55 protein-coding genes, 1 tRNA gene and 2 pseudogenes (2 of these 58 cut by a window edge) are annotated in these 55,267 nt (G+C 60.7%); 31 read left to right on the forward strand and 27 right to left on the reverse strand.

The window, feature by feature from the left end; all coding sequences use genetic code 11:
* The 8 genes from C0058_RS06890 to C0058_RS06925 form a co-directional block, all read left to right on the forward strand.
* On the forward strand, positions 1-164 hold the end of the coding sequence (locus C0058_RS06890) for a serine hydrolase (RefSeq protein WP_102368266.1). It extends 916 nt beyond the left edge of the window; the window shows 164 of its 1,080 coding nt (coding positions 917-1,080); its start codon lies off the left edge, out of view; its stop codon occupies positions 162-164.
* Positions 161-475 carry an amidase gene (locus C0058_RS06895; RefSeq protein WP_102368267.1) on the forward strand — a complete coding sequence of 105 codons (315 nt, stop codon included), beginning with the start codon at positions 161-163 and terminating at the stop codon, positions 473-475. Before C0058_RS06890 ends, C0058_RS06895 begins: the two co-directional genes overlap by 4 nt.
* A gap of 129 nt (positions 476-604) precedes the next feature.
* Positions 605-1,780, forward strand: a complete 1,176-nt coding sequence (locus C0058_RS06900) for a M20 aminoacylase family protein (RefSeq protein ID WP_102368268.1) — start codon at positions 605-607, stop codon at positions 1,778-1,780.
* 57 nt (positions 1,781-1,837) lie between these two features.
* Positions 1,838-3,148 carry a citrate-proton symporter gene (locus tag C0058_RS06905; RefSeq protein WP_102368269.1) on the forward strand — a complete coding sequence of 437 codons (1,311 nt, stop codon included), beginning with the start codon at positions 1,838-1,840 and terminating at the stop codon, positions 3,146-3,148.
* Positions 3,145-4,587: an amidase gene (locus tag C0058_RS06910; RefSeq protein ID WP_102368270.1), complete on the forward strand. Its 1,443-nt coding sequence runs from the start codon at positions 3,145-3,147 to the stop codon at positions 4,585-4,587. The genes C0058_RS06905 and C0058_RS06910 overlap by 4 nt, the downstream gene beginning before the upstream one ends.
* Positions 4,588-4,651: 64 nt before the next feature.
* A complete protein-coding gene (locus tag C0058_RS06915) occupies positions 4,652-5,422 on the forward strand; it encodes a helix-turn-helix domain-containing protein (protein ID WP_003209157.1) in 771 nt (256 codons plus the stop codon).
* A 160-nt stretch (positions 5,423-5,582) separates the two neighbouring features.
* Positions 5,583-6,164, forward strand: a complete 582-nt coding sequence (locus C0058_RS06920) for a YceI family protein (protein ID WP_008430888.1) — start codon at positions 5,583-5,585, stop codon at positions 6,162-6,164.
* 1 nt (position 6,165) lies between these two features.
* Positions 6,166-7,323, forward strand: coding sequence for a phosphatidylserine/phosphatidylglycerophosphate/cardiolipin synthase family protein (locus C0058_RS06925; RefSeq protein ID WP_008430889.1), 1,158 nt, complete (start codon positions 6,166-6,168; stop codon positions 7,321-7,323).
* A gap of 51 nt (positions 7,324-7,374) precedes the next feature.
* On the opposite strand, the gene C0058_RS06930 is transcribed toward C0058_RS06925, so the two are convergent.
* Both C0058_RS06930 and bglX read right to left on the reverse strand, forming a co-directional pair.
* Positions 7,375-8,316, reverse strand: a complete 942-nt coding sequence (locus tag C0058_RS06930) for an IS110 family transposase (RefSeq protein WP_371316509.1) — start codon at positions 8,314-8,316, stop codon at positions 7,375-7,377.
* Between the two features lie 312 nt (positions 8,317-8,628).
* A complete protein-coding gene (bglX, locus tag C0058_RS06940) occupies positions 8,629-10,920 on the reverse strand; it encodes a beta-glucosidase BglX (protein WP_008430891.1) in 2,292 nt (763 codons plus the stop codon).
* 214 nt (positions 10,921-11,134) lie between these two features.
* On the opposite strand from bglX, the gene C0058_RS06945 reads away from it, so the two are divergent.
* The 4 genes from C0058_RS06945 to C0058_RS06960 are packed head-to-tail and all read left to right on the forward strand — an operon-like array spanning position 11,135 to position 14,376.
* On the forward strand, positions 11,135-11,743 hold the full coding sequence (locus tag C0058_RS06945; RefSeq protein ID WP_003209150.1) for a LemA family protein: 609 nt from the start codon (positions 11,135-11,137) through the stop codon (positions 11,741-11,743).
* Positions 11,743-12,471, forward strand: coding sequence for a YgcG family protein (locus C0058_RS06950; protein WP_003209148.1), 729 nt, complete (start codon positions 11,743-11,745; stop codon positions 12,469-12,471). The genes C0058_RS06945 and C0058_RS06950 overlap by 1 nt, the downstream gene beginning before the upstream one ends.
* A gap of 28 nt (positions 12,472-12,499) precedes the next feature.
* On the forward strand, positions 12,500-13,117 hold the full coding sequence (locus C0058_RS06955) for a TPM domain-containing protein (RefSeq protein ID WP_003209147.1): 618 nt from the start codon (positions 12,500-12,502) through the stop codon (positions 13,115-13,117).
* Between the two features lie 41 nt (positions 13,118-13,158).
* A complete protein-coding gene (locus tag C0058_RS06960) occupies positions 13,159-14,376 on the forward strand; it encodes an SAM-dependent methyltransferase (protein ID WP_102368273.1) in 1,218 nt (405 codons plus the stop codon).
* A 12-nt stretch (positions 14,377-14,388) separates the two neighbouring features.
* Here the strand turns inward: C0058_RS06960 and C0058_RS06965 are convergent.
* A pseudogene (locus tag C0058_RS06965) lies at positions 14,389-15,385 on the reverse strand (DMT family transporter).
* Positions 15,386-15,709: 324 nt separating this feature from the next.
* Between C0058_RS06965 and C0058_RS06970 the strand changes: the two are divergent.
* On the forward strand, positions 15,710-16,291 hold the full coding sequence (locus tag C0058_RS06970; RefSeq protein WP_008430897.1) for a DJ-1/PfpI family protein: 582 nt from the start codon (positions 15,710-15,712) through the stop codon (positions 16,289-16,291).
* Positions 16,292-16,307: 16 nt separating this feature from the next.
* Positions 16,308-16,625: a ribbon-helix-helix domain-containing protein gene (locus C0058_RS06975; protein WP_003209138.1), complete on the forward strand. Its 318-nt coding sequence runs from the start codon at positions 16,308-16,310 to the stop codon at positions 16,623-16,625.
* A gap of 105 nt (positions 16,626-16,730) precedes the next feature.
* On the opposite strand, the gene C0058_RS06980 is transcribed toward C0058_RS06975, so the two are convergent.
* From C0058_RS06980 to C0058_RS07000, 5 genes are all read right to left on the reverse strand, one after another.
* Entirely contained in the window at positions 16,731-19,289 is a 2,559-nt protein-coding gene (locus C0058_RS06980) for a TonB-dependent receptor (protein WP_003209136.1), read from the reverse strand.
* Positions 19,290-19,417: 128 nt separating this feature from the next.
* Positions 19,418-20,386: a FecR domain-containing protein gene (locus C0058_RS06985; protein ID WP_102368274.1), complete on the reverse strand. Its 969-nt coding sequence runs from the start codon at positions 20,384-20,386 to the stop codon at positions 19,418-19,420.
* Positions 20,383-20,922: an RNA polymerase sigma factor gene (locus C0058_RS06990; protein ID WP_087692632.1), complete on the reverse strand. Its 540-nt coding sequence runs from the start codon at positions 20,920-20,922 to the stop codon at positions 20,383-20,385. Before C0058_RS06990 ends, C0058_RS06985 begins: the two co-directional genes overlap by 4 nt.
* A 206-nt stretch (positions 20,923-21,128) precedes the next feature.
* Positions 21,129-22,016: a dihydrodipicolinate synthase family protein gene (locus tag C0058_RS06995; protein WP_102368275.1), complete on the reverse strand. Its 888-nt coding sequence runs from the start codon at positions 22,014-22,016 to the stop codon at positions 21,129-21,131.
* 27 nt (positions 22,017-22,043) lie between these two features.
* Positions 22,044-22,826 (reverse strand): aldolase, encoded by a 783-nt coding sequence (locus C0058_RS07000; RefSeq protein ID WP_102368276.1) that lies wholly within the window; start codon positions 22,824-22,826, stop codon positions 22,044-22,046.
* Between the two features lie 104 nt (positions 22,827-22,930).
* Here C0058_RS07000 and C0058_RS07005 point away from each other — a divergent pair, with 104 nt between their 5' ends.
* A complete protein-coding gene (locus C0058_RS07005) occupies positions 22,931-23,473 on the forward strand; it encodes a helix-turn-helix domain-containing protein (protein ID WP_087692630.1) in 543 nt (180 codons plus the stop codon).
* An 853-nt stretch (positions 23,474-24,326) separates the two neighbouring features.
* Here C0058_RS07005 and C0058_RS07015 read toward each other — a convergent pair.
* Complete coding sequence (locus C0058_RS07015; RefSeq protein WP_003212103.1) at positions 24,327-25,343, reverse strand: DUF4917 family protein; 1,017 nt, start codon at positions 25,341-25,343, stop codon at positions 24,327-24,329.
* 127 nt (positions 25,344-25,470) lie between these two features.
* Here C0058_RS07015 and yiaY point away from each other — a divergent pair, with 127 nt between their 5' ends.
* Entirely contained in the window at positions 25,471-26,619 is a 1,149-nt protein-coding gene (yiaY, locus tag C0058_RS07020; RefSeq protein ID WP_008437790.1) for an L-threonine dehydrogenase, read from the forward strand.
* Here yiaY and C0058_RS07025 read toward each other — a convergent pair.
* Positions 26,586-27,772, reverse strand: a pseudogene (locus C0058_RS07025) (MFS transporter). The gene yiaY and the pseudogene C0058_RS07025 sit on opposite strands and share 34 nt — an antisense overlap.
* Before the next feature lie 115 nt (positions 27,773-27,887).
* On the opposite strand from C0058_RS07025, the gene C0058_RS07030 reads away from it, so the two are divergent.
* The 5 genes from C0058_RS07030 (at position 27,888) to C0058_RS07050 (ending at position 33,143) form a co-directional block, all read left to right on the forward strand.
* Complete coding sequence (locus tag C0058_RS07030) at positions 27,888-28,562, forward strand: NAD(P)H-binding protein (protein ID WP_102368277.1); 675 nt, start codon at positions 27,888-27,890, stop codon at positions 28,560-28,562.
* The gene (locus C0058_RS07035) at positions 28,563-29,474 is read left to right on the forward strand and encodes a LysR family transcriptional regulator (protein WP_003212094.1); all 912 of its coding nucleotides are present in this window, start codon (positions 28,563-28,565) and stop codon (positions 29,472-29,474) included.
* Between the two features lie 149 nt (positions 29,475-29,623).
* Positions 29,624-30,817: a CaiB/BaiF CoA-transferase family protein gene (locus C0058_RS07040; RefSeq protein ID WP_102368278.1), complete on the forward strand. Its 1,194-nt coding sequence runs from the start codon at positions 29,624-29,626 to the stop codon at positions 30,815-30,817.
* Complete coding sequence (locus C0058_RS07045) at positions 30,814-31,752, forward strand: hydroxymethylglutaryl-CoA lyase (RefSeq protein WP_087692625.1); 939 nt, start codon at positions 30,814-30,816, stop codon at positions 31,750-31,752. Before C0058_RS07040 ends, C0058_RS07045 begins: the two co-directional genes overlap by 4 nt.
* A 59-nt stretch (positions 31,753-31,811) precedes the next feature.
* On the forward strand, positions 31,812-33,143 hold the full coding sequence (locus C0058_RS07050) for an MFS transporter (protein WP_102368279.1): 1,332 nt from the start codon (positions 31,812-31,814) through the stop codon (positions 33,141-33,143).
* On the opposite strand, the gene C0058_RS07055 is transcribed toward C0058_RS07050, so the two are convergent.
* Positions 33,144-33,632 carry a DMT family transporter gene (locus C0058_RS07055; protein WP_003212086.1) on the reverse strand — a complete coding sequence of 163 codons (489 nt, stop codon included), beginning with the start codon at positions 33,630-33,632 and terminating at the stop codon, positions 33,144-33,146.
* Between the two features lie 68 nt (positions 33,633-33,700).
* Here C0058_RS07055 and C0058_RS07060 point away from each other — a divergent pair, with 68 nt between their 5' ends.
* Positions 33,701-34,618, forward strand: coding sequence for a LysR family transcriptional regulator (locus C0058_RS07060; RefSeq protein WP_008437802.1), 918 nt, complete (start codon positions 33,701-33,703; stop codon positions 34,616-34,618).
* Between the two features lie 6 nt (positions 34,619-34,624).
* On the opposite strand, the gene C0058_RS07065 is transcribed toward C0058_RS07060, so the two are convergent.
* Complete coding sequence (locus tag C0058_RS07065) at positions 34,625-34,894, reverse strand: type II toxin-antitoxin system RelE/ParE family toxin (protein WP_256579624.1); 270 nt, start codon at positions 34,892-34,894, stop codon at positions 34,625-34,627.
* A gap of 4 nt (positions 34,895-34,898) precedes the next feature.
* Entirely contained in the window at positions 34,899-35,138 is a 240-nt protein-coding gene (locus C0058_RS07070; RefSeq protein ID WP_008437804.1) for a CopG family ribbon-helix-helix protein, read from the reverse strand.
* A gap of 209 nt (positions 35,139-35,347) precedes the next feature.
* On the opposite strand from C0058_RS07070, the gene C0058_RS07075 reads away from it, so the two are divergent.
* Positions 35,348-35,875 (forward strand): DUF4142 domain-containing protein, encoded by a 528-nt coding sequence (locus tag C0058_RS07075; RefSeq protein ID WP_003212082.1) that lies wholly within the window; start codon positions 35,348-35,350, stop codon positions 35,873-35,875.
* A gap of 55 nt (positions 35,876-35,930) precedes the next feature.
* Here C0058_RS07075 and C0058_RS07080 read toward each other — a convergent pair whose 3' ends face one another.
* The 6 genes from C0058_RS07080 to C0058_RS07105 all read right to left on the reverse strand — a co-directional run bounded on the left by C0058_RS07080 (position 35,931) and on the right by C0058_RS07105 (position 39,090).
* The gene (locus tag C0058_RS07080) at positions 35,931-36,356 is read right to left on the reverse strand and encodes a low affinity iron permease family protein (protein WP_003212079.1); all 426 of its coding nucleotides are present in this window, start codon (positions 36,354-36,356) and stop codon (positions 35,931-35,933) included.
* 110 nt (positions 36,357-36,466) lie between these two features.
* Positions 36,467-36,949 carry a methylated-DNA--[protein]-cysteine S-methyltransferase gene (locus tag C0058_RS07085; protein ID WP_003212078.1) on the reverse strand — a complete coding sequence of 161 codons (483 nt, stop codon included), beginning with the start codon at positions 36,947-36,949 and terminating at the stop codon, positions 36,467-36,469.
* Between the two features lie 89 nt (positions 36,950-37,038).
* Positions 37,039-37,371, reverse strand: coding sequence for a hypothetical protein (locus C0058_RS07090; RefSeq protein ID WP_003212076.1), 333 nt, complete (start codon positions 37,369-37,371; stop codon positions 37,039-37,041).
* A gap of 22 nt (positions 37,372-37,393) precedes the next feature.
* Positions 37,394-37,804: a type II toxin-antitoxin system HicB family antitoxin gene (locus tag C0058_RS07095; protein WP_003212074.1), complete on the reverse strand. Its 411-nt coding sequence runs from the start codon at positions 37,802-37,804 to the stop codon at positions 37,394-37,396.
* Between the two features lie 23 nt (positions 37,805-37,827).
* Complete coding sequence (locus C0058_RS07100) at positions 37,828-38,010, reverse strand: type II toxin-antitoxin system HicA family toxin (protein ID WP_003189411.1); 183 nt, start codon at positions 38,008-38,010, stop codon at positions 37,828-37,830.
* 171 nt (positions 38,011-38,181) lie between these two features.
* Positions 38,182-39,090 (reverse strand): LysR family transcriptional regulator, encoded by a 909-nt coding sequence (locus tag C0058_RS07105; RefSeq protein WP_087692622.1) that lies wholly within the window; start codon positions 39,088-39,090, stop codon positions 38,182-38,184.
* 95 nt (positions 39,091-39,185) lie between these two features.
* On the opposite strand from C0058_RS07105, the gene C0058_RS07110 reads away from it, so the two are divergent.
* The gene (locus C0058_RS07110) at positions 39,186-40,349 is read left to right on the forward strand and encodes an MFS transporter (protein ID WP_102368280.1); all 1,164 of its coding nucleotides are present in this window, start codon (positions 39,186-39,188) and stop codon (positions 40,347-40,349) included.
* Complete coding sequence (locus C0058_RS07115) at positions 40,346-41,536, forward strand: MFS transporter (protein WP_102368281.1); 1,191 nt, start codon at positions 40,346-40,348, stop codon at positions 41,534-41,536. The genes C0058_RS07110 and C0058_RS07115 overlap by 4 nt, the downstream gene beginning before the upstream one ends.
* On the opposite strand, the gene C0058_RS07120 is transcribed toward C0058_RS07115, so the two are convergent.
* The 3 genes from C0058_RS07120 to C0058_RS07130 all read right to left on the reverse strand — a co-directional run bounded on the left by C0058_RS07120 (position 41,529) and on the right by C0058_RS07130 (position 43,107).
* Positions 41,529-41,837 (reverse strand): addiction module antidote protein, encoded by a 309-nt coding sequence (locus C0058_RS07120; protein WP_003212064.1) that lies wholly within the window; start codon positions 41,835-41,837, stop codon positions 41,529-41,531. The two genes, C0058_RS07115 and C0058_RS07120, sit on opposite strands and share 8 nt — an antisense overlap.
* 2 nt (positions 41,838-41,839) lie before the next feature.
* Complete coding sequence (locus C0058_RS07125) at positions 41,840-42,133, reverse strand: type II toxin-antitoxin system RelE/ParE family toxin (protein WP_063032679.1); 294 nt, start codon at positions 42,131-42,133, stop codon at positions 41,840-41,842.
* Positions 42,134-42,294: 161 nt separating this feature from the next.
* Positions 42,295-43,107: a helix-turn-helix transcriptional regulator gene (locus C0058_RS07130; protein WP_102368282.1), complete on the reverse strand. Its 813-nt coding sequence runs from the start codon at positions 43,105-43,107 to the stop codon at positions 42,295-42,297.
* Positions 43,108-43,202: 95 nt separating this feature from the next.
* Between C0058_RS07130 and C0058_RS07135 the strand changes: the two genes are divergently transcribed.
* From C0058_RS07135 to C0058_RS07160, 6 genes are all read left to right on the forward strand, one after another.
* Positions 43,203-44,099 carry an SDR family oxidoreductase gene (locus C0058_RS07135; protein WP_102368283.1) on the forward strand — a complete coding sequence of 299 codons (897 nt, stop codon included), beginning with the start codon at positions 43,203-43,205 and terminating at the stop codon, positions 44,097-44,099.
* A gap of 317 nt (positions 44,100-44,416) precedes the next feature.
* Complete coding sequence (locus C0058_RS07140; protein WP_003212057.1) at positions 44,417-44,656, forward strand: DUF6124 family protein; 240 nt, start codon at positions 44,417-44,419, stop codon at positions 44,654-44,656.
* A gap of 168 nt (positions 44,657-44,824) precedes the next feature.
* Positions 44,825-45,631 carry a polysaccharide lyase family 7 protein gene (locus C0058_RS07145; protein WP_087692616.1) on the forward strand — a complete coding sequence of 269 codons (807 nt, stop codon included), beginning with the start codon at positions 44,825-44,827 and terminating at the stop codon, positions 45,629-45,631.
* Positions 45,632-45,853: 222 nt separating this feature from the next.
* On the forward strand, positions 45,854-46,627 hold the full coding sequence (locus C0058_RS07150) for a 2OG-Fe dioxygenase family protein (protein WP_102368284.1): 774 nt from the start codon (positions 45,854-45,856) through the stop codon (positions 46,625-46,627).
* The gene (locus C0058_RS07155) at positions 46,624-47,547 is read left to right on the forward strand and encodes a lysine exporter LysO family protein (RefSeq protein ID WP_102368285.1); all 924 of its coding nucleotides are present in this window, start codon (positions 46,624-46,626) and stop codon (positions 47,545-47,547) included. The genes C0058_RS07150 and C0058_RS07155 overlap by 4 nt, the downstream gene beginning before the upstream one ends.
* 24 nt (positions 47,548-47,571) lie before the next feature.
* Positions 47,572-49,347, forward strand: a complete 1,776-nt coding sequence (locus tag C0058_RS07160; protein ID WP_256579559.1) for an amidohydrolase — start codon at positions 47,572-47,574, stop codon at positions 49,345-49,347.
* A 115-nt stretch (positions 49,348-49,462) separates the two neighbouring features.
* On the opposite strand, the gene C0058_RS07165 is transcribed toward C0058_RS07160, so the two are convergent.
* The 5 genes from C0058_RS07165 to uca all read right to left on the reverse strand — a co-directional run.
* Positions 49,463-49,536 (reverse strand) — tRNA-Gly (locus C0058_RS07165).
* Positions 49,537-49,673: 137 nt separating this feature from the next.
* Positions 49,674-50,558, reverse strand: a complete 885-nt coding sequence (locus tag C0058_RS07170; RefSeq protein ID WP_003212046.1) for an alpha/beta fold hydrolase — start codon at positions 50,556-50,558, stop codon at positions 49,674-49,676.
* 305 nt (positions 50,559-50,863) lie between these two features.
* Positions 50,864-51,556, reverse strand: a complete 693-nt coding sequence (locus tag C0058_RS07175) for a pseudouridine synthase (RefSeq protein ID WP_102368287.1) — start codon at positions 51,554-51,556, stop codon at positions 50,864-50,866.
* The gene (locus C0058_RS07180; RefSeq protein ID WP_003212042.1) at positions 51,556-51,768 is read right to left on the reverse strand and encodes a cysteine-rich CWC family protein; all 213 of its coding nucleotides are present in this window, start codon (positions 51,766-51,768) and stop codon (positions 51,556-51,558) included. The genes C0058_RS07175 and C0058_RS07180 overlap by 1 nt, the downstream gene beginning before the upstream one ends.
* Before the next feature lie 73 nt (positions 51,769-51,841).
* Positions 51,842-55,267, reverse strand: partial view of an urea carboxylase gene (gene uca, locus C0058_RS07185; protein ID WP_102368288.1) — the 3' portion only. Its footprint extends 216 nt past the window's final position; the window shows 3,426 of its 3,642 coding nt (coding positions 217-3,642); its start codon lies beyond the right edge, outside the window; the stop codon is at positions 51,842-51,844.

Here is a 55,267-nt window from a genome sequence, read left to right on the forward strand (position 1 = left end):
CGGACGCGCCCGCCGACACCTTCGCCGCCCTCGGCCACTGGGGGCAGGCGCTCTACGTGATGCCCGAAAAACAGCTGGTCATCGTGCGCTATGGCGACGACCGCGACGGCAGCTATCGCCACAACGAACTCCTCAAACGCGTCCTTGCAGCGGTGCAACCATGATCCGCCGTCATCCCTTCGTCAGCCTGTTGATCCTGCTGTTACTCGTGTTGCTCGGCTGGGTCTGGCACGAGCGGGTCAACCTGCAAGACTTCCCCGACATCATCGCGGCCTACACCGCCAAGGAGTACTGCTCCTGCCGATATGTGGAGGGCAATCCCGCTGATTATTGCCAGGGTTATGTGAAGCAATACGTGCCCACCAGCGCCTTCACCGACAACCCTGAAAAACACCTCGTGACCGCCAGCGGCCTGGGCCGCACCCACAGTGCCCAATGGCTGGGCCAACGCGAGGGCTGCCGCCTCTTGCCCTAATGCAGCCACAGGTGGGGCTGAGGTTCCACAGGGTGGAACCACCTTTGATTGTCCTCCTGCGCACATCGCGGTTATCTGGCGGTGTGCAACGAAAAAGAACGGGAACACCCGCCTGCGAGGAGAATCACCATGAGCCCACACCAGCACATCCTGGATTGGCTGAGCGATGTCGCCAGCGACCTGCACGCCGTGCGTCAGGACATTCACGCCCACCCCGAACTGGGTTTTGAAGAAAACCGCACCTCCGCCCTGGTGGCGCAATCCCTGCGTAACTGGGGCTACGAAGTCCATACCGGCATCGGCCAGACCGGCGTGGTGGGTGTGCTGCGCAATGGCAGCAGCTCGCGCAAGCTCGGTATCCGCGCCGACATGGACGCGTTGCCGATCATCGAAAACACCGGCGCCAGCTACAGCAGCCAACACGCCGGCTGCATGCATGCCTGCGGTCATGACGGCCACACCACCATGCTGCTGGGCGCCGCGCGTTACCTGGCCGCGACCCGTCAATTCGACGGCACCCTGAACCTGATTTTCCAGCCCGCCGAAGAAGGCCAGGGCGGCGCCGAAGCGATGCTCGCCGACGGCTTGCTGGAGCGGTTTCCCTGCGATGCACTGTTCGGCATGCACAACATGCCGGGCCTGCCCGCCGGCCATCTGGGCCTGCGCGTTGGACCGATGATGGCCTCCCAGGACCTGCTCACCGTGACCCTCGAAGGCGTCGGTGGCCATGGCTCCATGCCGCACCTGACGGTCGACCCGCTGGTGGCCGCCGCCAGTATGGTCATGGCATTGCAGACCGTGGTGGCGCGCAATATCAATGCCCAGGAAGCCGCCGTGGTGACCGTCGGTGCCCTGCAAGCGGGCCAGGCGGCCAACGTGATTCCCCAGCAAGCACTGTTGCGTTTGAGCCTGCGTGCCCTGGATGCAAACGTGCGTGAACTGATGCTGGAGCGGGTCAAGGCGATCATCCTGACCCAGGCCGCGAGCTTCGGCTGCACCGCGCAGATCGAACATCGCCCGGCCTATCCGGTGCTGGTCAACCATCCCGAAGAAACCGTATTCGCCCGCCAGGTCGGCGTCGCCCTGCTGGGTGAAGATGCCGTCGACGGCGACACCACCAAGCTGATGGGCAGCGAAGACTTCGCCTGGATGCTGCAACGCTGCCCCGGCAGCTACCTGTTTATCGGCAACGGCGTGTCGCGGCCGATGGTCCACAACCCCGCCTATGACTTCAACGACGACATCCTGTTGACCGGCGCCGCCTACTGGGGCGCGCTGGCCGAGAGCTGGCTCAAGCCCGCCTGACGACCTCTTTTTTCTGCCGCTGGACCCTTTCCCAACAGGTTGAATGGAGTGTTCCTCATGCAGACTGCAAAACAGGGCGTATCCCGCACCCGCCAGGTCGTGGCGGCGGTGATCGGCAATGCGCTGGAATGGTATGACTTCATCGTTTACGGCTTTCTCGCCAGCATCATCGCCCGGCAATTTTTCCCGTCGGAGGATGAATACGCCTCGCTGCTGATGGCCCTGGCCACCTTTGGCGTCGGCTTCTTCATGCGCCCGGTGGGCGGGATTCTGCTGGGCATGTATTCGGACCGCAAAGGCCGCAAGGCCGCGATGCAACTGATCATCCGGTTGATGACCATCTCCATCGCCCTGATCGCTTTCGCCCCCAGCTATGCTGCCATCGGCATGGGCGCGCCGATGCTGATCGTGGTTGCGCGCATGCTCCAGGGCTTTGCCACCGGCGGTGAATACGCCAGTGCCACGGCGTTCCTGGTGGAGAGCGCGCCGGCCCATCGCAAGGGCCTGTACGGTTCCTGGCAGTTGGTGGGACAGTGCCTGGCGGTGTTCGGCGGCGCGGCGATGGTGGCGTTGGTCACGCACTTCTTCGAGCCGCAAACCCTTGAAGTCTGGGGCTGGCGCCTGCCGTTCATTTTCGGCTTGCTGATCGGCCCGGTGGGCTTGTGGATCCGCCGGCACATGGAAGACCCCGAGGAATTTATCGAGGCACGCAAACAGGCCAAGGGTGCGGCGCCGAGCTTGATGGACGTCATCCGCGACCACCGCCGCAGCATCTTGGTTTCGATGGGCCTGGCCTGTGGTGCAACGGTGTCGTTCTACGTGGTGCTGGTGAACATGCCGACCTTTGCCCACAAGAACCTCGGCCTGCCGCTGGACCAGGTGTTGATGGTGCAGATGTTCGCGGTGGCGCTGATGACCGTGGTGATTCCGCTGTCCGGCCTGCTGTCGGATCGGTTCGGTCGGCGCCCGGTATTGATGGCGTTCACCCTGGCGTTTTTTGTGATGGTGTACCCGCTGTATGTGTGGGTCGCGGCGGCACCGTCCATCGAGCGTTTGCTGGTGATGCAGGTGATGTTGTGCACTGCCATCGGCGGCTTTTTCGGCCCGGCGCCGACGGCCCTGGCCGAGCAGTTTCCCATCGAAGTACGCTCCACCGGGGTGTCGGTGGCTTACAACGTGGCGGTGATGGTATTCGGGGGCTTTGCGCCGTTGATCGTCACCTGGCTCAGCAAGGTGCTGGGCACGCCGGTAGCCCCGGCATTTTATGTGCTGTTCGCTTGCGTCCTGACGCTGCTGGGCACTTACTGCATGCATGAGGCGCCACGGGCGAAACGACCGGCGCCGTTTTCCAGCGAGGTGAAACCTTGAGTATTGTTGAACTGGATGCCATCGAACTGTCTCGGGCGATCCATGCGCGGCAGGTGTCCTGCCATGAAGTGATGCAGGCGTATCTGGCCCAGGTCGAACGCTTCAACCCGACGGTGAATGCGCTGGTCTCGCTGCGCTCCCATGAGGACGTGCTGGCCGAAGCGGCGCAGCGTGATCGCGAGTTGGACCAAGGCCAATCCCGTGGCTGGATGCACGGCATGCCCCAGGCCATCAAGGACCTGGCGGCGACCCAGGGCCTGCGCACCACCCTCGGTTCGCCGCTGTTCGCCGAGCATGTTCCTCAAGAAGATGCGATCAGCGTGGCGCGGGTTCGGGCCAGTGGCGCGATCATCATCGGCAAGACCAACGTGCCGGAATTTGGCCTGGGCTCGCAGACCTACAACAGCGTGTTCGGCACCACCGGCAACGCCTATGACCCGCGCCTGGTGGCCGGTGGCAGCAGCGGCGGCGCGGCGGTGGCGCTGGCATTGCGCATGCTGCCGGTAGCGGATGGCAGCGACATGATGGGCTCGCTGCGAAACCCGGGGGCGTTCAATAACGTATTTGGCCTGCGTCCGTCCCAGGGGCGGGTGCCTCACGGGCCGGCGCCGGAGCTGTTCGTCCAGCAACTGGCCACGGAAGGCCCGATGGGTCGCAGCGTGGCGGATGTGGCGCGGCTGCTGAGTGTGCAGGCTGGCTATGACCCTCGGGTGCCGCTGTCGCTCAAGGAGGATCCGGCGATGTTTGGCGAGCCGTTGCAGCGCGACTTCAAGGGTGCACGCTTGGGCTGGCTCGGGGATTACAACGGTTACCTGCCGATGGAAGACGGCGTGATGAGCCTGTGCGAATCGGCCCTCAAGGACTTCGCTGCGCTGGGTTGCGAGGTCGAGCACTGCCAACCGGAATTTTCTCTGGAACGCCTGTGGCAGACCTGGCTGGTGCACCGCCATTGGCTGATCCAGGGCTCCCTCGGCGCGGCCTACGCCGACCCGCAAAAACGTGCACTGCTCAAGCCGGAGGCGCAATGGGAAGTGCAGGGCGGATTGCAACTGAGTGCGGCGGACGTTTACCAGGCTTCGATCAACCGCAGCGACTGGTACCGCGCCCTCGGCAAACTGTTCGAACGTTACGATTTCCTGTTGCTGCCCACCGCCCAAGTGTTCCCTTTCGATGCACAACAAGCCTGGCCACGCCTCGTCGCAGGGCGCGAGATGGACACCTACCACCGCTGGATGGAAGTGGTGATCGGCCCCACACTGGCCGGCCTGCCGAGCATGAACGTGCCGGTGGGTTTCAACCCCCAGGGCTTGCCCATGGGCCTGCAGATCATCGGCCCGGCCCAGGCGGACAGGGCAGTGTTGCAACTGGCGTACGCCCACGAACAACTGACCCGCTGGGTGCAGCGGCGCCCACCCGCTTGCCTCTCGGCGACCGGTTGAGCCGCGACGGGCCTGTATCTTGCTGTGAAATCAGATCATCCATCGGCATCAAGGAGATCGACACATGGGCAGCGACGCCGAGACGGGAACCGTACGCTCAGTAGGGCGGGCACTGGCGATCATCGAATTGCTCGGCGAGCATCAGGCGCTGGGGCTGGAAGAGTTGCATTACCTGACTCACCTGCCCAAGGCCACGGTCTCGCGGATGCTGCTGACCTTGCAGGAACAGGGCTGGATCTATCGTGGGCTCAGCGACCGGCGTTACCGCCTGCGGGCCAGACGGTTGTTCGGCGACACCCAGCAACGCTTCAAGCGCCAACTGGTGGAAAGCGCCGCGCCGTGGCTGCTGGACCTCAGCGAGCGCACCGGCCTGGTGGTGGACCTGTCGAGCTTCGACGGCGAGCGCCTGGAGGTGATGGAAAGCGCGATCCCCACGGTGCTGCGCAAGCTCTACCCGAACAATTGCCAGATCGTCGGCCAGCACGCCAGCCTGTTTCATTCGGCCATGGGCAAGGCGTGCCTGGCGCAATTGTCGGCGGATGAAGTGCAGCGCCTGGCCGGTCGTGAGCATGTGGCGGAAGACGATCAATACCGGGCGTGTGAACAATCCCAGCACCAGGGGTTTGGCCAACGCACCGAAGGCTACTGGGAATACCCGGTGCGCCTGCCGTTCCTGATTCGCGCGGTGGCCTTGCCGGTGCGGGCCAATGGCCGGTTGGTGGGCAGCATGGCGCTGCATTGGCCGATGGATCAGGCACCGGTGGAACGGGTGCTGAGCCTGCACCTGGCCAGCCTGGAGTCGACGATTCGCGATGTGCAGCAGGCGTTGGCCTGACCACCGTTCCCCCGTAGGAGCGAGCTTGCTCGCGAAGAACTCACAGGCACCGCGTTCATTCAGAATGCCCGCGTCATCGTTGGCAACCTTCGCGAGCAAGCTCGCTCCTACAGGAGGTCTTTGTTACTGTTCGCCCAGGTTTTTTGCCCCAAGAGTCTTTATGTCCCTGTTCAAACCCATGGCCTTCCTGCTGCTGGCCGCTGCCGCCGTGCCTGCCCACGCCGACTGGTACCTGGACAACGAGTCCTCGCGCCTGTCGTTCGTCACCACCAAGAACACCGACATCGCTGAAGTGCAGCGCTTCCTGGTGCTGCATGGCAAGGTCGACAGCAAAGGCGCGGCGCAGCTGGAAGTCGAACTGGAGTCGATCAACAGCGGCATCCCGCTGCGCGACGAGCGCATGCGCAATGAGCTGTTCGAGATCAAGACCTACCCGGACGCGGTGATCAATGCGCAGATCAACCTGCAACCGATCAACGACCTGGCCCCCGGCGCGCAATACGAGCTGCGCCTGCCGCTGTCGGTGACCCTGCACGGCAAGACCCAGACCTACAGCACCGAATTGCTGGCGACCCGCCTGGATGACCGACGCTTCCAGGTGGTCACCCTGGAGCCATTGGTGGTGCACGCCGAGGATTTCGATTTGCTGCCGGGGGTAGCCGCATTGCGCAAGGCCGCCGGGCTGTCGCAGATCAGCCTGTCGGTGCCGGTGGGTGCGGTACTGATTTTCACGGCGCGCTGACATGAGCGGCGCAGTGTTCCCGTGGCGCAGCGCCAACCGTTTCGAGCTGATGGTCGACGGCCCGAGTTTCTTCCCACGCATGCTGGAAGGTATCGCCCAGGCTGAGCAACAGGTGGCGCTGGAGCTGTATCTGGTGGAGGCGGGCGCGTGTGCCGAGGCGATGGTTCAGGCCCTGGTGGCGGCCGCCGAACGTGGCGTGCGCGTACGTTGCCTGTTCGATGACTACGGCAGCCTGGCGTTTACCCTGGGCCTGCGTCGGCGGTTGATCGATGCCGGGGTGGACCTGCGATTCTACAACCGCCTGAGCTGGCGCCGCTGGATGCGCAACCTCTATCGGGACCACCGCAAGCTGTTGTTGATCGACCAGACCATCGCCGTGGTTGGCGGCACCGGCGTGACGGATGAATTCTGGACGCCTGGGGAAGACACCGCCGATTGGCACGAAGTGATGGTGCAGATTCGTGGCCCGCTGGTGCTGGATTGGCAGGCGTTGTTCGACCGTCAGTGGCTGGCGAACGACGATCGTAGAGCCTGGAAACCGGCCACGCATTTTGGCCTGCCACGGTTGCCCAAGGTGCCAGCGACAGGACCGGGGCTGGGGCGTGTGGCCTATGCCGACGCCCGCCAGCATCGGGATATCTTGCAGTCACTGATCCGCGCGTTGAACAGCGGCCACCAGCGTATCTGGCTGGCCACGCCGTATTTCCTGCCGACCTGGAGCGTACGGCGTGCCCTGCGCCGGGCGGCGGGGCGCGGGGTGGATGTGCGTTTGCTGTTGACCGGGCCACGTACCGATCACCCGTCGGTGCGGTATGCCGGGCACCGTTACTACCCGCGTTTGCTCAAATCCGGGGTGCAGATCTTTGAATACCAGCCGTGCTTCCTGCACTTGAAAATGGTGCTGGTGGATGATTGGGTGAGCATTGGCTCGTGCAACTTCGACCACTGGAATCTGCGCTTCAACCTGGAAGCGAACCTGGAAGCGTTGGACCCGGAATTGACGTTGGCAGTGGTGGGGAGTTTCGAGCGGGATTTTGCCCTGAGCCAGGCGGTGAGCCTTGAGGCATGGCAGTCGCGGCCGTTGTGGCGGCGGGTGAAGCAGCGGGTGTGGGGGTGGATTGATCGGTTGGTGGTCAACCTGCTGGACCGCCGCGGATAAGCCAGAATACCCCAATCAAATGTGGGAGATTCTATGGTTGAGGGGCAACCCTCAACCAACCTTTGGTTGGTATTCGCTTTGTCCTTTTAGCAAGGCAAATACCACTCGAGCAAGCTTGCGGGCCAGCATTACCAGCACCTGAGTGGTGCTGTAACCCCGCGCCCGTTGCGCTTGATAAAACTCCTTCCATGCAGCCGTTCGGCTAGCTGCCATCGCTGCGTTGTGCAAAAGACGCCGAGCTTCTGAGTCGCCACGTTTGCTCAAGCTACGACGATTATCTTTCTGTCCTGACTTAGAAACGCGTAAATCCATGCCCAAGAAGGCGATGAAAGCGTCTGCGTTTCTAAAATCACCTCGTTGAAAGCTAGTAACCAAGCGGGCTCCAGTCAAAAAACCGATACCTTCAACTTTCAAGCAACGCTTTAGCTGATCCGACAGTCCAGCTTCTTTCAGGCGATCACCGATCATCTTTTCAATCAGGCCTTCTAGCTTTTGCATCGACTTCACCTGCTCGGTAAAAGAGGCCTTCAGTAACGGCTCATTCGCCCAGCTTTGAGTCAGGCTGACGCGTGCCTGGACCAGCGCCGCCCGGCGGCGGAAAAGACTCAAAAGCTGGCGATACAGAGGAGATGGCGGCGTCCAGGGACGAAGTTCATCGGCTTCGTTTTTTAAATAGCGAGCGAGCAATTTGGCATCCTGGGCGTCGGTTTTAGCCCGGATATTCACACCTTTACGATAATGGCTGAGCTCATATCCACCCACCATGTAGATCACGCAGCCAGCTTCATAGGCGAGATCAGCGAACTCCAAGTGATAGATGTTGGTAGCTTCAATCGCAACTGCCACGGTGCCCGGTAGGGCCTTCAGCCATTTTTTAATGGCGGTTTTGTTGTTCGGGATTACTTCCAGCAGATCGAGTTCGGCGTGGTAAATCACCAGCTCATTTTTAGCAACATCGACGCCAACGATCGGCTTTGAGACAGGAACTGGCATTGCCATGGGACTTCCTCCGGGCTATGGTTTTGAGCACTTGAAGGGCTCACCCAGAGGCGCAGGCTTGTTCCTATCGTCGGTCATAGCCAGATGCATTCTTTATCGGCGCTTGGGTGAAAGGAGGAGGGGCGAAATCTCCCACGGTCTGTACTGCGCCAACAGTCAGAATCGGGCTTTGTCCCTCCTCCTCCCTTCAAGTCCTAGCATACAAGCGGGCTTGCTCGCGAAAGCGGTGTGTCAGTCACCTGATGTATCAACTGATCCACCGCATTCGCGAGCAAGCCCGCTCCCACATTTTGACCGGGCAAGACTTTAGAGCAGTTCGAAGCTCTGCTGCTTCACATCCTGCGAATCCAACCCGATCTGCACATTGAACTCGCCCGGCTCAGCCGCAAACTTCAGCTGGGTGTTGTAGAACTTCAAGTCTTCCTCGGTGATGGTGAAGTGCACCGCGCGCTCTTCGCCCGCCTTGAGCATGATCTTCTGGAAGTTCTTCAATTCCTTCACCGGGCGGATCATCGAGCCGGCCACGTCCTGGATATACAGCTGCACCACGGTTTCGCCATCGACCTTGCCGGTGTTTTTCACCACCACGGTGGCGTCGAGCTTGCCGGTCTTGTTCAGGGTGGTGGACGACAGCGCCATGTCCGACAGGCTGAAACTGGTGTAGCTCAAGCCGTAACCGAACGGAAACAGCGGCCCGGTGGTGTCATCGAAGTACTGCGAGGTGTAGTTGCCCGGCTTGCCCGGAGTGAACGGCCGGCCAATGCTCAGGTGGTTGTAGTAGGTCGGAATTTGCCCCACCGAACGCGGGAAGGTGATCGGCAGCTTGCCCGACGGGTTGTAGTCACCGAACAGCACGTCAGCGATAGCGTTGCCGCCTTCGGTGCCGGCGAACCAGGTTTCCAGGATTGCGTCAGCCTGTTCGTTCTCCTCGACAATCGACAGCGGACGGCCGTTCATCAACACCAGCACCAGCGGTTTGCCGGTGGCTTTCAAAGCCTTGATCAGGTCGCGCTGGCTCTGCGGGATGTTCAGGTCGGTGCGGCTCGACGATTCGTGGGACATGCCACGGGACTCGCCCACGGCGGCCACGACCACATCGGCGCCTTTGGCGGCCTTGACGGCTTCGTCGATCATGTCCTGGGACGAGCGCGGGTCATCCACTACTTCCGGGGCATCGAAGTTCAGGAAGTTGAGGTAGTCGACGACTTTCTTGTCGTTGGTGATATTGGCGCCACGGGCATAGATCACCTTGCCCTTGTCGCCGATCACGGCGTTCATGCCGTCCAGCAGGGTCACCGATTGCGCGGGTTTACCGGCAGCGGCCCAGCTGCCCATCATGTCGATCGGCGCCTTGGCCAGCGGGCCGACCAGGGCGATGGTCGCGTCCTTTTTCAACGGCAGGGTGTTGTTCCGGTTTTTCAGCAGCACCTGGCTGCGGCGTGCCACGTCACGTGCGTCGGCGCGGTGCAGGCGGCTTTCGGCGTAGGTGTCGGCCGGGTCATCCTCGGCCTTGCCGATGCGCAGGTACGGGTCGGCGAACAGGCCCATGTCGTACTTGGCGCCGAGCACTTCGCGCACGGCATTGTCGATGTCGCTCTGTTCGATCTCGCCGGACTTCAGCAGGCCGGGCAATTCCTTGCCGTAGAGCGAGTCGTTCATGCTCATGTCGATGCCGGCCTTGATCGCCAGCTTGGCGGCTTCACGCCCGTCCTTGGCCACGCCGTGCTTGATCAGCTCGAAGATCGCACCGTGGTCGCTCACGGCCAGGCCCTTGAAGCCCCAGTCCTTGCGCAGCAGGTCGTTCATCAGCCAGGTGTTGGCGGTGGCGGGTACGCCGTTGATCGAGTTCAGCGCAACCATCACGCCACCGGCGCCAGCCTTGATGGCGGCGTGGTAGGGCGGCAGGTAGTCCTGGTACATCTTGACCGGGCTCATGTCGACCACGTTGTAGTCGCGACCGCCTTCCACCGCGCCATACAGGGCGAAGTGCTTGACGCTGGCCATGATGCTGTCGGCCTTGGCCGGGCTGCTGCCCTGGAAGGCCTTGACCATCACTTCGGCAATGCGCGAGGTCAGGTAGGTGTCTTCGCCAAAGCCTTCGGAGGTACGGCCCCAGCGCGGGTCGCGGGAGATGTCGACCATTGGCGCAAAGGTGATGTCGAGGCTGTCGGCGGCAGCTTCCTGGGCGGCGATGCGCCCGGAGTGGCCGATGGCGTCCATGTCCCAGCTGGAAGCCAGGGCCAGGCTGATGGGGAATATCGTGCGGTGGCCGTGGATCACGTCATAGGCGAAGAACATCGGGATCTTCAACCGGCTGCGCATGGCTGCGTCCTGCATCGGACGGTTTTCCGGGCGGGTGATCGAATTGAAGGTGCCGCCGATGCGACCGGCGGCGATTTCCTTGCGGATCAGTTCGCGGGGCATTTCGGGGCCGATGCTGATCAGGCGCAATTGGCCGATCTTTTCATCGAGGGTCATTTGCTTGAGCAGGTCACTGACGAAGGCGTCCTTGTCCTTGAGCACTGCGGGCTTTGTTTCGGCTAATACGGAATGAGTGGCCAAACTGACAACAAGGCCCAGCAAACACAGCTTCTTCATGAAAATCCTTTCTCGCAGCCTTGGGACCGGAGAGCGTCTATTGTTGTTCGGGTGTTGTTCAGATAAATACCGCACACTTCTGAACTCTTATTGGCGCTGGGCATCTTTTAGCTGATTGGCACGATGCAATCCAGTGGGTGGTGGCGGATTATGCCCTAAGCCCGTGGCTAACGCGTCAGTCGGTAAATTTCATAGGTTTGGCAGGAGAAACACCATGCAAGCAGCACAAGGTTACCGTTGGGGCTGGAAGGCCGTGGCATTGATACTGGTGAGCACCGTGCTGAGCGGTTGCGGCATCAACAAGATCCCGACCCTGGACGAACAGGCCAAGGCGGCCTGGGCCCAGGTGCAGAACCAGTACCAGCGGCGCGCTGACCTGATCCCCAACCTGGTGGAAGTGGTCAAGGGCTACGCCGCCCATGAACAGGACACCCTGACGGCCGTGATCGAAGCGCGGGCCAAGGCCACCTCGATCCAGGTGGACGCCAGCACCCTCGACAATCCCGAGAAACTCAAGCAGTTCCAGCAAGCCCAGGACGGTTTGAGCGGTGCACTCAGCCGTTTGATGGTGGTGTCCGAGCGCTACCCGGACCTGAAGGCCAACCAGAACTTCCTGGCCCTGCAATCGCAGCTTGAAGGCACCGAAAATCGCATCGCCGTGGCCCGCCGCGACTTTATCCAGGCAGTGCAGGCCTACAACACCGAGATCCGCACCTTCCCTGGCCGCCTGTGGCACAGCGTGATGTACAGCGACTTGCCGGTCCGCGCCAACTTCGAGGCCACGAGTGCCGATGCCGATAAAGCGCCGCAAGTGAAATTCTGATGGGCAAGCGCGCTTGGCTGATGGCGGCGGTGCTGCTGGCCTTCAGCCTGACCGCCCAGGCCGCCCTGAATTTCCCGGCCCTGACCGGACGGGTGGTGGACAACGCCCAGATGATCGACCCGGCCGTGCGTGCGCAGCTGACCCAGCAGTTGCAGGCGCTGGAGCAGACCAGCGGCGACCAGATCGTGGTGGTCACCGTGCCCGACCTGCAAGGCGTGCCCATTGAAGACTTCGGTTATCAACTGGGCCGCGCCTGGGGCATCGGCCAGAAGGGCAAGGACAACGGCGCCCTGCTGATCGTCGCCCGGGATGAGCACAAGATTCGCATCGAAGTGGGTTATGGCCTGGAAGGCGTACTCACGGATGCGCAGTCCTGGGTGATCATCAACCAGGTGATCGCCCCGGCGTTCAAGGCGGGCAACTACAGCAAGGGCATCAGTGACGGCGTGGCGGCGATGCTGCAGGTGGTGGGCGGCGATCCGCTGGCCGTGCCGGCGCATGTGTCCGAGGCCAACTTCGCCAAGCAAAACCCGGGCATTTCCATTGGCCTGTTCATCCTGTTGCTGGCAGTGTTGTGGCTGTGCAATCGCATGGGCCTGCCCGTTGGCGCTATCCTGCTGGCGATTCTCAGCAGCAGCGGTCGTGGCGGCGGGGGAGGCGGTGGCGGTGGTGGCTTCAGGGGCGGCGGCGGTGGTTTTGGCGGCGGTGGCGCCTCGGGCGGCTGGTAATGACAATAACTAGAGAGCATCAACAACCATGGCATTACTGAGTCAACACGAGCAACGCCAGGTCGCCGAGGCGATCGCCCGGGTCGAGCAACAGACCGACGCCGAACTGGTGACCGTGCTCGCGGCCCGCGCCGACGACTACGCCTACATCCCGCTGTTGTGGGCCAGCCTGCTGGCGCTGGTGGTGCCGGGGATCATCCACTACCTGTCGGGCTGGTTGACCATGTACACCTTGCTGCTGGCGCAGTGGGGCACGTTCGTCGTGCTGTGCCTGGTGTTCCGTTTGCCCAGGGTCACCACGCGACTGATCCCGCGCTCGGTGCGCCATTGGCGCGCGTCCAACCTGGCACGGCGGCAGTTTCTCGAGCAGCACCTGCACCACACGCTGGGCAGCACCGGGGTGCTGATTTTTGTCAGTGAGGCCGAGCGGTATGTGGAAATCCTGGTGGACAAGGGGATATCCAGTCGCCTGGATGACAGCAGTTGGGATGCGATCGTCAAGGACTTCACCCGCCAGGTGAAGCAAGGCCAGACGTTGGCCGGGTTTGTGGCGTGTATTGAGGCTTGCGGGGAATTGCTCAGGGAGCACGTTCCGGTGACCCACGCACGCAATGAGCTGCCGAATCGGTTGGTGGTGTTGGAGTAGTGTAAAATTCCCGGCATTCCCTGCCCGAGGCGTTTTTGTTCATGTCTGCCACCGCTAAACCTGCCAGCCCCGCGCCGGATCATCACGCGCAGTTCCTTGAACTGCTGAGCGCGAGCCTTGAGCAAAACGCCTTTATCAAGCTGGTGCTGGCCAAGTATGTCGGCACCGAGCCTGATCTTCAGAAGCTGATCATCAAGCAGCTGACGGTCAAGGATCAGCCTTGCCTGTCCTTCGTCTATCGCTACAAGACCCGCGACATCACCAAGAACTTCTCCCTGGCCGACGGCGTGGCGGCAATTGCCGAGTTGTTGCCGGCGGCGTTCAAGAATGCGCACCTGCTGTCGGTGACCGACGAAGCCCAGCTGGAATACAGCAAGAAAAACAAAAGCTCACTGTTCAAAAGCAAGCCGCAGCAACTGCGCGAAGCGCCGTCTGCCGAGCACAACCGCGAGAAGAATCGCTTCCTGGACCTGACCCGGCCCTTCCTCGCCGACCTTGGCGTGACCAACGCCAAACACGAGCTGATCCCGGCGATGTCGCGCAAGTGGAAGCAGATCAACAAGTTCATCGAAGTGTTCAGCCATGCGCTGACCACCTCGCCGCTGAAGCTGGACCAGCCGGTGCGGGTCGCGGACTTTGGCTCGGGCAAGGGCTACCTGACGTTTGCCATCCACGACTACCTGCGCAACACCCTCAACGCCGAGGGCGAAGTCACCGGCGTGGAACTGCGCGAAGACATGGTGACCCTGTGCAACAACGCCGCCGCCCGCCTGGACCACCCGGGGCTGGTGTTCAAGTGCGGGGATGTGCGCAGCGTCGCGCCCAGCGAGCTGGACGTGATGATCGCCCTGCATGCCTGCGACATCGCCACCGACTACGCGATTCACACCGGCATCCGCTCCGGTGCGTCGATCATCATGTGCTCGCCGTGCTGCCACAAGCAGATTCGCCTGCAGATCCAGAGCCCGGCGCTGCTCAAGCCGATGCTGCAATACGGCCTGCACCTGGGCCAGCAGGCGGAAATGGTCACCGACAGTTTGCGCGCGTTGTTCCTTGAAGCGTGCGGCTATGAGACCAAGGTGTTTGAGTTCATCTCGTTGGAGCACACCAACAAGAACAAGATGATCCTGGCGGTGAAGCGTGCCGAGCCGGTGGACAACGCTCAACTCCTGGAGAAAATCCAGGAGCTCAAGGCGTTCTACAACATCACCGAACATTGCCTGGAAACCCTGCTGCGGGCGGAAGGTTACCTCGCCTGAGTACGACGCAAATCAAAAATGTGGGAGCGGGCTTGCTCGCGAAAGCGGTGTGTCAGTCACCTGATGTATCAACTGACCCACCGCATTCGCGAGCAAGCCCGCTCCCACATTAGATCGCGCTAGCCTTGGGAGCTGGCGCAGGCTTCACGCTGGTCTTGCGCCCCAACATCACCGTCACAATCACCCCGCAGGCAAACAGCCAGGTAATCGGCTCGATGTGTTCACCAAAAAACAGCGCCGAAAACGCGATGGTGAAAAAGATCTGCAACAGCTGAATCTGGCTGACCCGGGCGATGCCACCCATGGCGAGCCCGGCGTACCACGCAAAGAACCCCAGAAACTGCGAAAACAACGAGACATAACCAAACGCCCACCAGGTGCGCATGGAGATCGGCCCTTCGTGTTGCAGCGCCAGGTAGGCCACCGGCCCGATCAATACCGGCGTCGACAGCACCAGCGCCCAGCAGATTACCTGCCAGCCGCCCATCTCCTTGGCCAACCGGCCGCCTTCGGCATAACCCAGGCCACCCACGGCAATCGCCCCGAGCATCAACAGGTCGCCCGCCTGGATGCTGCCGGCTCCGGTGATCAACGCATAACTCAGCACCAGCGCACTGCCCAGCGCCGCGCAGGCCCAGAAGGCCTTCGACGGACGTTCATGGGACAGCCACGCCGCATACAGCGCCACGCACAGCGGCTGCAACCCGTTGACCAGCGCGCCATGGGACGCGGGCAAGGTTTGCATGGCCCAGGCCGACAACACCGGGAAACCCAGGATCACCCCGGCAATCACCAGCGTCAGGCCGCGCACCTGGCGCCAGGTGGGCCAGCGCTCACGGCGCCACAGCAACAACGCCGCCGCCGGCACCGCCGCGAACAACGCCCGGCCCAGGCCATTGAGCAACGGGTGGATTTCCTGCACCACGATACGGGTGAAGGGCAGGGTGAGGCTGAAGATGACGACGCCCAGCAGGCCGAGGGCCATGCCGGTATTTTCGCGGGAGCTCATGGAAGGAACCAGAATCGAATGGGCCGGAAGTGGACGTTCATCTAGCCACAAAGCCCCGCGAACACGGGCTTACAGCTAGGTGCAGATTGAGCCGTACAGTTTTGAACGGGCGACTCGGTTCATGTGGGAGCTGTCGAGCCTTGGCGAGGCTGCGATGGGATCAACGCAGTTTACCTGTCAGGCCGAGGTGTCTGCATCGCGGGCAAGCCCGGCTCCCACACAAGCCGGGGTGCTGATGTAGTAGCGGGCCATTACCCGGATCAAGCCTGCGGGTCTATCTTGGCTACTCCTGTCTGCCCAACCGTTCAACCGGAGGAATGTCCCATGGCCGCGAAAAAAATCCTGATGCTGGTCGGCGATTACGTCGAAGACTATGAAGTGATGGTGCCGTTCCAGGCGCTGCTGATGGTGGGGCATACCGTGCACGCCGTGTGCCCGGACAAGGCTGCCGGCCAGACCGTGCGCACGGCGATCCACGACTTCGAAGGCGACCAGACCTACAGCGAAAAGCCCGGGCACCTGTTCGCCCTGAATGCGGATTTTGCCAAGGTGAACGCCGCCGACTACGACGCGCTGCTGGTGCCGGGTGGCCGTGCCCCTGAGTACCTGCGGCTGAACGAAAAGGTCCTGCAACTGGTCAAGGATTTCGATCAGGCTGGCAAACCCATCGCTGCCGTGTGCCATGGCGCTCAACTGCTGGCGGCTGCCGGGATCCTGGAAGGCCGAGAGTGCAGCGCCTACCCGGCGTGCGGGCCGGAGGTACGACTGGCGGGCGGTACGTTCATCGATATCCCGGTGACCGACAGCCACGTTCAAGGCAATCTGGTGACGGCCCCGGCGTGGCCGGCGCACCCAAGCTGGCTCGCGGGTTTCCTCGGCCTGCTGGGCACCAAAATCACCCTGTAAAGCGGAGGTCATCGCCATGTGCGAACTGTACGTCAAGGCCGACCCGATTCTGTACGAATCCCGCTCGCGCTCCCTGCGCATCTGCGGCGTGGTGACCACCGTGCGCCTGGAAAACCAGTTCTGGGACATCCTCAGCGAGATCGCCGAGGTGGATGGGATGACCACCAATCAACTGATCGCCAAGCTGTATGAAGAAGTGATGGATTACCGCGGCGAAGTGGTGAATTTTGCTTCGTTCTTGCGGGTGAGTTGCACGCGGTATTTGAGCAAGCAGCGGGTTCACGCCCCAGAGCTCAGCCTTGTGAATACAAGAAATGGCGCGCAGAAGATCTGAATGTGGGAGCGGGCTTGCTCGCGAAGGCGGTGTGTCAGGTAACTCATGTACCGACTGATCCAGCGCTTTCGCGAGCAAGCCCGCTCCCACATTGATTAGGTGGGGTCAGAAGAACCGCGTCACACTGATCTTCGCATCCCGGCCCTTGGTGTAGGCGCGGTCGCCGCTCAGGGCCGGTCGGAAGTTGTTGTTGAACAGGTTGTCTACGGTGAAGTTCACCTCGGTACCCTTGAGGTAAGCCTGTTGCGGCTTCCAGCTGGCGAACAGGCCTTGCGTGTTGTAGCGCTTGTTGCCGTACTGGTCGTAGAACAGGTCGCCGATGCTGGTGCCCGGGCCGCCGGAATACTTGTCGCTCGGCAGGCGGCTGGTGGCGCCGATGAACTGCCCTTGCCAGCCTACCCGCATATCCAGGCTCGGGATCTTGGTGCCGAGCACCACCACCCATTTGGTTGGCGGAATGTCCCGCGCCCAGACGTCCGGCCCCCACGGGTTGGTGTAGGCGCCTTCATGTTTACCGGTGGTGTAGGCGAACGATACCGAGCCGAACACGTAGGTGGAGTCATAGAAACTCTCGGCCTCGAAACCCTTGATGGTCATGCCGCCGATGTTGCGGTAGTTGGACATCGCGCCCGGCGGGCAGGCGCTGGAAATCGTCCCGCCGTTGACCGCCTGGTTCTGGCAGCCCACGCCTGTGGCCTTGAAGATTTCGTCCTCGACCTTGTTGTGGAACAGCGTGGTACGCAGTTGCAGGTTGTCGCCGTGGGCGAACACATCGGCGAAGCTGGTGACGTTGCCCAGGGTGATGGAGGTGATGCGCTCCGGGTCCAGGTCCAGGCTGGTGGCGGTGCGGCTGCCCAGGCCCTGGACTTCATACTGCTCGTCGATCACTGGCGCACGCCAGGTGCGGCTCCAGTTGGCGAACATCGCTACGTTCGGGGTGATGGTCCAGTACGCCGCCAGGCGTGGCGACCAGCCGGTGTAAGTGCGGTCGCTGTAGTCATGGCCGATGGCCGGGTCCGGGTTGCTGTAGTACGGCGCGTCGTTGGCCTCGCCGCGGTTGCGCACATGGTCATAGCGCATCGACGGGGTAATGGTCACATCGCCCAGCGTCACCGCGTCCTGGATAAAGAAGCTGTTGGTGTCGACCTTGCCATGGGGCATGAAGCCCGGCTGGAAGTGCCCGTAGTTGTATTTCGGGGTGTTGTAGGTGGCGCCGGGCATCCACATTTCGGTTTCCCGGGTGTGCTTGCGGATTTGCACACCGGTGGTCACCGCGTGCTGCAACGCACCGGTGGAAAACAGGCTGACGTTGCGTACGTCGAGGTTCTTGTCGTTATAGGAGGTGTCCATCTTGCGCCCGCCGGTGGCCAACTGGAAAAACGCCGTGGCGTCGCGCTCGTCGGTCTGGTCGGTATTGGATTCGGAGTACTTGATGGTCAAGTCCACCAGCGGGTTATTCATCGGCTGGTATTCGTACTTGCCGGACCAGGTGGTGTCGACGGTATTGCGGTTGGCCAGGAAGCGTTTCAGCGCGGCTTCGTAGCCATAGCGGTCGATGTTGGCCTGGGTCGGCGGCGTCGGGTAGCTGGCGGCAGAGAAGGGCGTCCAGCGCTGGCTGTTGGAGCGCGAATACGACAGACCCAGGCTTTGCTCATCGGTGAAGTGAGCATTGAACTTGAACAGTTTGCCGTCCACATTCTGGGCGCTGTTGGGCAGGCGCTTGGGGTTGATCGGGTACTGGTTGTTGTCGTTGGGCAGGGTGGCAGCCAGTTTCATGTCGCCGCCGTCGCGCTGGGTCAGGTAGGCCAGCGCATCGAAGCGGCCGTCATCGGTACGCCCGTAAACGGCACTGCTGTAGACCTGCTCATGGTCGTTGCTGGAGTAGCCGTATTTGAGCATGGCACCGCTGTTGCGCCCGTCCTTGAGCAGGTCCGGGGCATCCTTGGTGGTCATGTTGACCGTACCGCCAAAGCCGCCGTTGCCGCTGAAGGGCGAGTTGGGGCCTTTCTCCACTTCGATGCTCTTGATCAGCTCGGGCTCGATAAACACAGTGCCCTGCTGGTAGCGCTCAAAGCCGCTTTTGGTTGCGCCATCGACGGTCAGCGGCACGTCTTCGGCGTCGCCGAAACCACGGATGTTGATGGTCTGGCCACCGGGCTTCAGCGAGCCGCCCTGGCTGATGCCGGGCAAGGTTTGCAGCAGGCTGGGAATGTTGTTGGACTGGTAGCGGTCGATGTCCGCCTGGGTCAGGGTGGAACGGCCGACGGTGGTGGAGTCGACCTCGTTGCCGGTGCCGATCACGCTCAGGGCGTCGAGCTGGATCGCGCTGCTGTTGGTGGTCTTGCCCTCTTCGGGGCGTACCACGTAAGTGCTGCCGACCTTGAGCAATACGAACTCGCCGTCCTTGAGCAGAGTGCGAATCGCCACTTCCGGTGTGAAGTCGCCATTGAGGGCTGGCGCCTGGATATTTTTCAGCAGCGCTTCATCGAACAGCAGCTGGATTTTCGCCTGCTGCGCCACCTGGCTCAGGGACGTGGCCAGGGACTGGGCCGGCAGTTGCAGCTTGAACGACTCTGCCTGGGCACTCAGGCTGAAGGCCAGGCAGGCGGCAATGGCGGTGGGTCGAAGAAACAGGTGCTGAACGTGGCAAGGCGCGCGAAACATGAAATCCCCCGGAGTAGCCAAATGGCCAGAAAGGTGTGCGTATCAAACGCAGACCCGAGGAAGACGCGGCAGGAAAAATAATCCTCACATGCGAATGCAAAATATTCTCAAATAAGAATTCCGCGGGGCTATTTGCGCGGTTCGATCCTGATATTGCCGTCGGCCAGGGCCACGGTTTTCACCGGCAATAGCGCCGGCAGGGCGTTGAGCAGGGCGTCCGGATCATTCACGTCCAGATTGCCCGAGACCTTCAGTTGCGCCACCGCGCTGTCCACCAGCAACGGCGCCTGGGGCCGGTACAGGCTCAACTCGTCCATCAGGCTGGCCAGCTCGCGATTACGAAACGACACGTGGCCGCCGCGCCAATCGGCGACCTCGCCGGCAGTGAGGGTTTGCTGCTGCAGCGTGCCCTTGGCATAACTGAACGTAGCGCGCTGATCGGCGCCGAGCAGGGTGGCCGGCAGCCTGGCATCCGGATCGAACGTCACTTGCCCATGGGCCACGCTGACCACCAGTTGCTGCTTGCTGCGCCGCACATCGAAGCCGGTGCCGACCACCCGCACATTGGCTTCACCGGCCTGCACGAACAGCGGACGCTCCTTGTCGGGCGCCACCTCGATATACAATTGGCCCTGATCCAGATGCACGATGCGCTGGTGACTGTTGAAGTCCACCCGCAGGCGCGTATTGGCGTTGACGTACAAGGTGCTGCCGTCAGGCAAATGCATGGTGCGCATTCCTTTGGCATGGGCCGCGACCTGGGCGTGGAACAGCTCGCGCGGGGCGCCGATGTTGCTCGTCAGCACGGCACACACCAATGCGGCAGCCACCGCCAGGGCCGGGCGCCAGGCGGGTGTCTTGCGCGCGGGCAGCGGTGTCGGTTTGTTCAGTTGCTGCAACTGCGCCAGGTCGGCCCACAGCTGTTCGAATTCGGCGTAGGCGCGGGCATTGGCCGGCTCGGACTGCCAGGCGGCAAACGCCTTGCGGTCGGCGCGACCGGCGTCATTGCGGTTGCGCGCAAACCAGCTGGCGGCCTGGGCATCGATGGAGTCGCTGGCCTCGATGTCACAGGTGTCGATGTCGCTCAGGCGGGTCATTCTGGCTGCTCCTTGCCCTGTTCTTGTTGAAGTCGCTGCTTGCAATGCAGCAAGGCAAAAGCGATGTGCTTTTCCACCATGCTGACCGAAACGCCCATGCGCTCGGCGATCTGCGCCTGGCTCAGGCCTTCGAAGCGGTGCAGCATAAGGGCTTCTCGTCTTCTCGGCGAGAGTTCAGAGAGGACTTCTTTCAACTGTTCCAGGCGTTGCAGGCGTTGCGCGGCGGCCATGGGATCGTCTCGCGAGTCGCTGACAGGTTCGGCATCCAGTTCGGCCTGTTGCTGGTGGACGGTGTGCCGCACCTTCTGTTTGCGCCAGTGATCGCGCAGCAGATTGCGCGCCATCTGGAACAGAAACGCCCGTGGCTGCTCGACCTGGGCCCGGTCGCGGTAGTCCAGCCATTGGGTGAAGACATCCTGGGTCATGTCTGCCGCGTCGCTGGCGTTGTCCGTGCGTTTACGCAGGAAATGCAGGATATCTGCATAAAACCCGCGAAAGGCATCGGCCGACAGCGGGTCGGGCTTGGGACGAGACATGGATATCCTTCTTGACGAAGCACGACGTGGAAAAGTCGTGAATGATATCGAGAATTATTGTCATTTGTCTCTATTGAAAATCCAAGGTTGGATGCGGACTAAATGTGGGAGCGGGCTTGCTCGCGAATGCGGTGAGTCAGTCGACCTATTAATTGACTGACCCACCGCCTTCGCGAGCAAGCCCGCTGCCACATTTGGATTGCGTTTCAGCGCAACAGGGTCAGTAGCTCTTGCAACTGAACACGGCCTGCCTCAGCCAGCGGGAACACCGGCAGCCGTGGATCCCCCGACTCCAGGCCCGTCAGCCGCAAACCGGCCTTGATCGTCGCCGGCAAGCCACCTTTGAGGATGAAATCCAGCAACGGCAACTGGCGATAAAACAGCTCCCGCGCTTTCTCCAGGTCATTGGCCAAAACGGCTTCATACAAATCCAGGTTGAGCTGAGGAATCAGATTCGGCGCCGCCGTGCACCAACCTTTCGCACCCGCCGCAAACGCCTCCAGCGCCAGCGGATTGCAGCCGTTGTAGAACGGCACCTGGCCCTCGCTGCGCCGGTGCAATTGGTGCATGCGCTGAATATCCCCGGTGCTTTCCTTGACCATGGTCACGTTGTCGACGCTGTTGACGATGCGCAGGATCAAGTCCACCGACATGTCGGTGCCACTGGTGGCCGGGTTGTTGTAGAGCATGATCGGCACGCCGATGCTGTCGCCAATGGCCGCATAGTGGGCGAGGATTTCCGCCTCGCTGAGTTTCCAGTACGAGGCCGGCAATACCATTACCACGTCCGCGCCGTGGGCCTCGGCAAACTGCGCACGACGCACGGCCTTGGCGGTGGTCAGGTCGGAGACGCTGACGATGGTCGGCACACGCTTGCCCACCTTCTGGATGCTGTAGGCGGCGACTTCATCCCACTCTGCATCACTGAGATAGGCGCCTTCGCCGGTGCTGCCCAACGGTGCGACAGCGTGCACGCCGCTGTCGATCAGGCGGTCGATCGAAAGGCCCAGGGCGTCGAGGTCAATGCGCTGGCCGTCCGCGCTGAACGGGGTGATGGTGTAGCCGATTATGCCGTGAATAGAAGGGCTGGACATGCAAAAGTCTCCGGTCGAAAAAGGGTTTCAGTTCAGGCAATCGGCGTGTTGGCGCAGGTTCTGCCGAGCGTAGTAGTTGAACGCGGCGCCGTGGCGCTTGGGCTTGGAAATCCAGTCATGGGCTTCGCGGCCCAGTTCCGGCAGGATCGGCTTGATCGTGCCGGCGGCCATCGCCAGCAGCTGCAACTTGGCCGCGCGTTCGATCAACTGTGCGATCACACAGGCTTCCTCGATGCTCGCCCCAGTGGACAATTGGCCGTGGTGGGAAAGCAGAATCGCGCGTTTATCCCCTAGGGCAGCGGTGATGATTTCACCTTCTTCGTTGCCCACCGGCACCCCGGGCCAGGCTTCGAGGAATGCGCAATCTTCGTACAACGGGCAGAGGTCCATGTGGGACACCTGCAACGGCGCTTCCAGCATCGACAATGCAGCGATGTGGGTCGGGTGAGTGTGGATGATGCAGTTCACATCCGGGCGACCGCGGTACACCCAGCTGTGAAAACGGTTGGCCGGGTTGGGCATGCCATGGCCTTCCAGCACCTCCAGGTCTTCGTTGACCAGCAACAGGTTGCTGGCGGTGATCTCATCAAAACCCAGGCCCAGTTGTTGGGTGTAGTAGGTGCCAGGCGTCGGGCCGCGTGCGGTGATCTGCCCGGCGAGGCCGGAGTCGTGGCCGTTTTCGAACAGGATCCGGCAGGTCAGCGCCAGCTTTTGCCGGTCGGTCCACGTATTATCCGCCAGGGTGTTTTGCATCTGGGTCAGCGCCTGCTTGACCAGCTGGTCTTTCGGGAGTGCTAATGTCTTGGCCATATCAGTGTCCTTGTTCGTCGCAAATGACACTAAAGAGACTATATGACACAAAGTGTCACTAGCAAGCATTCATCATCGCCTCTTTAATGGATTAACCGCTGCGCATGTCTATCCGTTTGAAAATATTGAGAAAAAAACTTGGTGTGACGTTGGAGTCGCTCGCGGAAAAATCCGGGATGACCAAGAGTTACCTGTCGAAAGTCGAACGCGGGTTGAATACGCCGTCGATTGCGGCGGCGCTGAAACTGGCCAAGGCGTTGAATGTGAAGGTCGAAGAATTGTTCAGCGAGGACAATGTCAGCCTCGACAGCTACAGCCTGGTGCGCAGCCACGAACGGCAGGCGTTGTCGGGCACCGATGCATCACCGGGTTACGCGGTGCTGGCGCATCAGGTCAGTGAGCGTAGTTTGTTGCCGTTCATCATTTACCCGCCGGCGGAGTTCACCGACAAGACCTTCAAGGAACATTTGGGGGAGGAGTTTTTGTTTGTGCATGAAGGTCAGGTTGAGGTGGATTTCATGAGTGAGCGGGTGGTGTTGAATCGGGGGGATGCGTTGCATTTCAATGCGCAGAAGCCGCATCGGATTCGGTCGGTGGGGGAGGTTCAGGCTCAGCTTTTGGTGGTGGTGCATAGTGCTGAAGCGTGATGGTGGGGGCATATCCGTTATTTGGGTGATGGCTTATATCGGTTCCGCTCTTACAGCGGCTCACTTTTGAACAGCGCAAAAGTAAGCAAAACGCTCTTGCCCCACCACTCGGCACCTCGCTTAGGCTCGGTGTGCCCTCACTCCGGCTTTGGACCGTGGGCCGCCGTCATGGGCCATCCTTGGCCCAGGACGGCTAACCCGGCGTCCTGCCGGGTTACCCACGCTCCAAAGCCTGCGTTCGGCCAGCGTGGTTTAACGGGGCGCCTAAGATCAAGATCAAAAGCAAGAGCACAGCGGCCTACCGGCCGGCTTGAGTGTTTTAGAGCAACAGCAAAATCAAAAGCTAAAGCGGGCACGGTCCAAATGTGGGAGCGGGCTTGCTCGCGAAGGTCGTTAACGATGACGCTGGCATTCTGGATGAACGCGGCGCTCTCAGGTTTTTCGCGAGCAAGCCAGCTCCCACAGAAAAGCAGCTCTGCTTCCGCTCTGGATCTTGCCTCTGCTTTTAACACTCAAGCCGGCCGGTAGGTCGCTGTGCTCTTGCTTTTGATCTTGATCTGCGGGCCCCGTTAACCACGATGGCCGCAAGTAGGCACGGTGGAGCGGGTAAATCGGCAAGGATGCCGATTTAGCCGCGCCGGGCCATGGATGGCCCGGCGCGGCGGCCCGCGGAGCCGTGCCGGAGTGCGGGCATGCCGAGCCTAGGCGAGGCACCGAGTGGTGGGGCAAAGCGTTTTTTGGTTACTTTTTTAGGCGTTTGTAAAAAAGTGACCCGCTGTAAGAGCGGAACCATAAGTGGCCGTTACCGCAGCAACGGATATGTACACCCCACCCCACCCCACCCCAACTACCATCACCGCTCCACGGGCACCGAAAGCCCCGAATTCCCAAGCGCATGACTACGCGCATCAAAAAACCGCAACTCCACCTCCATCCCCTCAAACAACTCCGCAAAACGCCGCTTCTGCTGCTGAATAAACCCCGCACTGCGCCCAAACACCGAAATCGCCAACGTGCTGATCTTCGCCTGTCGAATCGCCTGCACCAGATGCACATCCTGCGCGCCGAGGTGATGCCCAAAGATGCATAGCCCACCTTCATGGCCCAACAACTGCTCGTAACAGAACGACAAATAGTCAGAACTGCGAATGGTCTTCAGCTTCTCCTCAACCTTGCCCTCGCTGACAAACAACGGCACATCATCCAGCGTCTTGATCGTGTTGTTGATCGCAAAACTGCTGAGCAACGTGCTGTCAGTGGTCGGCAATTTACGCGCCGTACCATCAAGGTTACGCACCAGGTGCAGGCCACCATGCAGATACAAAATGCGCGTGGTGTCGCAAGCAGTATTACGCAGGTCAAAGCTCGCATCGGCACTGCGAAACAGATCGTCGATGCCCGGCGCATGCAGGATCGCCCAGTAGTTGAGCAGGTCGTAATTGCTGGTGAACACCGTCGGGTAACTCGCCAGCTCCTGATGGAGGGTCGCCAGTGTCGACGGCTTCACCAGGCGCCACGGAATATGCACGCTGTGGATCGTATTGATCAGCGCTTCCTTGATCGCGTAATAGCGATTACGCGGCGCAGCCGAGCTGACCGCCAGGGCCTTGTTGACCCGGCTGGTGGTTTTCAGTGCACCCAGCACCTGCTCGAAGCTGCGGGTCTGCATCGCGTCAAACACGCTGAGTTCGGACTGGCTCAGAGGTTTTTCTTCCACGGTGCGGGCGTTTTCGAACAGCGAGTCGTAGGCAAAATCTTCCCACACTGCGCGGCTGGCGCCGTTGCCGATCAGGATCCCGCTGATGGCGGTACTGCTGCGCAAGGCGTTCCAGTCTTCTAGGTGGGCATCAAAATCCTGGGAATCCTTCATTGCGGCGGGTCTACTCGAAATCGGCTGGGCGCTGACTTTATCACGAGCGGGCGTTGATCCTGGTCAAGATGCCGCAGGCAATCGAGGTCGATGCTGTAGGCATAACGACTTTAAAGGATTAGCCACCATGAGCAGCACCTTCTTCATTCCCGCCGTCAACATCATGGGCCTCGACTGCCTCGACGAAGCCATGACCGCGATTCGCAACTACGGTTTTCGCAAGGCGCTGATCGTCACTGACGCCGGGATGGCCAAGGCAGGTGTGGCCAGCATGATCGCCGAGAAGCTTGCGATGCAAGACATCGACTCGGTGATCTATGACGGCGCCAAGCCCAACCCGAACGTCGAGAACGTCGAAAAAGGCCTGGCGCTGCTGCAACAGAGTGCCTGTGATTTCGTGGTGTCACTGGGCGGTGGCTCACCCCATGACTGTGCCAAGGGCATTGCCCTGTGTGCGACCAACGGCGGGCACATCGGCGACTACGAAGGCGTCGATCAGTCGGCCAAACCGCAACTGCCGCTGGTAGCCATCAACACCACCGCCGGCACGGCCAGCGAAATGACCCGCTTCTGCATCATCACCGACGAAACCCGCCACGTGAAAATGGCCATCGTCGACCGTAACGTCACGCCGCTGCTGTCGGTCAACGACCCGGCGCTGATGGTCGGCATGCCCAAGGGCCTGACTGCCGCCACCGGCATGGACGCGCTCACCCACGCAATCGAAGCCTACGTGTCCACCGCCGCCAACCCGATCACCGACGCCTGTGCGATCAAGGCCATCGAACTGATCAGCGCCAACCTGCGGATTGCGGTGCGCGACGGTAAAGACCTGGCCGCCCGGGAGAACATGGCCTACGCGCAGTTCCTTGCCGGCATGGCCTTCAACAACGCGTCCCTGGGGTTCGTGCACGCCATGGCGCACCAGTTGGGCGGGCTGTATGACTTGCCTCACGGCGTGTGCAATGCGGTGCTGTTGCCCCATGTGCAAAGCTTCAACGCCAGCGTCAGCGCCGAGCGCCTGAGCCATGTGGCACGGGCCCTTGGCGCAGATATCAAGGGTACGTCGGTGGAAGAGGGCGCCCAGGCGGCCATCGCGGCGATTCGCAGCCTGTCCCAGGATGTGGAAATTCCTGCCGGGCTACGGGAGTTGGGCGCCAAGTTGCAGGACATCCCGCTGCTGGCGTCCAACGCCCTGAAGGACGCCTGCGGCCTGACCAACCCACGGCGCGCGGATCAGCGTCAGATTGAAGAGATCTTCCGCAGCGCGTTCTGATCAGTCCTGGCCATGGCGACGCACAGCAGTGCGCCGGCCGCCAGCGTCACGCATAACACCGCCAACGGCCAGGCCTGCTGACTCGCCAGCAGGCTGGCCACGCCACCGATCGCCGCAGCCATCAACTGATGCATAAAGCCGCTCAAGGCCATGGCGTAGGAGCCGCTCACCGGTGATTCATCATTGGCCAGCGACAGGCTGATGGGATAACTCATCGATTGGCCGAACACCGCCAGGCAATACGGCAGCCACAGCAGGATCGCCAGCCCATTGGCAAACAGGCTGCCCAGCAACATCGTCGCGCTGCCGCACATCACCAACGCCACGCCCCAACTCATCATCGACAGGCGCCCGGTGCGGGCGACGAGGCGATTGACCATCAACGCCCCCGCCAGATACGCCCCGCTGATTGGCCAGCCGAGCCAGCCATATTGCGCGGCGCTCCACTCGAAATGGCCCTGCAAAATCAACGGTGCGCAGGTGTTGAACGCGATGATCACCCCGTAACCCAAACCGCCCGCCAACGCAGGCCGCAGGAACGCCGGATGGCGCAGGATCGTGCCGTAGATGCGCCAGGCCGAGACGTGTCCAGAGGCTTTTTCCAATCTTGGAAACACCACCCGTTGCAGCGCAATCATCAAGCCGACAGCCGCGACCGCCAGCCCATAAAAGATCGCCTCCCAACCAAACGCCACTTGCAACAGCGAGCCCACAAACTGCCCGATGCCCAGGGCGATCACGAACGTCATGCCCAGCCACGACAAACCTTTGGCCAACAGGGCACCGCTGAAGCTGTCACGAACCAGCACCCGCGCCATCACCGACACACCGCCCGCACCGAGGCCTTGAACCAGGCGCAGGCCGAGGAACGATTCGAGGCTGTAGGCGGACGGAATCGCCGCACTGGCCAGCGCATACAACGCCAACGCTGCCAGCAACACCGGCTTTCTACCCAGGCGCTCACCGAGGCTGCCCCAGAGCAGCATCGGCAACGCCATGCCGATCAAGTACACCGCCAGGGCCAGTGCCACCTGGTCCTCTGCAGCGGTCAATGACAAGGCAATCGCCGGCACGGCGGGCAGATAACTGCTGATGCCAACCTGGGACAAAAAGCCGCGCTGCAGGCAATGGCGAGGGTCGTGGTGCTTTTCAAGGGGCAAAAGATCCTGTTGAGCAGTAAGCTGCAAGCCGCAAGCTACAAGTTGCCAGTGGGTTTGTCTCTACCTTGCAGCATGAAGCTAACCGCTTGTCGCTTAGGAACCAACCTTATGAGAGTTCTATTATTCGGCGCCACCGGCATGGTCGGCCAAGGCGTGTTGCGCGAGTGCCTGCTGGCCAGTGACGTGCAGGAAGTCGTCGCCGTCGGCCGTACCGCGCTGACCCAGGAACACGGCAAGCTGCATCAAGTGCTGCATGCCGACATGTTTGATTTCCAGCCCCTGGAGCATCTGCTGCAAGGTTTTGACGCCTGCTTCTTTTGCCTGGGCGTGTCCTCGGTGGGCATGGATGAAGCCAAGTACACCCATTTGAGCTACGACTTGACGCTGGTGGCCGCCAGCACCCTGGCGCGGGTTAACCCGCAGATGACCTTCATCTACGTGTCCGGCGCCGGGACTGACAGCAGCGAAACCGGCAAAACCATGTGGGCACGGATCAAGGGCAAGACCGAGAATGCGTTGCTGCGCCTGCCGTTCAAGGCGGTGTACCTGTTCCGTCCCGGGGTGATCCAGCCGTTGCACGGTGTGCGCTCGAAAACCCCGCTCTACCAGTCCATCTACACCGTGGCCGGCCCGTTGTTGTCGCTGCTGCGCCATGTGCGACCGGCCTGGGTGGTGAGCACTGAAACCGTTGGCCGCGCGATGCTCTCGGCCGTCCGGCACGGCGCACCTCTGCCGGTGGTGGAGCAGGCCGATATCAATCGCCTGGCCACCGAGCGCGCCTAGATGCTGCACAAAAGCCTGGTTCGCCGCCTTGACCTGATCACCCTGCAATTGTTTGTGGCAGTGCATGAGGAAGGCACGCTGACCCGCGCCGCCGCCCGTGAAGCCATCGCGGTCTCCGCGGCCAGCAAGCGCTTGATGGAGCTGGAACAGGTGCTGGGCGTCAGCCTGTTTGTGCGCCAGGCCAAGGGCATGCAGCTTACGGCCGCCGGCGAGACCTTGCTGCACCATGCACGGCAGATGCTGTTCAATGTCGAGAAGATGGGCCTGGAGCTGGGCGAACACAGTCACGGCGTGCGCGGTTATGTGCGGATGCTGGCGAACCTCTCGGCAATCATTCAGTTCCTGCCCGAAGACTTGCGCGACTTTTCCGCGCTGCATCCACAGGTGAAGGCCGACCTGGAAGAGCGGCCCAGCAACGGCGTGGTCCAGGGTGTGATTGACGGCGTTGCGGACCTGGGCATCTGTTCCAGCGACACCGATACCAAAGGCCTGCCCGGTGTGACCTATCGCCGGGACAAACTGGTGGTGCTGATGCCGGCGGATTACCCGTTGGCGTCGCGCAAGACCCTGACGTTCGCCGAGACGCTGGACAGCGACTACGTGGGGCTGCATTCCGCCAGTTCGATCAACATGCGCACCCATGCGGCGGCGCGGGAGGCGGGCAAGGTGCTGCGCTTGCGGATCCATGTGCCGGGCTTCGATGCCATGTGCCGGATGGTCCAGGCCAACATGGGCATCGGCATCCTGCCGCAAAAAGCCTATGAACTGTTTGGCCGGGCGTTGGGCTTGCACGCGGTGCCGCTGACGGATGCCTGGTCGGACCGCAGCCTGATCCTGGTGGTGCGTGACGAGGCGCAGCTGTCGCCGGTGAGCCGGTTGTTGTTCGATTACCTGCGGCGGGAGCAGGCGTAAGCAAACGCTGTGGCGAGGGCCCTCGCCACAACCAGTCCTTACTCAAGCGTTCGCATTTGGCGAACGCTCGTTGCCAACTGACGGTTGGATTTCTACTGCCTGCGTCCTCTAGCCTTGGCCCCACATTCCAAGAACAAGAGGTACACCCCATGACGGCTCCCCTGAGCGGTATCAAGGTGATCGAGATCGGCACCCTGATTGCCGCGCCCTTCGCCGCCCGGCTGATGGCCGAGTTTGGCGCCGAGGTGATCAAGATCGAAGCCATGGGGCAGGGCGATCCGCTTCGCAAATGGCGAAAGCTTCACGAAGGTACGTCGCTGTGGTGGTACCTGCAATCGCGTAACAAAAAGTCCCTGGCCCTGGACCTCAAGTCGGCAGAAGGCCTGGACCTGGTCAAGCAATTGCTGGGCGATGCCGACGTGCTGATCGAAAACCTGCGCCCCGGCGGCCTGGAAAAACTCGGCCTGGGCTGGGACGTGCTGCACGCCCTCAACCCCAAGCTGACCCTGGTGCGCATCTCCGGCTACGGCCAGACCGGCCCTTACCGCGACCGCCCGGGCTTCGGTGCCATCGGCGAGGCCATGGGCGGGATTCGCTACACCACTGGCAACCCGGATTCACCACCGGCGCGGGTCGGCGTGAGCCTCGGTGATTCCCTGGCGTCGCTGCACGGTGTGATCGGCGCGCTGATGTCGCTGCTGCGGGTCAAGACCGGCCAGGGCGACGGCCAGATTGTCGACGTGTCCCTGGCCGAAAGCGTGTTCAACCTGATGGAAAGCCTGGTGCCGGAATACGACATGCTTGGCCATGTGCGTGAACGCAGTGGCGGCGCCTTGCCCGGCATTGCACCGTCCAACACCTACCTGACCGCCGATGGCGCCTATGTGGTGATCGCCGGCAACAGCGACCCGATCTACAAGCGCCTGATGCTCGCCATCGGCCGCGCCGACCTGGCCGAAGCGCCGGAGTTTGCCCACAACGATGGCCGCGCTGCCAAGAGCGGCCTGCTGGACGCCGCCATCACCCACTGGACCAGCAGCCTGCCCATCGACCAGGTGCTCAGTGCCCTGGAAGCCGCCGAAGTACCGGCGGGGCGCATCTATTCAGTGGCCGATATCGTCGCCGATCCGCACTACCAGGCCCGCGACATGCTGCTCAGCGCCGACCTGCCCGGCGGCTTCACGGTGAAGATGCCCGGTATCGTGCCCAAACTGTCGGAAACCCCCGGCGCGGTGAATTGGCAGGGCCCGAGCCTGGGCCAGCACACTGATTCAATCCTCGGCGACCTGGGCCTGAGCGGCGCCGATATTCAACGCCTGAAATCCTCGGGAGTGGTGCAATGAAAAACTATTCCGATGCGCTGATCGTGCAGGAAGTCTCGCCCCGTGACGGCCTGCAAATCGAGCCGACCTGGGTCGAGACTGTCGACAAGATCGCGTTGATCGATCAACTGTCCATGGCCGGGTTTTCCCGGATCGAAGCCGGCTCGTTCGTGTCGCCCAAGGCCATTCCCGCCTTGCGCGATGGGGAACAGGTGTTCCAGGGCATCACTCGTCGCCCCGGGGTCATCTACGTGGCGTTGATCCCCAACCTCAAGGGTGCCCAGCGTGCCATCGAGTCCCGGGCCGATGAGTTGAACCTGGTGATGTCCGCCAGCCAGACCCACAACCTGGCGAATATGCGCATGCGTTGCGAAGCCTCGTTGGCGGCGTTCGGCGATATCGTGAGCTTTGCTGCCGAGCACCCGGTGCGCCTCAACGGCAGCATCGCTACCACTTTTGGTTGCCCGTTCGAGGGCAAGATCGATGAGGACCGCGTGCTGCAATTGGTCGACGCCTACCGGGAGCTGGGCATCCAGGGCATCAGCCTGGCCGACACCACCGGCATGGCCAATCCGCGTCAGGTCGAGCGCCTGGTCAAGCGCGTGCTCGAACGTGTTCCGGCGAGCGACCTGACCCTGCATTTCCACAACACTCGCGGCCTGGGTTTGTGCAATGTGCTGGCCGCCTACGAGGCCGGTGCGCGACGGTTTGATGCGGCATTGGGCGGCCTCGGCGGTTGCCCGTTTGCGCCCGGCGCGTCGGGCAATATCTGCACTGAAGACCTGGTCAACCTGTGTGATGAAGTCGGGATCCACACCGGCATCGACCTGCCGCACCTGCTGAAAATGTCGCGGCAATTGCCAGCCTTGCTGGGCCACGAATTGCCGGGCCAGGTGGCCAAGGCCGGGCGCAATTGCGACCTGCATCCGCCACCGGCCTACATCGCCACCTTGTAAGCCGTAACCAGACAACAAAAACAATCGGACGCCTGCGAGCAGTCCGCTGGAGAGAATCGATGAGCCTTAATACGTTGGAGGCCGGCGTGCGCCCGGCCGCTGAACACGATGCCGAAAAAGCCCTGGTCAGCAAGGTCGCCTGGCGCCTGATGCCGCTGATCATGGTCTGCTATCTGTTCGCGTTTTTTGACCGCATCAACATCAGCTTCGCCAAGTTCCAGCTACAGGCCGATCTGAGCCTGAGTGACACCGCCTATGGTCTCGGCGCCGGGCTGTTTGTGGTGGGCTATGTGATCTTTGAAGTGCCGAGCAACATGATGCTGTACAAGGTCGGCGCCCGCCGCTGGATCGCTCGCATCATGATGTCGTGGGGGCTGGCGACGGCCGCTATGGTGTTCGTCACGGCCGAATGGCAGTTCTACGTGCTGCGTTTCATCATCGGTGCGATGGAGGCGGGGTTTGCTCCGGGGGTGCTGTATTACCTGACGTTGTGGTTCCCGCAGCACTACCGTGGGCGTATCACCTCGATGCTGTTCCTGGCGTCGGCGTTTGCCGGGCTGGTGGGCGCGCCGTTCTCCGGGCTGGTGCTGGAACACCTCGACGGTGTGCTGCAAATGCGCGGCTGGCACTGGTTGTTCTTGCTCGGTGGCTTGCCCTGTGTGGGCCTGGGGTTCCTGGTGCTCAAGCTGCTCAAGGATCGTATCGAGGATGCCCACTGGCTGACCCCGCCGGAGAAAACGTTGCTGGCCAGTCGCATTGCCGTGCATGAACCCCACAAGAGCGGTGGCTCGTTGCTGGCTGCATTGCGTATCCCAGGCTTCCTGATGCTGGGTTTTATCTACTTCCTGATCCAGGTGGCGTCCTACGGGTTGAACTTCTGGGCGCCGCAACTGATCCGCAGCGCCGGCACCCAGAACCCGGTGATGATCGGCTTGCTGACGGCGATTCCCTACGTCTGCGGTGCCATCAGCATGGTGGTGATCGGACGCTTGTCCGACGCCACCGGCGAACGTCGCAAGTTCGTCAGCGGCCTGGTGGCGCTGGGGGCGGTGGGGTTCTTCTGTGCCGGGATCTTTGCCGATCACACCACGTTCCTGATCGTCGCCCTGAGCTTGCTGGGCGCGGGGATCATCGCTTCGATCCCGACGTTCTGGACGCTGCCGCCGAAGTTGTTGGCCGGTGCCGGCGCGGGCGCTGCTGGCGGGATCGCGGTGATCAACACGTTGGGCCAGTTCGGCGGCATCGTCAGCCCGGTGATGGTCGGCCGGATCAAGGACCTCACCGGCAGCACCACGCCGGCGCTGTATGTCATCGGCGTGTGTGCGTTGCTGGCGGCGGCGCTGTTGCTGTGGGGCTTGCCTCAGAAGCTGCGCACCCTCGACAAGCGCTGATCAGCCGGCGGTCACCAGCGAGCGGGTGGGTGCGGCACTGAATTGAATCAGGGCCACACCGCCAATCAACATCAGCGCCCCGATCAACCGGGGCGCGGTCAATTGGCGTTCCACCAGCCCGAACAAGCCGAAGTGGTCCAGCATCAACGAGGCGACGATTTGCCCGGCCATCGCCAGGGCGATAAACCCCGAGGCGCCGAGCTTGGGCATCAGGATCAACGCCAGCGAAATGAAGCACACGCCGAACGCGCCGCCGCTCCACATCCACAGCGGCGCCTTGGTGATAAAACCCAGGTTGGGAAGCGGCAGGCGCAGGGCCAGGATCACCGGCAGCAGCACGATGATGCTCACCAGCAGCGAGGCCAGGGTGGCCCACAGCGGATGCCCCAGGCCGCGTCCCAGGTTGGCGTTGATCGCGCTTTGAAACGGCACCACTGCCCCGGCAAACGCGGCCAACAGCAACAAACCTACCCAATGCAACGTCGTCATGATCAATCTCCCAGAGGTTTTGCTGGACTCTAGGCTATTCGTCGCGCAAATTTAAATTCCAAGTTCTTATGCAGAACATGCAGCTGATGAATGATCTACGACGCATCGACCTTAACCTGCTGGTGATCCTTGACGCCTTGCTCAGCGAGCAACACGTGACCCGTGCCGCCGAGCGCCTGCACCTGAGCCAGCCGGCGGTGAGCCACGCGCTGGCGCGGTTGCGGGATTTGCTCGGAGACGCGTTGCTGGTGCGCCAGGGCAGCTCGCTGGTGCCCACTGCTCGTGCTCTGGAACTGGCCATGCCGCTGGCGGAAGCGCTGGCCCAGGTACAGGCGCTGCTGGAGCCCAATCGTTTTGATCCGGCGTCGGCCAAGCGCACCTTCCGGGTCGCCATGTCGGACTACAGTGCGGCGATTTTCTTGCCGGGGCTGGTGCGCACCTTGCGCCGGGAAGCGCCGGGGATTGATTTGCAGATTATCCAGGCCAGTCGCGAAGGCATGCTTGACGGTGTGCTCAATGGCGATATCGACCTGGCGGCCGGGGTGTTTCCCGACATGCCTGCCGAACTGCGCAGCACGCCGCTGTTTGAAGAGCATTACGTGTGCCTGGTGGACCGTGACAGCCTGCCGGCAAGCGGTGTACTCGACCTGCCCACCTATCTGGCGCGGCCCCACGTATTGCTGGAAATGCGTGGCAGCGGCACCCCGGAAATCGAACGGGCGCTGACGGCGATTCGTGAGCGCCGGCACGTGTCTATCAGCTTGCCTCATTGGGGTGTTGCGCCGCAGTTGATCCAGGGCACGGACCTGATTCTTACCGTGTCGTCTCGCGGGCTGCTGAACATTGATCACGAACAGTTGTTGGCGGTGCCGCCGCCGTTTCACATTCCGTCGTTTGCGTTTGTGCTGGCGTGGCATTCGCGGCGGGGTGGGGACGCGGCGTTGCAGTGGTTGAATGGGCAGGTGCAGGTTGTGATACAGGGTTGATCGGCGTTACCAACTGTTCGGTGGTTGGCGCCGTGTGTGAAATATTCGAAGAACCTGTAACCGTCCCTCGCGAATACGATATGGCACGAGATAGGGCCAGCGTGGCATCACCCACTCACGTGTACCAGGAACGCGTCCTTCTCGACCCATCGCCGGAAACTCAGCAACATGCTCAAGCCCCGTCCGGATGGCCTGAACAAACTCATAAGCCGCTTTGGGGTTTTCCTGGGCGATGAAAGCTGCTTCATCATCAAGATTTTTGAGTGCTGCCTTCAGCTACTCAACGCGCATTGGCACGCCATTTGTTTGCCACTGCGTCTACTTCGGCGGCAGTTGCAAAGTCACCCGCATCGGCTTCTTTCAACGCCTTTTGAATTTCCTCGATTTGCCATGCTTCACGCGTCAGGTATTCGCGTAACGCATCGACGGCGAGGAACGATTTGCTGCGCCCGGTGGCCTTGGCAAGGCTGGCGAGTGTTTCGGAGATGTCTTCAGGTAGACGTAATGACATGACCGACATAAGTGCCTCGATGTAGTGATGTGTAATACAACATACTACATTGTCACCGTTGCATCTTTGTGTCCCGTTCGTCAGGACTGCTCCTCAGTAAGCCCTGACGACCGTTCGTCGCACTAACAAGTTTTTTCTAAACCTTTGCCGCCCTGAAAATTCAGATTCAGAGCGGGGCTCGTTTCCCTGCACCTGTTTATTACCTGGAGGAACCCATCATGAGCCGCATGGCTATCCGGTTACGCACCGCCAGTTTCGCGATGCTGCTGGGCCTCGGCGCCAGCAATGCTTTCGCCCAGTCGCCTGCCGATTTCATCGAGCAGGCTTCGGCCAAGGGCATGGCCGATATCGAGACCAGCCGCATGGCACACGCCAAGACTTCGTCCCAGGAGATCAAGGACTACACCATCGAAGTCATCAATGAACGCACCCTGGCCAATCAGCACCTGGCGGCCATCGCCAAGAAGCTCGACTTGCCGGTGGCCCCACGGGACAAGATTGTCGACAAGGCCGAATCGCTGATGCCCGAGCTCAAGGACGGCGACTCCTTTGACGCCGCCTACACCGCCCAGCAGATCAAGGCCAACGAAGACGCGATCGCCTTGTTCAAGCAGGAGGGCGCCGAGTCCGATATCCCGGAAATAAAGGCTTTGGTGGATGAGACCTTGCCCAAGTTGGAAGAGCGCCTGGAGAAAGCCCGGGCGCTGGCGTCGACGTACGGTAAGGGTCACCAGGGCGACGGTTGATTGCCTTGAGTACCCCATGAAAAACGGTGGCTGGAGTGATCCAGCCGCCGTTTTTTTATGCCTGGTTCAGGTCCGTCTTGGACCGGCCATTGTCATCCGTTGTTTCGGTAACCAAGGTCGTCACAGTGATGGTTTCGCTGTCGCCGATGGTCTTGTACTCCTTGCGCAGTTTCTCCAGTTCCTTGCGGTCCAGGCCGTCCAGGCTCAATACGGCGTTTTGTGCATCTTTGGTGGCGCGCAGCAACTCGTCAATCTTGATATGCAAAATATCGTTGTCGCGGTTTTGCGTGTTCTGGATCAGGAACACCATCAGGAAGGTGATGATGGTGGTGGAGGTGTTGATGATCAGCTGCCACGTGTCGTTGTAGTGGAAATAGGGCCCGCTCAGACTCCACAGGAGGATCAATCCCACCGCCGCGTAGAACGTGCGGGCGCTGCCTGCCCAGCGGGACAGGGATTGTGAGATGGCGGAGAATTTCATGACCGTTTTCCTATAAGGGTGGGTGATGAAAATACTGACCGCAGGCGCGCTCTGAAATTTCTTTTTACAATTGAGGATCTGAACAAAGTTGTACGTTTTCCTGCTGGGGGTCAGCCGTGATCCTCCAGCGCCAGCAGATACTGCTTGGCCTCAAGCCCGCCGGCGAACCCGGTCAAGCCACCCGACGCACCAATCACCCGATGGCACGGCGCAACAATCGAAATCGGATTGCGCCCGTTGGCGGCGCCGACGGCACGCACGGCCTTGGGGTTGCCTATCTGCGCAGCGATCTGGCTGTAGCTGCGGGTCTCTCCGAACGGGATGGTCAACAGCGCCTGCCAGACTTTCTTCTGGAAGTCGGTGCCGGCGAAGTCCAGTTCCAGCTCGAAACGATTGCGGGCACCGGCGAAGTACTCCTTCAACTGTCGCTCGGTCTCCAGCAGTACCGGGCTGTTGCTGGCTTCTTGCAGGGCACCCAGGCGAACGCGATTGGGCCGCTCTTTTTCCCAGAGGATGGCGGTGAGTTTTCCGTCACGGGCCACGAGGGTCAGTTGGCCGACGGGGGAGGGCATGTATTTGTATTCGTAGGACATGGTCGGGCTCCTTGAGTGGGTATGGCTCTACTGTAGATGGGCCGGCCCAGGGTGGAACTACGTTTCTTGCGGTCGAATTCGCGAACGACTTAGAAGTTCCAGTAAACCCAATCGGCGTAATACGGATACCAATAAAACCACGAGAACCAGTACAGCGCCTTGAGTACCGATGCCGTGCCAATGACAAAAAATGAAGCGATGTTGAGCAGCGTGATGATCACGGCAAATACGGTTACACGCCGACTGGCATGCAGTTGGGCAAACCGGGCGCCATAAACGGAGGCCGTGATGGACGCCAGCACCAACACGAGTCCCAGCGCAAAGGGCAGCCTGAGGAACGAGAGCAGCAGAGGAGCGATCAGCACCCAGCCCAGTACCTTGCGCAGTACGGGGCTGGGCGTGCGGTGTGAGGGAGGGAGCATTGCGCGGTTCCTTGAAGTGCTGTTACCGGTCTTGTTGCAATACCTTGAGGGCAGCAGACGCAAGAAAGCCCGAACGGCTTTTTTCTTCCGGATGATGCAGGACGTATTCGTCAATGCGGTTCAGCAGATAGCCGGGCAACGTGATATTGAGTTTCTGTGCCTTGCCCAGGTACTTGGTCACATCAATATCCACCACCGCCCACGTGCAGCCGGCATATTGCGGGTTGGCGGCATGGAGGGTGACTTTCTGTGCTGTAGGAATGGGCGCACCGTCTTCTGCGAGGATCTCGAAGTGGCCTTCGATCGCTTCGCGGGCCATGGCCATGGCGTCGTCCAGATCATCTCCAGCTGAGAAGCAACCGGGAATATCCGGGACTTCCACACCCCAGGCATGGTCCTCGTCACCGGTTGAAATTGCGATTGGGTACAGCATGTTTGTTGTCCTCAACGAACGTGTTAGCTGAGCAGAGCTTGTTTCAAAATGCTCTTTGCGGTCTTGTCCAGCAGGTCCTTTTTAGGATGGGGAATCGTCACGAGCCCCGGCTTTGTCGGGTGCTTGAAATGATGATGGCTGCCTCTGATTCGCACCAGATACCAGCCATCCGCAACGATGTGACCTATCAAATATCGGCTGTCCACAGCACCTCCTTGTGGTGTGTGTTGGTGGAGACTATAACTACTGAAAATAAATTATCAACACTCTACCTACCAGCGGTCGATGACCGGTGTTTCTGTAGGGGCTGTATGCAGTGTATGAGCGCATGGGGACGGTGCCCGACGGAGGTATTGCGAGGTTTTTCGAGAGAACAATCAGGCTTTCTGACGAGCCTGCAGCAACTCATCAATTACCGTGAGAAATGCCGTGACCATCAAGCTGCTTGCGCCGCTACGCGTAAGAACGAGCAGCCGTGCATACGCTTCCGCGTCCACCAACGGCCGATACGTCACGCCCTTGTTCATCAAACTCTGCGTACATTCCGGCACCAGCGCCACACCTTGTCCCGCCGCCACCAGTGCAATGATCGAGGTAATTTGCCGTCCCGACGGCCCGGCCCTTAGTGGCAAACCTTTGTGCCGATAAAGCTGCTCAATGGACTGGTTAAGCCCCGAGCCATAATCGGCTGGGAACAAAATCAACGGGTACCCACTCAACTGCGCCAGGCTGACCTCGGCCTGGTTGGCCAACGGGCTGTCGCTGGACACCGCCGCCACCAGCCGCTCCTCACCCAACGACAACGCTTGCACCTCAGTCTGACCGTCCTGGGGCAGTAACCGGCTCAGGCCGATATCCAGGCGGCCATCAGCCACCTGTGCGCCCAGGCTGCCGGAGGCGCATTCCACCAGCGTCAGTTGCACATCGGGAAAGCGTTGGGCGAAGGCTTGAATCGCCTGGCTGAACAAGTCCGACAGGGCTATCGAACTGACGTAACCCAGCGCCAGTTGCCCGGCGGCACCCGCCGCCAGTTTGCCCGCGATGACTTCAGCGAGGTCGACCTGCTCCAGCACCGCCCGTGCGTAGGGCAGGAACGCGCGCCCCTGGGGAGTGAGCGAAACCGTGCGACTGGTGCGGTCGAACAGGCGAAATCCCAGCTCAGTCTCCAGCGCGGAAATCTGCCGGGTCAACGGCGGCTGGGCCAGGTGCAGGCGAATGGCCGCTCGGCCGAAGTGCAATTCTTCGGCGACGGTCAGAAAGTAACGCAGCTTGCGTAGGTCGAGCATCCTGGCCCCAGGGTATTGATCGGTTCGAAATCGGTATTGGTCTCAGGTGTGCGGGTCATTCTATAAAGGCCTCAGATAATAAAACGAGAGGTTTCATGAAACCGCGCCTGCATTGTGCCCGTCTTGCCCTGTTCCTGTGTGGCTGCGCGGCGTTTCTCAACCTCTACGCCACCCAGAGCATTTTGCAGACGCTTGCCGCCAACTTTGAGGTGAGCGCCAGGGCGGCCGGTTGGAGCATTACCGTCACCACCTTGGCGGTAGCGCTGACCGCGCCCTTTGTCAGCCGCCTGACCGGGCGTTTTGAGCAACGCACGGTGATCTCGGCGGCCTCGCTGTTGCTGGCGTTGCCGGCTTTGATGACTGCCTATGCCAGCAGCTTCGCCGAACTGCTGGTGTGGCGCTTTATCGAAGGCATGCTGATCCCCGTGGTGTTTGCCACCAGCGTGGCTTATATCGGTGATCGCTGGCGCGGCGGCACCGTCACCGAAGTCACCAGCCTCTACGTGGCCGGCACCGTGCTCGGCGGGTTTGCCGGGCGCTTCGTCACCGGCGTGATGACCGAGTACGTCGGCTGGCGCGAAGCCTTTGAACTGTTGGCAGTGTTGAGCCTGATGGTGGGCGGATTTATCCAGTTCCTGCTGCCGGGCAATCCGCCCCGAGTCGCACGACCTTCAACCACCTGGGCCGACGTGCTCGGCACGCCGTTGCTGGCAGCCTACGCCGTAGGATTTTGCGTGCTGTTCTCCCAAGTGGCGACGTTTACCTACGCTGGCCTTTACCTCAGCCAGGCCCCGTTCGACCTTGGCCCGGCGGCGCTGGGCACGATCTACATGGTGTTCCTGCTGGCCCTGGTGGTCATTCCCGTTGCCGGGCGCCTGAGCAAATCCCGCCCGCAATCCGAACTGCTGACGGCGGCTGCGGTGCTTGGCGTTTGTGGCTCGGGCCTGACCTTGCTGCCATCCCTGTGGTGCATCGTACTGGGCCTGGCCCTCAGCTCCACGGGCGTGTTCCTCGCCCAGGCCGCCGCCAGCGCCTTCACCACCGCCACCGCCCGCCACAACAAGGCCGGTGCCGTGGGCCTGTACCTCACCTGCTATTACCTGGGCGGCAGCTTCGGCGCCATCGTCCCGGCGCTGATCTGGGGGCGTTGGGGTTGGGTGGGGTGTGTGGCGCTGATCATCGGTTTCCAGCTACTGTCGTTGCTGATCGCCCTGGCGGGCTGGAAGCCCCTCCAACCTGAACTGAGCAAGACCTCATGAACGATGCCGTTGCCCTGCCGGTACCCGAGACTTCCGCCCGTCGCCGCTCGTTGATCGCCGGCTGCAGCGCCCACGCGATTCACGATGGCCTGACCGATGTGATCTACGTGCTGCTGCCGATCTGGCAAGCGCAGTTCGGCATGACCTACGCCCAGGTCGGCCTGCTGCGCGGTGCCTATTCCGGGATGATGGCGGTGTTTCAGCTGATGGCCAGTCGCGCCGCCAAACGCTGGGGACGCACGCCGATGCTGGTGGGCGGCACGGCGCTTGCCGGTGTTGCCTATCTGTTGGTGGGGCAGGCGACCGGGTTGGGCATGTTGTTGCTGGCGCTGCTGTTGGGCGGGCTGGGGGCGAGTACCCAGCATCCGCTGGCTTCTTCGATGATCACCGACACCTACGAGAGCGGTGGTGGGGTCAAGGAAGCGCTGTCTCAATACAACTTCTCCGGGGACATTGGCAAAACCCTGGTTCCCGGGCTGGTCGGCCTGTTGCTGACCGTCATCAGCTGGCGCGCGAGCGTCACGCTTCTTGGAGTGCTGGGATTGGCTGCGGCGGGGTTGCTGTGGTGGCTGATCCCAACGCAGGCAGCGGCGTCCACTTCCGGGAAAACCGCCAGGACACTGGTAGGAAGCGGCTCCGTCAGCGGCCTGCGTGCGCTGATCGTCACGGGCACACTCGACAGTGCCGTGCGCATGGGCTTTCTCACGTTTTTGCCGTTTCTCCTGCAAGCCAAGGGCGCAGGCACTGCAGGCATTGGCCTGGCGCTGACCATGCTGTTTATCGGCGGCGCCTTTGGCAAATTACTCTGCGGCTACCTCGGCGCATGCATCGGCATGATGAAAACCGTGTGGCTGACGGAAACCGTCACGGCGCTGTTAATCGTCGCGGCGGTGTACCTGCCGTTGAGCGGGTTGATGGTGATATTGCCGGTGTTGGGGCTGGCGTTGAATGGCACCTCTTCGGTGCTGTACGGCGCGGTGCCGGATCTCGCTGGCGCAGGTAAACGAGAGCAGGCGTTTGCCGTGTTCTACACCGGCACCATCGGAGGTGGCGCGTTGGCGCCGGTTCTGTTTGGCGGGCTGGGGGACTTGATGGGCGTGCCGGTGGCGGTGATGGTGCTGGCGGGGATGTTGTTGCTGACGTTGCCGTTGGCGTGGGTGGTGCAGCGGGGCTGCTCACTCAAATAATCGAATGATTGGCGACATGCCCCGGCTGTGCTTGCAGATCGATACCCAGTGCGTGAAGCACCTTGAGTACCGTTTCGAAGCGGGGCTTTGCTCCAGGGGCAAATGCCTTGTACAGACTCTCACGGCCCATGCCGGTATCGGTCGCGACCCGCGCCATCCCGCGAGCTTTGGCCACGTACCCGACGGCCCTGAGGAACTCCTCGTTATCGCCGTCGGCCAGAACTTGAGAAAGGTATTCGCTGATGGCTTCATCACTGTCGAGCAGTGCCGCCATATCAAATGTCGTCAGTGTTTGGCTCATGATCAAACTTCCTTTGCCAGTTTTTTTGCTCGCCGGATGTCGGCGTCTTGTGAGGATTTGTCGCCACCGGCCAGCAAGACGATGACGGTTCTTCCTCGCTGCGTGAAATACACTCGATAACCCAGACCGATATCTACGCGCATTTCCGAGACACCATTGCCTACCGTCTTTATATCGCCCAGATTGCCAGCAGATGCGCGATCGATGCGCCGGGCGATGGCGATTTTTGCGCGTAAATCACGTATTGCTGAATGCCAGGTAATGAAGGTCTGCGTTTGCTGGACTAGATAGTTCACGGATTCTCACTGTATCCATATGGATACTTGCTGGCAATAGGCATGAGCACGTGCGCGCGGCGCGGTTAGGCGCAGGAGAATGATGTGAGTAAGGCTAAGGATTCAAATGGTCTCTTGTTACGAGCGATTGCAGTGTCGAAGTCTCTTGCAGTTGCTGGCGCTTAATCCATCAAGGATGCGATCCGCTGCGCATCCTCCGGCGTCGCCGGGTTGTACACCACCATATTCAGATCCTTGCGCCCATCGACCGCAAACACCGAATACTCAAATTCGATCGGCCCCAACACCGAATGGCGTATCCGCTTGATGCGATCACCATGGGCGCCCTGAACATCGTTTTCGCTCCACATCGCCTTAAATTCAGGACTGCGTCGACACAGTTCATCCACCAGCGGCTGCACCTGCTCCGCCGCGCCTGAGCGCGCCGTATCAATCCTGAAAGCCCCCAACACAAACCGCGCCACGCTTTCCCAGTCGTATTGGGCCGCGCGGGAATTGGGATCAAGGAACATGAACCGCAGGATATTTCGCTGTTCCGGCGCCTGGGATCCGTAGTCCATCAACATCACCGTCGCCGCCTGGTTCCAGGCCACCACATCCCAGGTCGCCGTACGCAGGATCGCGGCGCTGGGGTTCAAGGCATCCAGTACCCGTTGTAGGCGTGGCGTCACCGTTTCGTTTTGCTGATAGCGCACTTCGGGTGGGCGTCCGAAGGCCAGCAGGAACAGATGCTCGCGTTCGATATCGGTCAACATCAGCGCATGGGCAATCCGCTCCATCACTTCCACCGACGGCGCGCCGCCACGGCCCTGTTCGAGCCAGGTGTACCAGGTAGGGCTGATGTTCGCGCGTTGGGCCACCTCTTCGCGGCGCAAACCTGGCGTACGCCGTCGTGCCAATGAGAAGCCGAATGCCGCCGGATCAAGCCGGGTACGTCGGTCTTTCAGATAGCTGCCCAACTGGTTTGCGCTCATAGCCTGTTAGCCTCCATACCCTGATAACTTCACTACTTTACCCGTATAGGGCAAGCGCACAGATTAGTCTCTGAATACACACGGAGATACGGTTCATGCGCATATTTATAACGGGTGCCAGCGGATTTATCGGGTCGGCTGTCGTCAAGGAACTGATCGCGGCGGGCCATCAGGTGCTGGGGTTGTGCCGCTCGGATGACAAGGTGGCAGCGCTGGAGGCCGCCGGGGCTCAGGTACATCGTGGGTCGCTTGAGGACCTGGGAAGCCTCAAGTCTGGTGTTGCCCAGGCGGATGGCGTGATTCACCTGGCGTTCAATCACGACTTCTCGAAATTCGTCGCGAACTGCGAGGACGACCGCCGGGTTATCCAGGCGCTGGGAGAGGCACTTGCCGGGTCGGATCGACCGCTGATCATTACCTCCGGTGTCGGAATTGCGAGCACCGTGCCGGGGCAGTTGGCGACGGAGGATGGTGCGGTGGTTACCTCAGCGCAGATTCCTCGTGCAGCGTCGGAAGAAGCGGCTAACGCTGTAGCCGCGACGGGGGTGAATGTGTCGGTGATGCGTTTGCCTCAAGTACACGACACCGTCAGGCAGGGGCTGGTTAGCCCGGTGATCGAGTTGTATCGCGAGAAGGGCGTTTGCGCTTACATCGCCGACGGGAAAAACCGTTGGCCGGCGGCACATATTCTGGATGTGGCTCGGCTCTACAGGCTGGCGATTGAAAAGGCCGAGCCGGGCACGAGGTATCACGCGGTGGCGGAGGAGGGTGTGTCGCAGCGGGAGATTGCCGAGGTGTTGGGGACTCGGCTAGGGTTGCCGGTTAAATCCATTTCGGCGCAAGAGGCTCAGGGGTTTTTTGGTTGGTTGGCAAGGTTTACCGCTCACGATATGCCTGCATCCAGTGCGATCACGCGCAAGAAGTTGGGATGGGAACCGGTGGGGCCGGGGTTGCTTGCGGATCTTGCGCAGTTGGAGGGAACTGAAGGCTGAAGCGCGGATTGGCCTGAATATTTGAACCTTGCTCCATTGCCTACACAACCATCAGAATCGTCCCGGTTGTACGCCTTGGGCAACCTCTTTAAGGTTCGTCAGCCGCTGCCCATCAGCGGTCGGGTTTAGTAGCCCGGTGAAGTTTTGGCGTACGGCTGTTCTATCGGTCAGGCATCTTATTGCCTGTGCCTAATGGTAGCTGTGCGCAGGGCGTCTTCGGGCGCGCCGGTTCTGAAACTTCCCGGTCTACTAACCTGCGTACAGCTGCCACCCTATCTCCGTAGTACTGGGTGGTGGTCCTTCTTGAGGATCAACAGATGTGTACTGACTCGTATAACTCACCCGTAAGAATCTTCAGCGTACGTCCCGAAATCGGCACCGATGCATTGCTCGCCAACGCTTACGAAACCATTGCCGGCGCTGGCGCAATGACCAACGAATTTGCCGATAACCTGCCAGATAAGCATCGCAGTCTGGCCTTGGCGATTCAGCAAATGATTGAACTGGGGCTTTTACTGGTAGAAGCCGTGCAGGACCGAGTGGATCGGGTTTCTTGATTCTGTAAAAGGCTTTCCCTTCCAGGCCGCACATACCAAGGGAAGGGCAGCCCTCCAATATTTTTTCTCTTTCGGCAGTAAGGCGCATTACATTGATTCGACACCCGCAACAGCTATCGGATCTGCTGGCGTTGGAGTTGGGGCTTTGACGAATAATTGGTGACGGTGATGCACGCATTTAAAGTGTTTGGCGCTAGAGTTATCGCGGTGTCGGTAGTGGCCATCGGAGCGATTTTTAACGGTGGAAATGCCTTTGCCCTGGATGCCACAAAACCCCCAGGCGACAACCTGTCCAACCTGAGCCGTGCCTACGTGCTTCAGGATTTCAATGCGCAAGGTCAGGCAGAAGAAATCGCGATCGGCGAAAATCTTCAGAACGCCTATTTCTACACAAACTGTTATCGCACATCGGGATGCCATCAAGGCGTGCCTGAAGGAGCGCTGGTATTCAACACACCCTCGGGTCTTGACGCGACGCCCAACAGTCACTACCCCCGTGTTGAGCTGCGGGCAAAAAGAGAGTTCACCGCAGGTGGGGTGTTTGATAATACCCAGTCCGGCGAGCTTTATGTGGTGCAAAATCCAAGCACAAAATCGATCATTTTTGCCCAGATACATGGCGACAAGGCGGGAGGTTCGGAGCTGCTGAAGCTTCGCTGGGAAGATGGCTCGATCGTCGCCGGGACCAAGACACGCTACGGGCAGAAGGAGCAACGGACAGTCTTGCTGACGGGGCTGAAGGTTAATGACAAGCTCAATTACAAGATTGAGGTCAAGGGCTCCGAGGGCGGCATGGTGCTGCTGGTTTCGGCTGCGGCGAATGGCAGGCAGGCCAGCCGGGAGTTCGATATTCCGCCATCGGGTTGGCAGGGCATCAATCTGTATTTCAAGGCCGGGAATTACAACCAGACCGCTGAGCAGGACGGCGGGGCAGCTATTGTTGCGTACACCTCCCTGGATGTGGGTTACCAGTAGCAGTGTGCGCCGGTTCAGAGACTCCCCGGCCCAGCAACCTGCGTACAGTTTCACCCTATCTGCGTAGTACTGCGTCAGTAATGCCGAGTAAAAAGATTCGTTCCCCCTCTCCCCATTAGCGTCCGACGTCGTTGTAAGACACTTCTCGTTGTTCGCGCCTCCATTGAAGTTCTCCACGGTGATTGCCTATGTTTGATGGCATCAAACCAAGGAGGAATGACCATGCCTCGAAGTGCCTTAGCAGAAGATGGATATCTGCATTACATGCCTCGTGTGAGCCAGACTCATTGCGTCGAAGAGCTCGCAGAATTACGTCGAGAGTTTGAACAGTTGGAGCCGGATGAGTACGCCCCGCCTGGAGTAAACAGGTTTCGACGGTATGGCAACGGAGTCATTCTTCCCTGGCAAGACACGCATGAAGGCCACTGGTTGCCAATCGTCAAAGATGGGGCAGGCCACGGACGCGCAGGTTACGACCAAGGCGGTAACAATCCGGATCACGCAAATATTCGCTACTTTCACGCGTTGAGTGATGCGGTAAAAAACAATCGCGTACTACTCGACATGATCGATGAAGATTTTTCCCTGACGTTCTGGCAGCATCCTGGCCAGCCCCTTCCTATCTATTTTGGGGTGCATTTTGTAAAACTCACGTCCGCGAGTTCGGATCAGCCAGGTATAAGCTCACCGAACTTTTTTCACCAGGATGGAGAGCCCTTCACGTTTGCGCACTTGATCTACCGTTCTTCGAACATGACGGGTGGCATCAATTTTATTGGGCATCCGGAAATCCGAAACATGCTGTTCGAGGACGCGCGGGCAAGTCAGATTTTGGCGGAGTTTACCCTTTCACAGCCTCTCGATAGTTTTGTCGTTCATGATCCGAAGGTTTCGCATTACATAAGCCCGATCAAGAAACTTGACGACGCCTCTCCCGGAGTCTGTGAGCGTTGTATTGTTTTGGTTGATTTCTCGCCAACCATTCAGAGGATATGACGGTGCAGGCGTTGAACTCGATATTGCCCATCTTGATTGCGTTGGGAATAGGCCTTCTATCGAGCAAACTCTTGTTCTCGGATAAAGCTGTTGCCCGATTGGTCAGTCTGATCAGCCCTTTGGTTTGGGGGCTACTTTTTCTGATAGGCACTGAGTTCGGCGAAGTGGTTTCTTCGCTGGATGCGGTTGGGTATGTGCTCAAGACATCTTCGCTTGTCGCGGTCGCAACAACAGTGGTGCCTTGCATGCTGCTGCTGGGCTTGGCGGCTTTGAGGGGGGCTGGACGAGAACCAGGCAGGGTTGCCAGTTTCGATATGCATGGCGCTGCTGCTCCTCTGAAAGAGTGCTTTATTGCGCTGCTGATGGTGGCCTTGGGCGTGTTGTTCACATATGCAGAATCAACCGTTGCAAGCTTGTGGCTTCCACCCAGCAACGTGATGTTAATGGTACTGATCTTCTTGGTGGGACTCGACTTGTCGAGCATCAAGTTAGGTCGTGACTGGATCTCATGGGGCGTTCTATGCGTTCCGATTGCCGTGGTCATTGGCTCAATATTGGGAGCCTATGCGGTTCATTTCATCACTGGCGAAGATATCCGTTTGCTCCTGGCACTCTCGACGGGATTTGGATGGTTCACGCTATCCAGCGTCCTGGTCGGAGGGCTGTCCGGAGAAGTTCATGGCGCTACGGCATTGCTCGCAGACCTGGGGCGCGAACTGATCGCGATCGCTTTACTGTACCTGGTCGGTGGCTTCCACCCAAAGGTCGGTATTGCCGCCGCTGGGGCAACCGCTCTGGACTCGACGTTACCGATCGTGCGCCAAACCTGCCACTGCGACACGCTGCCTACCGCTCTCATGAGTGGTTTGATTCTGACGGTGTTAGCGCCCTTTTTTATAACCTTCTTTCTGACCGCATGACGTGACCTCTTACTGGAGGAAATCATGACTCCACGATTTTCAGGAGAAAAACCGAGTCTGCAACCATCAGCATTTAAAAGTCTCACGCTCGGCCCGATGCTTGCCGCGTTTGAACAGCTGCTGATGTGTATCAAAACTCAGCCCAAGGCGTTGATCCCGGTGGCTATGTTCCTGTCGCTGACGGGGCCTGTCCGGGCGGAGCCAACGATTATGGAAAATGTGCGTGGTTATACCGTGAGTGGAGGCGGTCTGATGCGTTTTGATGCGTTGGCCTTTGATGCGTCGGGCAAAGTGATTTGCGTCGGTATGGCGGCCGATCTTGCTGGCAAGCATGCATTGGCGACGCGCATCGATGGTAAGGGTGCGTCCCTCTTGCCTGGGTTGACCGATGCGCACGGCCATATCAAATGGCTTGGAGAGTCCCTTCGAAGCATTGCTTTACGGGGCTCTCCAACACTGGTTGATACGCAGGAAAGGCTTCGGGTATTCGCTGCAGCGCGCCCCGGCGCCCGTTGGCTGACTGGCTCAGGCTGGAACCACGTTACCTGGAAGTTGGGGCGTTTTCCGACGGCTGCCGAAATTGATAAGGTCGTTGTCGATCGACCAGTGTGGCTAATTCGGGTGGATGCCCATGCCGGATGGGCTAATACCAAGGCGATGCAACTGGCGGGTATTACTAAGGACACGCCTGATCCGAAAGGCGGACGTATCGAACGGGATGCAGAAGGTAACCCGACAGGTGTATTTATCGACGCCGCTATGGGGCTGGTCGCGGATATTATTCCGCTGCCTGACGAGCAGGAGCGAGAGGTCGCGTTGCAGGCTGCATTGGAGCATCTCAATGCACAAGGACTGACATCTGTGCACGATGCAGGTGCTGATAGGCAGATGATCAAGACGATGCGCGGTTTTGCCGATCGCGGCCGGCTTCCGTTACGTGTCTACTCGATGATCAACGGTGCGGGGGATGATTTCGCGGTGTTGTCCCAGGACGGCCCTTTGATCGGCTATGGCGATGATCGTCTTACCATTCGTAGCGTCAAGCTTTGTGCCGATGGCGCTTTGGGAAGCCGTGGTGCGGCGCTGTTTGAGCCATACACCGACGACCCAACCAACAAGGGGCTGCTTTTTGAAAGCCGGCAGGAGATGAAGCACAAGATTGAGTCGGTACTGAAAGCCGGCTTTCAAGCTAATGTGCATGGCATCGGTGATGCTGCCATCAAGCAGGTCATGGATAGCTTTGAACAGACCTACGCCACAGTCGGTGGGCGCGCCTTGCGTAACAGGATCGAGCATGCGCAGGTGGTTGATGTGGAGCAGATACCGCGCTTTATCGATCTAGGGCTGATTGCATCGATGCAGCCTACACATGCTACCAGCGACATGAATATGGCTGAGGACAGGGTGGGTGTCGAACGGATCAAGGGGGCTTATGCCTGGCGCACTCTGCTTAACCAGGGAACGAAAATTGCGGCAGGGTCAGACTTCCCAGTCGAATCTGCCAATCCGTTCTACGGCATACATGCTGCCGTGACTCGCTCGGATCATGAGGGCAACCCCTTGGCTGGATGGCACCCTGAGCAGGCCATGACCCTCTTCGAGGCTTTCCGTGCATTTACGCTGGATGCAGCTTATGCAGCCCATCAAGAAGCTACCCAAGGCAGCATTGAGCCCGGAAAGTGGGCCGATTTTATCCTGGTTGATCAGGACATTTTTGCCGTCAGCCCGGCAGACATCTGGAGGACACGCGTCCTGCAGACTTGGGTTGGCGGGAAGAAGGTCTATCAGGCGATTGAATGAGCCCGGTTCGACCGTTTAATTTCCAAATCCCACCCATAAAAAAACCGGTCACCAAGGACCGGTTTTTTTACACATCCCCCGTCAAAACCAGCCTGACGCAGGACCAAAATCTGAGTGGAGCGGGTAGAGGGAATCGAACCCTCATCTAAAGCTTGGGAAGCTTTCGTTCTACCACTAAACTATACCCGCTCAGAGCGGCTGACTTTGTACCAGATGTGCTCGCGGATTTGAAGTTTTTCTTCGAAAATTCTGTGTTTTACGTGCCAACGGTCGATCGTGGGCAGGCGGCCCCCCTGGGAAATCCGGCCCGCCCACAACCCCACCGCTCATACGGCAAACGCATGCTGTGGCTGTGACGCGTGGTACCGCAACCGGCTTGGCTGCTGCTCCGGTCTTAAAAAGCCCATCAACGCCTCCCGGCTATCCCGGCACGCGGCCTTGTGCTCCATATCCAGAAAGTGCCCGGTCGCCTGAATCGTGCCGAAGCTGCTTTTCGCAATATGTTGCCCAAACAGCTTGGCATCCTGGGCACTGGTGTACTCGTCCCATTCGCCGTTCAAGAACAACACCGGTATATCAATCTGCTTAGCGGCCTTGAGGTAGCACAGCCGGTCGCTGTTGAGCACGTGGCTGATGTGAAAGTGCATCTGCCCATACTCGTGCTCGGCCAGGCTGCTCACGTGTTTGTGATTGAAGCGTTTGAACAGCGACGGCAGGTGTTTGCCGATGGTGCTGTTGACCAGGTGGCCCACGCGGTCACGGTCGAGGTTGCCGAGGTAGTCGACACCGCGCTCCAGGTAGTCGCGCATCGGGGCGTTGATCACCGGGGAGAACGAGCTGATCACGGCCTTTTCCACACGGCGCGGGCGGTGGGCGAGGGCGACGAGGGTCGCGGCGCCGCCCCAGGAAAAGGACAGCACGTGTTCGGCGGCGAAGTGGTCGATGAGTTCCAGAAGGATCTGGCCCTCGACTTCTTTCGTCAGCATATGCTCGTGGCGGTTGTGGATTTTGGAGCGGCCAGCGTAGGGCTGGTCATACAAAACCACGTTGAACGTCGGGTGCAGGCTTTTCACGGTCTGGGCGAAAGACGCAGTGGTGGCCATTGAGCCGTTGACCAGGATGATGGTCTTGGCTGCTGCGTCCGCGCGATAGAACTCCGTGTAAACCCGATACTGACCCTGTATATCCAGCACAGCGATTTCTGGCCTCATGTCGTAAGACTCCTGGCAAGCGGGTAATGCGCGCAGATCACTCTGCACGAGCTTTGTGACAGGTAGGCATACGCCTGGAAGTGAGGGCCCATGTCGATCCGGTACTGGCTGGCCGACGGGTGTTGTTATGGCGGGCAATTTGCCGTGAGAGGCCCGCAGGTCAAGCGTGCGGACGGGCAAAGTGTTTCTTGTAGGTAGGGGTGACTCGCCAGTCAGATTGCGGCTGGCTGGGTTGATTCAAGCATCAGGGATGCCAGTTCGCCAGTCGATGGCGTGGGTTTTTGCCATCATCGGCTGAACGGTCATCAGACCTGTTGGATTTCAGCCTCTGTAAGCGCCCGGTAATGGCCTGGCGCAAGGGCTGCGTCCAACTCCAGCGGTCCCATGCGTTCGCGGTGCAGGCGCATCACTTTGTTGTCGAAGTGCCCGAACATGCGCTTCACCTGGTGATAACGCCCTTCAATGATGCTCAGGCGCGCCGTTCTGGGGCCCAATAGTTCCAGTTCCGCCGGTTGGGTGGTGAGGTCTTCAAAGGCGAAGTACAGGCCGGCGGCGAAGGTGGCCGCGTATTGCGGGCCGATGTCCTGCTCGGTCTCGACGTAGTAGACCTTGGGCAGTTTGGTTTGCGGCTGGGTCAGGCGGCGCGACCACTGGCCGTCGTTGGTGATCAGCATCAGGCCGGTGGTGTTGAAATCCAGACGACCGGCGATGTGCAGCTCGTGCTTGTCCGGTTCATCCAGCAGGTCGAGCACCGTGGGGTGTTGCGGGTCGGACGTGGCGCTGACGCAGCCCTGGGGTTTGTGCAGCATGAAGTAGCGCGCGGGTTTGCCGACCTGGAGGATTTCACCGTCGACACACACGCGGCTGAATTCGCGCACTTCGTAATGCGGATCGCTGACTGTTTGGCCGTCGACGCTGATCCGCCGCTCCACCAGCAACAGGCGAACCTGTTTACGGTTGAAACGCGGCAGGTTGCTGAGGAAACGATCTACGCGCATTACGACCGCTCGTTGCCGCGCAGTTGTTCGTCCACCTGGGCACAACGCGGGCACAGGCAGGCTTTATTGCGCAGTTCCGCCGGCAAGGCTTCGAGCACTGCGGGGTCGATGCTGACGGAATAGCACCAGCACGCCTGGTCGGCAGTGCGCGGGTCGGCCAGGGCGCAATCGTTGCGGGCGCCGCAGGCGGGGCAGAGGGTTGGCGTGGTCATCGGTCGCTTCAGGCTGTATCGGACAAGGTCCCGGTGAAACCCGGTGTGCCTTGCACGATACAGCCCCGCCGCGTTATTGCAAATCACGCTCCAGCACCACCACCCGTTGGCCTGCGCCAATGCCGCTGCCGGGCTGCACCGGAATTTCCCGCACGGTGCCGGCGAACGGTGCGACTACCGGGATTTCCATTTTCATCGACTCCAGGATCACCAGCACATCTCCCGCCGCCACGCGTTCGCCAGCGCTGACCTGCACTTGCCAGAGATTGCCGGCGATGTGGCTGTCGATGCTGTATTCGTTGGCCTGCAAGGGCGTGTCTGCGCCCTGTGGTGCGGCGAGTTCCTCGCTGTCGAAATGCGCCTGGCCACTGGCGATCCAGCGTTCGCGTTCGGCGTTGAACGCGCGCTGCTGTTGCCCGCGAAACGCGCCGATGCTTTCGGCTTCCTGCGCGAGAAAGGCCTGGTAATCCGTCAGGTTTAACTGGCTGTGTTCGATGCTCAGTTCAAACCGCCCAAGGGGGAAATCCCGGCGAATCTGCACCAGCTCATCGGCGCTCACCGGGTAAAAGCGGATCTGGTCGAAGAAGCGCAGCAACCACGGTTTGCCATCGAACGCGGCCACTTCCCGGTAGCGGTTCCACATCTGCAAGGTACGCCCGACGAACTGATAACCGCCGGGGCCTTCCATGCCGTAGACGCACAGGTAGGCGCCACCGATGCCCACGGAGTTTTCGGCGGTCCAGGTGCGTGCCGGGTTGTACTTGGTGGTGACCAGGCGGTGACGCGGGTCCAGCGGCGTGGCCACGGGCGCGCCGAGGTAGACGTCGCCCAGGCCCATCACCAGGTAGCTGGCATCGAACACGGTGTGGCGCACTTCGTCGAGGTTGGCCAGGTCGTTGATGCGGCGGATGAACTCCAGGTTGCTCGGGCACCACGGGGCATCCTTGCGCACGGTGGTCATGTATTTTTCGATCGCCAGTTGGCAGGCCGGGTCGTCCCAGGACAGTGGCAGGTGGACGATGCGCGACGGCACTTGCAGGTTTTGGCTGGCGCAGACGGCGTGCCATTCGGCGGTGATCAGCGCCAGGAGGTCGGCGAGGGTAAGTTGTTCGGGCTGGTAGTGGATTTGCAGGGAGCGGATGCCGGGTGTCATGTCGATGACGCCGTGCAGGGCTTGTGCTTCGAGGGCTTGCATCAGGGCGTGGGCGCGAAAGCGCAGCACCAGGTCGAGTTCCGGGGCGCCGATTTCCAGGAGCAGGTGGGTGTCGCCGGCGAGGCGGGCGACGAGGCGGGTGTCGGCCTGGCCGATGTCCAGAACAACAGGCGACCTGATCATTCCCACGCTCTGCGTGGGAATGCATCCTGTGACGCTCTGCGTCATTGCGTCGACAGCGGGACGCGGAGCGTCCCAGGCGGCATTCCCACGCAGAGCGTGGGAACGATCCCATTTCAAGGCGAGGTCTCGGGCGGTCTTGATGTCGACGGGGGTGAAGCAGATTTTGTCACCCGCCTTGAGCTGGCCCAACTGCCACAAGTCCGCCTCGATCACTGTCACCGGGCATACAAACCCACCCAGGCTCGGGCCGTCGGGGCCGAGGATCACCGGCATGTCCCCGGTAAAATCCACCGCACCAATCGCATAGGGATTGTCGTGAATATTCGACGGATGCAACCCCGCCTCACCGCCATCCGTACGCGCCCACAGAGGCTTCGGCCCGATCAACCTCACACCCGTGCGGCTGGAGTTGAAATGCACTTCCCACTGGGTGGCAAAGAACGTCTCGATGTACTCGGGCTTGAAGTATTCCGGCGCGCCGTGGGGGCCGTAGATCACCCGCAGTGTTCGCACCTCGCCAAGCGGTTCAGGCACTAGCGTATTGCCGCAACTGAGATCCTCCAACGGCAGTAAGTGCAACACATCACCCGCCCGCAAAGCCCGCCCGCCATGCCCACCAAACTGGCCAAGGGTGAAGGTACTTTTGCTTCCCAGATAATCCGGAACCTGCAGCCCGCCGCGCACGCAAAGGTAGCTGCGAGCACCGGCCCCGGCGATGGTGCCCAGGCTCAAGGTTGCGCCCGCCGGGATCAGCAACGCGGTGTTCATCGGTACCGCTTCATGATTCAAGCGCAGCACAATGTCTGCACCCGTCACCGCCACCACCGCCGCACAATTGAAGCGCAGCAACGGCCCGCTCATGGTGATTTCCAGCGCAGCGGTGCCCTCGGCATTGCCCAGCAGGCGATTGCCCAGGCGCAGCGCGCGACTGTCCATCGGCCCCGACGGCGGCACGCCTACGGCCCAGTAACCGAGGCGCCCCGGATAGTCCTGCACACTGGTTTGCGTGCCGGCGCTGAGCACTTCAAACGTGTTGGCGTGGTACACCAAATCTTCAAGGCAGCGCGTCCACGGATGGCCACTGGCGAACGGTGTAGCGAGCAGAATCTGGCGCAGATAATCGCGGTTGGTTTCCACGCCGTACAGTTGGCTGTTGCTCAGGGCTTGATGCAAATCCAGGCGTGCCTGTTCGCGGGTCGGCGCCCAGGTGATGAGCTTGGCGATCATCGGGTCGAAGTAGGGCGGAATCTCGCAACCGGCCTCCACCCACGTGTCGATGCGCAGGCCTTCAGCGACCGGGAAGTCCACATACGTCAAAAGCCCCGGGCTTGGCTGAAACTCCCGGCCCGGATCTTCGGCGTACAGGCGTGCCTGAATCGCGTGGCCGTGAGGCTTCAGTTGCAGTTCCCGCAATGGCGGCATTTCCCCGGCGGCCAATTGCACCATCCAGCGCACCAGGTCCACGCCCCACACTTGCTCGGTGACGCCATGTTCCACCTGCAACCGGGTGTTCACTTCCAGAAAATAGAAGCGGCCATCGGCGCTATCAAAGATAAATTCCACGGTGCCGGCGCTGCGGTAATTCACTGCCTTGGCCAGGGTGATGGCGGCACGGCACAGCTCATCCGCCATGCCGTCGGGCAGGTTCGGCGCCGGGGTTTCTTCAAGCACTTTCTGGTTGCGCCGCTGCACCGAACAGTCGCGCACGCCGAGGGCGATGACCTCGCCGCAGCCGTCACCAAACACCTGCACTTCCAGGTGCCGGGCGTGCTGGATGTACTTCTCGATAAACACACCGGCATCGCTGAAATTGTTCTGGCCCAGGCGTTTCACCGCCTCGAAACAGTCGCGCAATTCATCGGCGCTGTGGCACACGCGCATGCCGATCCCGCCACCACCGGCGGTGCTTTTAAGCATGATCGGATAGCCCACGGTTTCCCCGGCCAGTAGTGCGGCGTCGAGGCTGTTGAGCAGCTCGGTGCCTTCCAGCAGCGGGATGTTGTGCTGCCTGGCCAACGCGCGCGCGGTGTGCTTGAGGCCGAATACCCGCAGCTGTTCCGGCGTCGGGCCGACGAAGGCGATGCCTGCTGTTTCGCAGGCTTCGGCGAAGGCGGCGTTTTCCGATAGAAAGCCATAGCCGGGATGAATCGCGGTGGCGCCACA

This window comes from Pseudomonas sp. NC02 (assembly GCF_002874965.1).
GTDB lineage: Bacteria > Pseudomonadota > Gammaproteobacteria > Pseudomonadales > Pseudomonadaceae > Aquipseudomonas.

What these genes read in the sequence shown, in the direction of transcription:
- C0058_RS06920 (WP_008430888.1), top strand. Translation starts at nt 5,583, where the DNA reads ATGTCCCTGTTCAAACCCATGGCCTTCCTGCTGCTGGCCGCTGCCGCC.
- C0058_RS07150 (WP_102368284.1), top strand. Translation starts at nt 45,854, where the DNA reads ATGCCTCGAAGTGCCTTAGCAGAAGATGGATATCTGCATTACATGCCT.
- C0058_RS07175 (WP_102368287.1), bottom strand. Translation starts at nt 51,556, where the DNA reads ATGCGCGTAGATCGTTTCCTCAGCAACCTGCCGCGTTTCAACCGTAAA.
- C0058_RS06955 (WP_003209147.1), top strand. Translation starts at nt 12,500, where the DNA reads ATGGCATTACTGAGTCAACACGAGCAACGCCAGGTCGCCGAGGCGATC.
- C0058_RS06960 (WP_102368273.1), top strand. Translation starts at nt 13,159, where the DNA reads ATGTCTGCCACCGCTAAACCTGCCAGCCCCGCGCCGGATCATCACGCG.
- C0058_RS07110 (WP_102368280.1), top strand. Translation starts at nt 39,186, where the DNA reads ATGAAACCGCGCCTGCATTGTGCCCGTCTTGCCCTGTTCCTGTGTGGC.
- C0058_RS07135 (WP_102368283.1), top strand. Translation starts at nt 43,203, where the DNA reads ATGCGCATATTTATAACGGGTGCCAGCGGATTTATCGGGTCGGCTGTC.
- C0058_RS07005 (WP_087692630.1), top strand. Translation starts at nt 22,931, where the DNA reads ATGTCTATCCGTTTGAAAATATTGAGAAAAAAACTTGGTGTGACGTTG.
- C0058_RS06950 (WP_003209148.1), top strand. Translation starts at nt 11,743, where the DNA reads ATGGGCAAGCGCGCTTGGCTGATGGCGGCGGTGCTGCTGGCCTTCAGC.
- yiaY (WP_008437790.1), top strand. Translation starts at nt 25,471, where the DNA reads ATGAGCAGCACCTTCTTCATTCCCGCCGTCAACATCATGGGCCTCGAC.
- C0058_RS07035 (WP_003212094.1), top strand. Translation starts at nt 28,563, where the DNA reads ATGCTGCACAAAAGCCTGGTTCGCCGCCTTGACCTGATCACCCTGCAA.
- C0058_RS06980 (WP_003209136.1), bottom strand. Translation starts at nt 19,289, where the DNA reads ATGTTTCGCGCGCCTTGCCACGTTCAGCACCTGTTTCTTCGACCCACC.
- C0058_RS06925 (WP_008430889.1), top strand. Translation starts at nt 6,166, where the DNA reads ATGAGCGGCGCAGTGTTCCCGTGGCGCAGCGCCAACCGTTTCGAGCTG.
- C0058_RS07070 (WP_008437804.1), bottom strand. Translation starts at nt 35,138, where the DNA reads ATGTCGGTCATGTCATTACGTCTACCTGAAGACATCTCCGAAACACTC.
- C0058_RS06995 (WP_102368275.1), bottom strand. Translation starts at nt 22,016, where the DNA reads ATGTCCAGCCCTTCTATTCACGGCATAATCGGCTACACCATCACCCCG.
- C0058_RS06975 (WP_003209138.1), top strand. Translation starts at nt 16,308, where the DNA reads ATGTGCGAACTGTACGTCAAGGCCGACCCGATTCTGTACGAATCCCGC.
- C0058_RS07000 (WP_102368276.1), bottom strand. Translation starts at nt 22,826, where the DNA reads ATGGCCAAGACATTAGCACTCCCGAAAGACCAGCTGGTCAAGCAGGCG.
- C0058_RS07115 (WP_102368281.1), top strand. Translation starts at nt 40,346, where the DNA reads ATGAACGATGCCGTTGCCCTGCCGGTACCCGAGACTTCCGCCCGTCGC.
- C0058_RS07170 (WP_003212046.1), bottom strand. Translation starts at nt 50,558, where the DNA reads ATGAGGCCAGAAATCGCTGTGCTGGATATACAGGGTCAGTATCGGGTT.
- C0058_RS07075 (WP_003212082.1), top strand. Translation starts at nt 35,348, where the DNA reads ATGAGCCGCATGGCTATCCGGTTACGCACCGCCAGTTTCGCGATGCTG.
- C0058_RS07130 (WP_102368282.1), bottom strand. Translation starts at nt 43,107, where the DNA reads ATGAGCGCAAACCAGTTGGGCAGCTATCTGAAAGACCGACGTACCCGG.
- C0058_RS06905 (WP_102368269.1), top strand. Translation starts at nt 1,838, where the DNA reads ATGCAGACTGCAAAACAGGGCGTATCCCGCACCCGCCAGGTCGTGGCG.
- C0058_RS07095 (WP_003212074.1), bottom strand. Translation starts at nt 37,804, where the DNA reads ATGCTGTACCCAATCGCAATTTCAACCGGTGACGAGGACCATGCCTGG.
- C0058_RS07120 (WP_003212064.1), bottom strand. Translation starts at nt 41,837, where the DNA reads ATGAGCCAAACACTGACGACATTTGATATGGCGGCACTGCTCGACAGT.
- C0058_RS06900 (WP_102368268.1), top strand. Translation starts at nt 605, where the DNA reads ATGAGCCCACACCAGCACATCCTGGATTGGCTGAGCGATGTCGCCAGC.
- C0058_RS06970 (WP_008430897.1), top strand. Translation starts at nt 15,710, where the DNA reads ATGGCCGCGAAAAAAATCCTGATGCTGGTCGGCGATTACGTCGAAGAC.
- bglX (WP_008430891.1), bottom strand. Translation starts at nt 10,920, where the DNA reads ATGAAGAAGCTGTGTTTGCTGGGCCTTGTTGTCAGTTTGGCCACTCAT.
- C0058_RS06985 (WP_102368274.1), bottom strand. Translation starts at nt 20,386, where the DNA reads ATGACCCGCCTGAGCGACATCGACACCTGTGACATCGAGGCCAGCGAC.
- C0058_RS07045 (WP_087692625.1), top strand. Translation starts at nt 30,814, where the DNA reads ATGAAAAACTATTCCGATGCGCTGATCGTGCAGGAAGTCTCGCCCCGT.
- C0058_RS07155 (WP_102368285.1), top strand. Translation starts at nt 46,624, where the DNA reads ATGACGGTGCAGGCGTTGAACTCGATATTGCCCATCTTGATTGCGTTG.
- C0058_RS07105 (WP_087692622.1), bottom strand. Translation starts at nt 39,090, where the DNA reads ATGCTCGACCTACGCAAGCTGCGTTACTTTCTGACCGTCGCCGAAGAA.
- C0058_RS07085 (WP_003212078.1), bottom strand. Translation starts at nt 36,949, where the DNA reads ATGTCCTACGAATACAAATACATGCCCTCCCCCGTCGGCCAACTGACC.
- C0058_RS06990 (WP_087692632.1), bottom strand. Translation starts at nt 20,922, where the DNA reads ATGTCTCGTCCCAAGCCCGACCCGCTGTCGGCCGATGCCTTTCGCGGG.
- C0058_RS06895 (WP_102368267.1), top strand. Translation starts at nt 161, where the DNA reads ATGATCCGCCGTCATCCCTTCGTCAGCCTGTTGATCCTGCTGTTACTC.
- C0058_RS07055 (WP_003212086.1), bottom strand. Translation starts at nt 33,632, where the DNA reads ATGACGACGTTGCATTGGGTAGGTTTGTTGCTGTTGGCCGCGTTTGCC.
- C0058_RS07180 (WP_003212042.1), bottom strand. Translation starts at nt 51,768, where the DNA reads ATGACCACGCCAACCCTCTGCCCCGCCTGCGGCGCCCGCAACGATTGC.
- C0058_RS07030 (WP_102368277.1), top strand. Translation starts at nt 27,888, where the DNA reads ATGAGAGTTCTATTATTCGGCGCCACCGGCATGGTCGGCCAAGGCGTG.
- C0058_RS07060 (WP_008437802.1), top strand. Translation starts at nt 33,701, where the DNA reads ATGCAGAACATGCAGCTGATGAATGATCTACGACGCATCGACCTTAAC.
- C0058_RS06945 (WP_003209150.1), top strand. Translation starts at nt 11,135, where the DNA reads ATGCAAGCAGCACAAGGTTACCGTTGGGGCTGGAAGGCCGTGGCATTG.
- C0058_RS06915 (WP_003209157.1), top strand. Translation starts at nt 4,652, where the DNA reads ATGGGCAGCGACGCCGAGACGGGAACCGTACGCTCAGTAGGGCGGGCA.
- C0058_RS07145 (WP_087692616.1), top strand. Translation starts at nt 44,825, where the DNA reads ATGCACGCATTTAAAGTGTTTGGCGCTAGAGTTATCGCGGTGTCGGTA.
- C0058_RS07080 (WP_003212079.1), bottom strand. Translation starts at nt 36,356, where the DNA reads ATGAAATTCTCCGCCATCTCACAATCCCTGTCCCGCTGGGCAGGCAGC.
- C0058_RS07090 (WP_003212076.1), bottom strand. Translation starts at nt 37,371, where the DNA reads ATGCTCCCTCCCTCACACCGCACGCCCAGCCCCGTACTGCGCAAGGTA.
- C0058_RS07015 (WP_003212103.1), bottom strand. Translation starts at nt 25,343, where the DNA reads ATGAAGGATTCCCAGGATTTTGATGCCCACCTAGAAGACTGGAACGCC.
- C0058_RS07050 (WP_102368279.1), top strand. Translation starts at nt 31,812, where the DNA reads ATGAGCCTTAATACGTTGGAGGCCGGCGTGCGCCCGGCCGCTGAACAC.
- C0058_RS07140 (WP_003212057.1), top strand. Translation starts at nt 44,417, where the DNA reads ATGTGTACTGACTCGTATAACTCACCCGTAAGAATCTTCAGCGTACGT.
- C0058_RS06930 (WP_371316509.1), bottom strand. Translation starts at nt 8,316, where the DNA reads ATGCCAGTTCCTGTCTCAAAGCCGATCGTTGGCGTCGATGTTGCTAAA.
- C0058_RS07040 (WP_102368278.1), top strand. Translation starts at nt 29,624, where the DNA reads ATGACGGCTCCCCTGAGCGGTATCAAGGTGATCGAGATCGGCACCCTG.
- C0058_RS07160 (WP_256579559.1), top strand. Translation starts at nt 47,572, where the DNA reads ATGACTCCACGATTTTCAGGAGAAAAACCGAGTCTGCAACCATCAGCA.